Raw genomic sequence first — 54,413 nt, 5'->3', positions numbered from 1 at the left:
TGCAGCAGCTGGGTGCGCAGCAGCTTGGGCCATCCGGACTGGCCGCGCTGTTCGGCGTGTTCGCCATGATCGCGGTGGGCTGGATGGCCTGGCTGCTGGCCCGAGGCGAGCGCGAGCGCGACCCGCTGCTGCGCGCCTGGCATCGCCTGGGCGCGCGCTACGCCCGGCTGGGCCTGGGGCGAGAGCCGCACGAGACTGCCGGCGCTTGGGCGCACAGAGTCGCCACCCAGCGACCTGAGGACGCAAACCCGTTGGTTTCGCTCAGCCGGCGTTTCGCTGCAGCGCGCTACGCTGCGGATGAGGGGGACAACCGCGCACTGATCGAAGACCTGCGCCGGCACCGCCCATAACCCGCTGGAGACTGGCCATGAAACTTCGCTTCGCCGTTGTCGTCGCAGCCGCCGCGCTGCTCTCCGCCTGCGCTACGGCACCCGCGCCGCTGCAGGGCACTTTCACCCCGGTCAACCCGCGGGATTCCGTCGGTACGCCGCAGGTGGGGGCGCCGGTGCGATGGGGCGGCCGCATCATCAGTACCACCCCGGCCCAGAACGGCACCTGCTTCCAGCTTGTATCGCGTCCGCTCGCCGCCACCGGCCGGCCGCTGTCCTCGGCACCGGATGCGACCGATGGCCGCTTCATTGCGTGCCGCGCGGGTTTCTACGACCCGGCCGTGTTCTCCGAGGGCCGCGAGGTGACCTTCGTTGGCAAGATCGAGGGCTACGAAAGCACGCGCATCGGCGATTACGACTACCAGCTTCCCCGTGTCGCGGCGGACGTGGTGTATCTGTGGCCGGAAGTGCGCGAAGTGGAGGTCCGTCCCTACCCGTACTACGACCCCTTCTGGGGGCCGCGCTGGGGCCGTTGGGGCTGGTGGTAATACCTCGCCCCGGGAAGAAACAAAGCCGCTCTACGAGCGGCTTTTTTCTTGCATGGTCGACACAGCGGTCTTTCAGGCCTGCGTACCGAAACGACCCAGTGGCGCACCGGCAAGCAGATGCAGGTGGATGTGGAACACGGTCTGCCCTGCATCCTCGCGACAGTTCATGACCACCCGGTAGCCATTCCCGGCAAAGCCCTCCCGGCGCGCGTACTCCGCCGCGGCCAACGCCAGCCTGCCTATCAGGTGCGCCTGTTGCGGCTGCACGTCATCCAGCGTGGGGATGGGGTCGTTCTTCGGGATGAAAAGCACGTGCACGGGCGCCTGCGGTGCGATGTCCTTGAAGCCCAGCACCTCATCGTCCTCGTAGACGATAGCGGCGGGAATCTCGCGGCGGATGATCCTGGCGAAGATGGTGTCGGTCATGGTGTGTATGCGTCCCCGTGTGAGTGCAGTCAGGTCATTTCACTGCGGCCGCCGAACGCGTGCGCCAGCGTGCCGCGGTCGACGTATTCCAGTTCGCCGCCCAGCGGCACGCCATGGGCAAGCCTGCTCGGACGCACGCTCTGCTGCCGCGCCAGCTGCGCCAGGTAGTGGGCCGTGGCTTCACCTTCGACGGTGGGATTGGTGGCGATGATCAGCTCGGTGACCTCGCCCTGCGCCAGTCGCGCCGACAGTGCGTCCAGCCCCAGCTCGCGCGGTCCGATGCCGTCCAGGGGAGACAGCCGGCCGTGCAGGACGAAATAGAGGCCGCGGTATCCCGTCGCCTGTTCGATCGCCAGGCGATCCGAGGGTGACTCCACGACGCACAGCTGGTGACGGTCGCGACTGCCGCTTGCGCAGAGCGTGCAGATCTCGCCTTCGGTGAAATCGCGGCAATGCGCGCAGTGACCGATATGGTCCAGCGCTTCGGCCAGCACGCCGGCCAGGCGCTTGCCCCCATCCCGCTCGCGGTCAAGCAGGTGGTAGGCCATGCGCTGCGCTGTCTTCTGCCCCACTCCGGGCAGGACGCGCAGCGACTCGATGAGCTGTTCGAGCAGCGGACTGGACATGATCGTCGTCGGGACCGGCGATGGCGGGCACCCCGCACAGGCCGGCCACTGGCGAATATCAGAACGGCAGCTTCATGCCCGGCGGCAGCGGCATGCCGGACGTCGCTGCGCCCATGCGCGTCTTGGATTCGGCATCGACCTTGTTGGATGCATCATTGAACGCAGCCGCGATCAGGTCTTCCAGCATCTCCGCATCGGAGAGCAACGAGGGATCGATGCGTACTTTCCGGCATTCCTTGGCGCCGGTCAGGGTCACGCTGACCATGCCGCCGCCGGCATTGCCGGTCACCTCGAGCTTGGCGAGCTCTTCCTGGGCGCGCTGCAGGTTCTCCTGCATCTTCTGCGCCTGCTGCATCAGTTGGGCGATGTTTCCACGCATGTCGTGATCACTCTTCGTAAGGTCGGATGGAGTCCGGGACGAGCCTGGCGCCATGCTGCTGCATCAGCTGCCGCACGTCCGGATGATTCATGAAGGTTTCTTCGGCCTCGCTCTGGCGTTCGTCGCGCTGCCGATGGCTGCGCTCCTTCAGCGTTTCGGCATCACTCGCCGCCGCGGCGAATGCGAGACGGGGAGCCACGCCGTAACGAGTAGCGATGGCATCGGCAAGCTCGCCGAGCGTGCGCTCGGAGCGCAGGTAATCGAAGCCGCTGTCCAGCGCCAGCGTCAGCGTGCCGTTCGCGTAGCCCGCGAACGCGACATTGTCGACCAGTTGCTTGCCGACGCCCTTCAGCCCGCAACTGCCGGCGAAGTGCAGCCATGTCTCGGCATCGGTGATGCCGATGTCCGCCGGCATGGACGAGGCGGCCGGCGTGGTGGGTGACGGTTTCGCCTGCGCGGGAAGCCACGGCGGCGCTTCCTCGACGACAGGCGCCGCCATGCGCGGCGGAGCCGGGGTTTCTTCGCGCGCCATCTGTTGCGGCTGCGCCAGCGACTCCGGCGCAGGTGTCGTGCGGGCAGGGCTGGCAGTAGATGCGGATGCGGGAGCCGTGGTCTGGACAGGCGCGGCCGCTCGAGCATCGCCGCGCATTTCGCCCGCCTGCGCTGGCCTGAAGGCCAGCATGCGCAGGATGCTCATCTCGAAGCCGGCGCGTCCGCTGGGCGCAAGATGCAGGTCGCGCCGGCCATTGATCGCCATCTGGTACCAGAGCTGCACCACTTCGGGGCGCAGCTGCCCCGCGAAGGCTTCGATGTCGACCCCCTCCGCTTCCACACTGGCCGACGGCACCAGCTGCCGCACCTGGATGCGGTGCAGCGCTTCGGCGACGGCATCCAGCACGCCGGCCCAGTCCGGGGAAAACTCCGCCAGCCGCGCGACCACCTGCAGTAACGCCTCGCCATCGCCTTGCGCCAGGGCGGCCAGCATCGCATTGACCTGGGTGCGGTCCACCGTGCCCAGCATGGTACGCACGCCGTCCTCGCGGAGGGCACCGCCGGCGTACGCGATTGACTGGTCCAGCAGCGAAAGACCGTCGCGCAGCGACCCATCGGCGGCACGCGCGAGCTGGGCGATCGCACCCGTGTCGGCCTCGATGCCTTCGGCGCCGAGGATCTTCGTCATCTGGCCGCGGATCTGTTCTTCATCGAGCCGCTTGAGGTTGAATTGCAGGCAGCGCGACAGCACGGTGACGGGCAGTTTCTGGGGATCGGTGGTGGCGAGCAGGAACTTCACGTGCTCCGGCGGTTCCTCCAGCGTCTTCAGCAGCGCGTTGAACGCCGCCTTCGACAGCATGTGCACTTCGTCGATCAGGTAGACCTTGAACTTGCCACGCGAAGGCATGTACTGCGCGTTCTCGATCACCTCGCGCACGTCGTCCACGCCGGTGTTCGAGGCGGCGTCGATCTCCAGCAGGTCGATGTAGCGGCCGGCATCGATGTCCAGGCAGGCAGCGCATTGGCCGCACGGATCGGCGCTGGTGCCCTTCTCGCAGTTCAGCGATTTGGCGAAGATGCGCGCGATCGTGGTCTTGCCGACCCCGCGCGTGCCGGTGAACAGGAAGGCGTGGTGCACACGGCCGCTGTCCAGCGCATTGGTGAGTGCCCGGACCACGTGTTCCTGGCCCACCAGTTCGGCGAAACGCTTGGGGCGCCACTTGCGGGCGAGGACGAGATAGGACATGCCGACATTGTGCCACGCCCCGCCCGCCGTCCCCTCCGCTCGCGGACACCGCGAGGCTTCGCTTGTGGCCGGCCCCGGCGAAGGCTAGAATTCACGGCCCTGAAAGCGGCCCATGGTTGCGTTCAGGTCCCGGAGAGGTGTCCGAGTGGTTGAAGGAGCACGCCTGGAAAGTGTGTAAGCGTCTAAACCGCGCTTCGGGGGTTCGAATCCCCCTCTCTCCGCCAGTTTCATCCATCCCGAGCCATCGGGACGAACGACGCAGCCGCGCCCGAGCGCGGTTTCGTTTTCTATGGTGGCCCCGTCGGCCCCTCGCGACGCTAGGTTGAAAACTCCGCCAGGGCCGGAAGGCAGCAACGGTATCGACTGATGCGGGCGCCGAGGTCAGCCGGCGGGGCCACCGCCTTTTCGGGCACGCGACATCAGGGGTCACATCCCTAGTCCGCGACGATGCCCAGCGCATCCGGTTCGCGGCCGGTGACCCAGTAGTCGATCACCTGCCAGCGCTGCGTGTCGATCACGGCGATCCTGTCGCCGCCACTGATCGCGACGTAGGCACGTGGACGGTCCGCCGCGACCGCAACGCCGATCGGCAACGCCGCATTGCCCAGCATCGTGGGCTGGTAGGTCATGTCTTCGCGCGACAGCGACAGGGAGGCCACCGGCACCCTGGTGCGCGTGTTGAACACCGCCAGTGTCGCCGCCCGTGCATTGGTGACGAACGCCAGCGTGCCGTCGGGCGAGAACACCACCCGGATGGGGAATCCCTTGCTGCTCATGCGCCGCTTGACGACCAGCGTACGCGGGTCATGCACGGTGATCGTGCCGTCCTCGCGATTGGTCACCCAGACCTCGGCGCCATCGGGGCGGACCGCGACGCCCTCCGCGCCTTTCCCGGCAGGCCGCTCCACCGTCTTCACGCCCGTCTGCAGGTCGATGCGGCTCAGTGTGCCGGCCTGGATCTTGGTGAGATAGGCGACATATCCGTCCGGCGACACCGCCACCATGTGTCCGGTGCCACCTCCCACCTCGATCACGCGTTCGATCTCGCCCTTCGACACATCGACCACCAGTACGCTGGCCGAGCCTTCGGTGGTGACCAGTACCCGGCGGCCATCCGGCAGGAAGCGGAGCCCGTGGGGGGCGCTGTGTTGTCCCAGATCGATGGATCGCGTTGGCTTGCCGCTCCGCAAGTCCAGCACCGACAGCGTGTTGCCGGATTTCGCAGCACCGTAATTCGTCACCACGGCAAGACGGCCATCCGGGGCCACCGCGATCTCGTGCGGCGCTTCGCCCGTGCGGAATTCGCCGATCCTCCGTCCATCACGCAACGACAGCCGCCAGACGGTGTCCGCGGACTTGTTGCCGACGAGAAGCTCCGCCGCGTTGCCGACCTGCATGGCAAGAGACGTGACAGTTGCCAGGCATGCAGAAAGAAGAAGGGTGCGCTGCGGCTTCAAGGCCCATCCCCCATCGGATGCAGCCAGTCCGCATCGCCTTCGCGGTAGTGCTCCCGCTTCCAGATCGGCACGCGCTGCTTCACTTCATCGATGATGTAGCGACAGGCATCGAACGCGGCACCGCGGTGCGCAGCGCTCACGCCCACCCATACCGCCAGGTCCCCGATGGCGAGCGTGCCCACGCGATGCACGCAGCCCGCCGCCACCACATCGAACCGCGTCATCGCCTCGGCGAGGATGCGTCCACCCTCGATCTCGGCAAGGGCTGCATAAGCCTGGTAGTCGAGGCCGTCGACGGACCGACCCGCGTGATGATCGCGCACCCATCCCTCGAAGCTGGCATATCCGCCGGCGCGCGCATCAAGGAGGGATCCGCGCAGCGTGGGCACATCGAGTGGAACCTCGGAGAGTCGGAAACCGTGCATGCTCAGCCTCCACTCACCGGGGGAATGAAGGCGATCTCGCTGCCCTCGACGGGAGCATCGTGCCAGCGGGCGAATTCGCCGTTCATCGCGACCCGCAGATGTTCGCGCGGCCAGGCGATGCCATGCCGCGCCTGGACCTCGGCATAGAGTCCGGCAAGATCGTTGGCGCAGGTACTGACCGACTCGCTCGCCACACCGGTGCGCTCGCGCAGGCTGGCGAAATAGAGCAATGTCACGGTGACCATCAGACCCGGCCCACGTCGTGCTTGCCGCCACGCTTTCCCACCAGCTTGGCGGGACCCAGCACGATGGCATGCGACAGCGCCTTGCACATGTCGTAGACCGTCAACGCGGCAATCGTGGCGCCGGTGAGCGCCTCCATCTCCACGCCGGTCCGATGGACGGTGCGGACGTGGCAATCGATGCGCAGCGTGGACTCGCCGTCCCAGTCCACGGTCAGCCGGCAGCCGTCGATCGGCAGCGGATGGCAGAAGGGGATCAGCTCGTGGGTGCGCTTGACCGCCATCGTGCCGGCGATGATGGCGGTGTCGACGATGCCGCCCTTCGCGCTGCGCAGGCGATTGCGTCTGAGTTGGCGCGCGACATCTGCCGGGAAGCGTACGCGGCAGGTGGCGCGGGCTTCGCGTGCAGTGGCCTCCTTGCCGGATACATCCACCATCGCGGGTCGGCCATCGGCGTCCAGATGGGTCAGGGCTTTGCGGGGCATGCGGGTCCTGGGGCTTCAACCGCCGATAAGATACATCTCGACGCGTCGCCGGTCCCGCACTTCCGGACTGCCGCGAAGTTCGCTGTAGCGGTCGCCGCGCGCGTTCCACAGGCCGGCGACGTGCGCGGCCAGTGCCTCCTCGCCCTGCCCCACCACCGCGCGCAGGTCAGCGCCTTCCGAGGCGAACAGGCAGGTGAAGAGCCGGCCATCGGCCGACACGCGTGCCCGGTGGCAGTCGCCGCAGAACGGCGTGCTGACGGAGCTGACAAAGCCGACTTCGCCGCCACCGTCATCGAAGGCATAGCGTTCGGCCACTTCGCCGCGATAGTCCGCCTGCAGCGCATGCAGCGGCCAGCGCGCACCGATGCGGTCGCGCAGCACGGAGGACGGGACCATCCGGTCACGTCGCCAATCATTGCTGTCGCCGACATCCATGAATTCGATGAAGCGCACCACGTGTCCCGTTCCGCGGAAGCGTTCGACCAGCGGCAGCACCTGCGCTTCGTTGACGCCGCGCTGGACGACGGCGTTGATCTTCAGGCGGGTGAATCCGGCCGCCATGGCCGCATCGATACCGGCCAGCACGTCGCGCACCTGTCCGCGGCGCCCCGACATGTCGGTAAACACCTCGGGGTCGAGCGCATCCAGGCTGACCGTGATGCGGCGCAGGCCCGCGTCGTGCAGCGCGCGCGCCTGTGTCGCCAGCAACATGCCGTTGGTGGTCAGCGCGATGTCTTCAAGCCCGGCAATACCCGCCAGTCGTCGTACCAGTTCCGGCAGCCGCTTGCGCAACAGCGGCTCGCCACCCGTCAACCGGAGCTTGCGCACGCCCAGCCGTGCGAAGGCGCGAACCAGCGTCTCGATTTCGTCGAAGGAAAGCCGCTGCGAGGCGTCGGTGCCGTAGTCCTCGGGCACGCGGTCGGCCGGCATGCAGTAGCCGCACCGGAAATTGCAGGCATCGATGACCGACAGGCGCAGGTCGTGCAACGGCCGCCCCAGCAGGTCACGTGGCAGCGTGGGGCTGTTCACGGCAGCGCCGTCGGGAGAGGCTGCGCCAGCGGGACCACCTCACCGGGCATCGCCACGCGATGGCCGCGGGCGCGCAGTGCCACGCCTTCTTCCGCGCTCGCGTAGTGGTACAGCATGCAGCGGGCCAGCAACGACACCGGATACTCGCGCTCCAGGTCATCGATGCCACTGTGCGAGGGGTTGCCGTGCAGCGCGCAGTCGTGGGCAATCAGTTCGTCCGCATCGGCGTGGCGTGCCAGCATCTCCGGGATCGGGCGCGTGTCGCCGGTCCAGACCACGCTGCCACGCAGGCGCAGCCCGAACGCCGTCTCGGGCCAGTGATGGCGCACGGGAAACACCTCCAGCCGCTGGCCGTCGTGCCAGAACGCGTCGCCCACGGGCACCAGCTGGAACGCATCCCAGAAATTCGCGCCGCCCTCGGCCAGCACGTTCGGATAACTGGCGATGCGCTGGTGCAGCAGCGGAACCAGCGGCGCGGGGACGTACAGGCGCACCCTGCCCCGCCGTGCGGAATCGAAATAACTGCCCACGAACAGGCGTTCGAAGCCGGCGACATGGTCCAGGTGCAGATGGGTGAGGAAGATAGCATCGGGCATCCCGCCATACCGGGTCTGGTACGCCGTCAGTCCCTCGCCACCGCAGTCGATCACCAGCCAGGGCTGCCCGCCCCGTTCCAGCGTCGCCATCGCCGAACCCAGCTCGACGGCACTGGCATTGCCGACGCCGAGGAAGCGTAGCGCCCAGTCCATGTCAGTAGCCTCGCGACCAGGCATGGTCGTAGGCACGACGCAGGTGCGCGAAGTCGTAGCCCACTTCGTCCGCGCTGCGTTCGCCGCGCAGCTTGAGCAGGGAGCGCCTGAGCCGCGCGAGATTCTGCTCGCGCCATGCGGTGGCCGGGATGCGCAGCCGGCCGCGGTCGAAATCGATCAGCCAACCATGTCCGCCGCCATCGAAAAGGATGTTCTGCGCGTTGAGGTCGGCGTGGTCCAGGCCCGCGCGATGGAAGCGCGCCACCAGCCTGCCGGTGCTCTCCCATGGCGCATTGCCGGCGGCCTGGCCTGCGATATCGGCCAGCGTACGCACCTCCATCAACCGTTCCAACAGGATGGAGGCGCGGTAGAACATGCCGTCACGCACATAGCTGGCGGCCACCGGGCGCGGCACCGGCAGGCCGCGCGCCAGCAGCGCGCGCGTGAGCCGGAATTCGGCGAAACTGCGTGTGCGGTCGGGGCCGTGCCAGAGGTAGCGGTCCTGGCTGAAACGCGCAGCCAGGCCGCCGCGCCGGTAGTGGCGCAACACGCACTGACTCGAGGGCGCATCGATGAACCAGGCCCCGCCCCGTCCGCCACTGTCGACCGGGCGGGCACGGTCTCCCCACTTCTCCGGTGCGAACCAGTCGGGATCCGCTTGCCGCAGGTGTTTGCGGTCGAACAGAATCGCACCGTATCCGCTGCCTTCGCGGAACGGCGTCAGGGATTCCGAGGCGTCAAATCCGACCATCCAGCGAGTCTAACAACACTTGTCCACGATTCCCCAATCACTCTGCCTGCTCCGCCTGTCCGCACTCGGCGACGTGACCCATGTCGTGCCGCTGGTGCGTACCCTGCAACGGCACTGGCCCCGGGCGCACCTGCATTGGGTGATCGACAAGGGCGGATTCAAGCTGCTCGAAGGACTGGACGGCGTGACCTTCCACACCTACGACAAGAAGACCGGGCTGGCCGGCATGCGCGCCTTGCGCCGCGCGTTGCCTGCAGGAGGATTCGACGCCTTGCTGCAGATGCAGGTGGCGCTGCGCGCCAACCTGTTGTCGGCCTTCATTCCTGCCCGGCGCCGGATCGGCTACGACCGCAGCCGCTCGAAGGACCTGCATGGCCTCGTCGTCAACGAACGCATCCCTGACCGGCCCGGCATCCACGTGCTCGACGCGATCGGAAGCTTCTGCGAACCCCTCGGCCTGAAACAGACCGATGTGGTCTGGGACCTGCCGGTACCCGCCGACGCGCACGCCTGGGCGGCCGCGCAGTGGAGCGCAGACGGGCAGCGCACGCTGGTGATTTCACCCTGCTCCAGCCACGAACGGCGCAACTGGTATGCCGACCGCTATGCCGCGGTGGCCGACCACGCCGCCGCGCAGGGTTGGCGCATCGTTGTGTGCGGAGGCCGCAGCGACCTGGAGCGACGCACCGCCGACGCGATCATCTCGGCCATGCGCTCGCCGGTGCTGGACCTGGTGGGCAAGGACACCCTCAAGCAACTCCCGGCGCTGCTGGCGCGCGCGGACTTGGTGATGACGCCTGATTCCGGCCCCATGCACATCGCCAACGCGATGGGTGCGGCCGTGCTGGGGCTGCATGCGGCCAGCAACCCGCTTCGCAGCGGCCCTTACTCCAGCGTCCGCTACTGCGTGGATCGCTACGACGATGCCGCGCGCCGTTACAAGGGCCGGCCGGCCGCGGCGCTGAAGTGGGGAACCAAGATCGAGCACGATGGCGTGATGGACCTGATCACCGTGGAAGACGCCGTCGCGGCATTCGAACGTCGCCGCAACGATCTTGGCGGGTAGCCCGGGGCTCCGTCAGGACGTGCCGCCGGAGCGGTAATCCTGGTACGACTTCTCTTCCACATAGCTGGAACCCAGCGCGAGGTTGATCGCCTTCTTGATCCGGGCCCGCTCATCGTTCTCGATGTAGACGCTGCGGGCCAGGCGAATGAAGTCCTCGTCGAATGCCTGCGCCTTCTCCTTCAGGCGCACGTCATCCTCGATCACCCACAGGCGCTCGTTGACGGCCTTCAGCTGGGCGCGCAGTTCGGCGATGTTGTGGCCGGCGACCGGATGCTCCATCCAACTGTGTTCCAGCGCGGCCAGTTCATCGCGCACGTGGGCGAGCTTGGCGGGATCGCTCATGCGCTCGGACTTGATCTGGAGGATGGCGATCTTGTCCAGCAGCTCACCGAAGGAAACGGGGACGAGGATTTCGGACATGACGGCTCCCGGGTAAAGAACGCCATTCTAGGCGCAGCCGCCCACGAGGTAGTCACGGCAGCGCTGGGTCAGCCCTGCCACAACGCAAAAGCCCCCTTGCGGGGGCTTTCTTGAAACTGGCGGAGAGGGAGGGATTCGAACCCTCGATACGCTATTAACGTATGCCTGATTTCGAGTCAGGTACATTCAACCACTCTGCCACCTCTCCGGTGGCCCCGGGCTTGCCGGGGGCGTGAATGATACGTGGCGGACCGCATCCGGACAAGCCGGAAGGCACAATCCGCGTGGCCGCATCACTCCATCTGCACGTGAATGAACCCCGGTTGCCGTCCGAAACCACGCCAACCTTGCCCGATGTCCTGTCCGACCGGATCATTGCGTATGACCGGATAGGCGAAATCCGTCTGAACAGACAGGGCACCATGATCGAATTCGGCCACATCTCCCACGTCGGGCTCCGGCGCGAGCTCAACGAGGACACCTACTACGGCGACAGCGAGCTCGGGCTCTGGCTGGTGGCCGATGGCATGGGCGGCCACGCCTGCGGCGAGGTGGCCAGCGCGCTGGCGCGGGAAACCATCGTGCGCGAGATCCGCGACGGCACGCCGCTGGCGCAGGCCATCCGGATCGCCGACGAGGAGATCATCCGCACGTCGCGCCGACGCAACGACACCCTGCCGATGGGCACCACCGTGGTGGCCGCCCGCATCCAGGGCAACCGGTTCGAAGTGGCCTGGGTCGGCGACAGCCGCGCCTACCTGTGGCGCGAAGGCCAACTGGCGCAACTGAGCCAGGACCACAGTTACGTGCAGGAACTGATCGCACAGGGCGCGCTCACCAGTGAACAGGCCCGCACTCACCCGCACCGCAACGTCGTCACCCAGGCCCTGGGCGTCACGGACCCCAACCATCTCAACGTGGAAACCATGACCGGTGAACTCCGGCCCGGCATGCAGCTCCTGCTGTGCAGCGATGGCCTGACCGAAGAGGTGGACGACGGCAGCATCGCCGCCACGCTGAAATACGACGACTGCAGCGCCCAGGAATGCGTGGATACCCTGATCGCCGCCGCGCTGGATGGCGGCGGCTCGGACAACGTCACCGCCGTCCTGGTGCGCTGCCACTGACGCATCAGGGGCCGCTCAAACGGCCTCGAACGCGGGCGGGTCCCACAGGCACCGCCCACCCGCCTTCTTCCGCAGGGTCGCCAGACGCGCCTCGTGTGCGGCCAGTTCGTCCACGGTGGGCGAGACGCGCGGGCGGGCGCCGGTATTGGCGGAATCGAACCGATGCACCACGGTCGCGGCTGTCCCGGGCGCCGCGTCTTCCGCTCCTCCGAACCCGATTTCCCGCTGGCCGGCGGTGAGGTTCAGGTACACGTCGCACAACAGCTGGGCGTCCAGCAAGGCGCCGTGCAATTGCCGGTGGGTGTTGTCCACGCCCAGCCGCTTGCACAGCGCGTCCAGCGAGTTGCGCTGGCCGGGATAGCGTTGTCGCGCCAACAGCAGAGAATCTTCCACGGTGACGCGGTCCGCCAGGCGGCCGTAGTGCTCACCCAGCCGCGACAGCTCGTAATCCAGAAAGCCCACGTCGAACGCGGCGTTGTGGATCACCAGCTCCGCACCGTCGATGAAGGCCAGGAATTCATCCGCGATGGCGGCGAAGAGCGGTTTGTCGGACAGGAATTCCAGGCTGAGCCCGGTGACTTCCGCCGCTCCCTGCTCGAATTCGCGCTGCGGGTTGATGTACTGATGGTACGTGCGCCCGGTGGGTCTGCGTTCAAGCAGTTCGACGCAGCCGATTTCAACCACCCGGTTGCCTTTCCTCCACTCCAGGCCGGTGGTTTCGGTATCGAGGATGATCTGGCGCATCAGGCGTTGGCTTCCGTAGGTACATTCAGGTGGAACAGATCGAGCGCATGCTCGACGTGCGGCAGGACGACCATTCTCTCGAATTCGAATCCCAGCTTCTGCAACAGGCCGATGGAGGCCGCATTGTCCGGATTGACGATGGCCTGCAGCCGGGTGATGCCGAGCCGGGTCCTCGCATCGGCGATCACCGCAAGCGCGGCCTCGCATGCGTAGCCCCGGCCGCAATGGTCGGGCAGCAATGCATAACCCAGGTCCGGGCCATCGAGGCCCTCGCGCCGCACCAACCCGCAGTTCCCGATCAACGCACCGGTGTCCTTCCGCTGGACGGCGTACATCCCGAACCCGTGTTCCGCATAGCTGCGCAGCGCGCCATTGCGCAGGTAGTCGCGTGCCTGCTCCAAGCTGCGGACGCCGCGGTCCGCGATGTTGCGGATGAAGGCGGCATCGTTGAGCAGTGCCAGCATCAGGGCCGCGTCGGCGTGCGCGTCATCGGACATCGCGTACAGGCGCAATCGGGCGGTCTGGGCGACAACCTGTCCTGGCAGGAGCGGCACGGTCACGCCACGGCACCGCTGCGAAAGCGCACCGCCGCGTTGCGCGCGAGCACGTCCACGCGCTCGTTGTCGGGGTCGCCGTTATGGCCCTTGACCCACTTCCAGTCGATCTTGTGGCGAGCCGTGGCCGCGTGCAGGCGCTCCCAGAGGTCACGATTCTTCACCGGATCGCCGCCCGCAGTCTTCCAGCCGCGCCGCACCCAGCCGGGCATCCATTCGGTGATGCCCTGGCGGACGTATTGCGAATCGATGTGCAGCGTGACCTCGCAGCCTTCCGTCAGCACTTCCAGCGCAGCGATGGCGGCCATCAGCTCCATCCGGTTGTTGGTGGTCTGCGCCTCGCCGCCGACCACTTCCCGCTCCTTTTCGCCGTAGCGCAGGAGCGCTGCCCAGCCGCCGGGGCCCGGGTTGCCCAGGCAGGAGCCATCGGTATGGATGCTGACGTGCTTCATGTGTCCTCTTGGTCGGGTATCAGGCTGCGGGCGCGGTGCGCCACGCGCGCGCCACGGGCGCGGGGGGAATCAGGCCGGCCACTCGCTTCTCCGCTTCCAGCAGGCGGGCGGCGCGCAACGGTGCAGGGCCGTTGCCGGGAGCGTCCGGCATGCCGCGCCAGACCGGGCCGTAGTGCAGGACATGCTGCGACATCGTCAGCCCCGCCGCCGCCAACTGGAGGCGCCACTGGTCCAGCGCACGCGACTTCAACCCGGTGCCGCGCCAGCGCAGGCGATAAGGGCTCCACGGATTGAGGACGAACAGCCACAGGCGTCCTCCGGGCTCCAGCACCCGGGCGCACTCCTGCAGCAGCGGCTGCGGATCGCCAGCGTCCAGGGCGTGTTGCAGCACGATCACGCCCACGGCCTCGGTGGGCAGCGGCAAGGGCAACCCGCAGTGGACAGGCCCTGACAGACGATGCGAGCCCGCGGTTGCCCTCAGGCGCAGCCCGCGCGTCGCGGGAGCCGTGGCGGAGGGATCCGTGCCCTCCGGCAAGACCCAAAGCCAGGGCTGCGGGGTGCGACTGGTGAGCGCCTGGCTTACCCGGGCATGCTCCGACGCAAGTATCGGCCCGCCTCGGCCCGTCCCGAACCACGCCAGGGCATCGGGTTGACGGGTAAATGCGAAGGCAGGCATGTTCGGATTGTAGAGGACGCCGCGCCCGGCCGTCCGTTCTTGCCCGGAGCCCGTCCCCCGATGCGCCTGCTCGCCCTGCCCGCCTTCGAAGACAACTACATCTGGGCATTGGTGGACGACGAGGGTGACGCGCTCGTGGTGGATCCCGGCGATGCGGCGCCTGTCCTTGCGGCCACCGGCAACGGCTTGTGGCCTGCCGCGGTCCTCGTCACCCACCATCATCCCGACCATGCCGGCGGCATCGCCGCCCTGCGGGACCGCTGGCCGACGCTGCCGGTGTTCGCGCCTGAAGACGAACGCATTCCCGATGCCACGGAGCGCGTGGGCGACGGCAGCGTCGTCCAGGTGAAGCGCTGGAGACTGTCGGTGCTGTCGGTCCCCGGACATACCCGCAGCCATATCGCGTTCCACGGGGGAGGCAGCGAGGGCCCGCCCCACCTGTTCTGCGGGGACACCCTGTTCAGCCTGGGCTGCGGTCGACTGTTCGAAGGTACGCCGCCGCAGATGCTCGCTTCGCTGGAACGCCTGGCCGCCTTGCCGGACTCGTCGCTGGTCTGCTGCGGCCATGAGTACACCCTGGCCAACGCCGCTTTCGCCGAAACCGTGGATCCGCACAACCCCGCCCTGCGCCTGCGCATCCAGGAAGCCCGCGCCATGCGCCGTGCCGGCCGCCCCACCCTGCCCACCTCGCTGGCGGGCGAGGTGGCCACCAATCCCTTCCTGCGCGTGGACGATGAAGCCGTGCGCGAGGCGGTCACGCATCGTCTGGGAAGGCCGCCTGCCGACCGGGTGGAAACGTTCGCGACACTGAGGCAATGGAAGAACGATTTTCGCGCATGAGCAGACGCAACCGAATGCACCGGACGATCCTCGCCGCCGGCCTGGCCATCATCGCCCACCCCGTGATGGCTGCCGATCCGCCCTCCATCGAAACGCAGGCGCCGCTGCCAGAAGCGCCGGCGGTCGATCCGCTTGCTCCCGCGAGCCTGCCCGCCACGCACCAGCGCAGCGGCCTGGACATCTACCAGCGCTTCCGTGACGGGCTCGCCGATCCGGAGTGCGACAGCCAGGCAACGAACGGTCGCTGGAAAAAGCACTTCAGCCATGCGCCAGGCCAGCTCGCAAGCGCACAGGAAGACCTGCTGCCGCTGTTCGGCTACGTGGTCGATGCCCTGCGCGATGCCAACCTGCCCACCGAGTTCGCGCTCATCCCGTTCGTCGAAAGTGGCTACAAGCCCGGTGCGCGCAACCCCAGCGGCCCGGCAGGGCTGTGGCAATTCATCGGCATCACGGCCCGCAACCACGGCGTTCCCATGCGCGAGGGCTACGACGGACGGTTGTCGCCGGTGGACTCCACGCAGGCAGCCATCCGCTACCTCAAGACATTGCACGGCATGTTCGGCGGCGACTGGAGGCTGGCGGTGATGGCCTACAATGCGGGGGAATACCGCGTGCTGCAATCCATGCGCCGCGCAGGCATGAACGCACGCAATGCAAGGCCGGCGGAATTGCCCGGGCTCTCCGGCATCACGTACGCCTACGTGGAGAAGCTGCACGCACTGGCCTGCGTCTTCCAGCAGGCGGACGACCGCGATGCCTGGCTGCGGCAGATGGACCGCCCCGTGCCGCGTTTGGCGGCACACACGCTGCCAGGGGACGCCACGCTGGAATCCTGGGCGCGCAACCAGCAACAACCCGCCACGCTTCTCAAACGCCTCAACCCTGCGCTTGCAGGCCGCTTCAGCCGCGGAACGAAGCCCCTGCGAGTGCTCGCGCCCGCCATCGCCGGCGACGACAGCGCAACCGGCACGAGTGACACCCCTGCCGCCCCACCCGCCGTCGCCAGCGCGGACATGCCTGGCAGCGAACCCGCCCCTTCACGCACACACGTTGTGAAAAGCGGCGAGTCGGCCTGGACCATCGCGCGCCGCTACGGCATTTCCACCGCGCACCTGCTGCGCGTGAATGGCCTGAAAGCGGACGCCGTCCTTCGCCCCGGCATGGTGCTGAAGCTTGACGACGATCCGGCCTGATGCGCGGGCCAGGCTGAAAAAATTCCCGCCATTCGGCGGGATTCTTCATGTCGCGAGGGGTGCCCGGCTCAGAGCCGGTCTTCGAACACTTCGACCTTGAAACGCTTGCGCAGTGCATCGACGTACGCCTGTGTCGCTACGCCGCCGTTCAACTGCGTCATCTGCTGCTGCATCGTCGCGCGCTCTTCGGGCGGCATGTCGGCAATCGCACCCTCCGTCACCTTGTTGACGGTGAAGATGGCGTAAGCGCCATCACCCAGCGCCACCTTGCCAGCCGTCGCCTTGCCTTCCGCCGGGCGCGCCGCCGCGAAGATCGCTTCGTTCGCCTCGGCCGTCGGCATCGGCATGCCCCGACGCAGGCCGGGCAGCTCGTTGTAGCGCAGGCCATCGGCCGCAGCGATCGTCGCGAGCGACTCACCCTTCTGCACGCGTGCGACCAGCGCGTCCGCAGCCGCCTGGGCCGCCTTCTCGCGGCGGTCGGCACGGATGGCGAGCACGACGGCGTCGCGCGCCTTGTCCATCGGCAACGCCTGTTCGGGCGTGTGCTGGGCGACCCGGATGACAACGCTGTGGTTGGGCGCGATCTCGATCGGATCGCTGATGGTGCCGTCCTGGACCAGCGTGTCCGAGAAGGCGGCACGCAACACAGCCGGTACGGTCGCGATGCCCAGGGGATCGGTGCGGGAGAACGGGCCGACTTTCTGCAGCGGCAGCCCTGTCGCCTGCGCCGCCGGGGCGAGCGCGGTCGGATTCTTCAGGGTTTCATTGACCACGCGGCCCGCCAGGTCGTTGAACGCGCGATCGCGCTCGCCGCTGGCTTCTTCCGCCGCCAGTTCCTCGCGCACCTCCTCGAAGCTGCGGCCGGTACCGCCCGTGACCTGCTTCAACTGCAGCACGTGGTAACCGAAGTCGCTCTTCACCGGCCCACGGATCTCACCGGCCTGCATGGCGAACGCGGCGTCCTCGAAGGGTTTCACCATCGAGCCGTCTTTCGCGAACGGCGGCAGCTCGCCCCCCATGTCCTTCGAGCCCGGGTCTTCCGAATTGGCGCGCGCCAGTGCCGCGAAGTCGGCGCCCTCACGCGCCTGCTTGGCCAGCGCAGCGGCTTTTTCTTCCGCCTTCTTCTGCGTGGCGGCATCGGCGTTCGCGTCAGCCGCGATCAGGATGTGGGCGACCACGCGCTGCTCGGGCGAAACGAAACGCGACTTCTCGGCGTCGTAGCGCTTGCGCAACGCAGCCTCGTCGGCGGTGGCGGTGACCGGCAGCGCGGCACCATTGATTTCCAGATACTCCAGCGAGACCTGCTCCGGCTGCTTGAAGTCGTCCTTGTGCCCGTCGTACCAGGCCTTGATATCCGCATCGCTGACGGGCGTGGCGTCCTCCGCGGCCGGCGGCAACAGGGCAATGCCAATGTCGCGCGTTTCGCCCAGCAGCTTCCACATGCGCTCCTGTTCGCCCTCGGTGACGAAATCGGAATCGCTGATCGCCTGGGGCACCAGCATCATGCGCAGCCGTTCGCGCTGGTCTTCCTGGAACTTCAGCGGGGAGATCGCAGGTATCTGCGACGACAGCAGCATCTGGTACTGCTCCTGGCTGAACTTGCCGTCGATCTGGAACGCGGGCTCGCTCAGGATCATCTTCTGCACGGCTGCATCGCCCACGACGATACCGGCGCGCTTGGACGCCAGCGCCAGCACCTTCTGGTCGATCAGTTGCTCGAGCACCTTGCGCTTGTTGTCGACACTCTCGAACTCGCGCGGATCGAACGCCTCACCCTGCGCCTGTCGCTGCTGTTGGCGCGCCTGCTCGAATGCGGCACGGAATTCATCCTGGGTGACTTCCTCGCGCTGCCACAGCATCGAAGCCGGCCACCATTGGGGTGCCGACTCCCACCACGTCGGCGGCGCTTCGACCAGGGCAACGTCGCTGGCGGTGCCACCGGTCATGTACTCGTTCACGCCGACGAAGGCGAACGGAATGATCAGCAGACCCAGGATCAGGCTGGCGACCCAGCCGGAAGTTTTGTCGCGGAGTTTCTGCAGCATGTGTGCACGGGGCTCGGATTCTTTCAGCCGCGAAGTTTAGCGTGCCGGGACAACGGCGTCTCGCCACCTGGCGGATCCCGCCGCCGGGGAGCAGCTTCCCGGCCACACTGCGGCGTGACACGTACAGAAAGCAGAAAGCCCGCTTTCGCGGGCTTTCCGGGTGTAATGGCGGAGTGGACGGGACTCGAACCCGCGACCTCCGGCGTGACAGGCCAGCATTCTAACCGACTGAACTACCACTCCGCGCTGAGACAAACATTGTAAGACGATTTACGCGGTTTCCGCTAGACCGTCCTGCAAATTTTTTAACCTTGCATCGCCCCGAGGTGGTGGGTGCTGAGGGTTTCGAACCCCCGACCCTCTCCGTGTAAGGGAGACGCTCTACCGCTGAGCTAAGCACCCCAGGTGCATCACGCACCCTGCCATCGGCAGCGAGTCGATTAGTTTACGGCATCCTTCAGGGCTTTGCCAGCCTTGAAGGCCGGGTTCTTGGAAGCCTTGATCTTGATGGTATCGCCGGTCTTCGGGTTGCGGCCCGTGCGCGCTGCGCGCTTGCGGACCTGGAAGGTGCCGAAGCCGACCAGCGTCACGGTGTCGCCCTTCTTGAGGGCCTTGGTGATGCTGGAGATGACGGCGTCGACCGCACGGCCAGCTTCGGCCTTGGACACTTCGGCTTCGTCGGCGACGGCATCAATCAATTCGGTTTTGTTCATTGAGTAACTCCCTTTGCGGCACAACCGCGGAATGAGTAACCGGGACCTCTGGGCTCGCTCGCCTCACGGGAACCGGTCGTTATATCCACGCACAGTGAGGCGTCGCCCCGTGTGCGCGGGTGACGCCGTTATACCAGTGCAAAAAATGCCACGCAAGCCGAAAACCCAGCAATGACGCGGGTTTCGGGGCGATTCCAGCCGCCATCCGTCACATCGTTCAATGCTTCACGCCCGGTTGTTGCGACCCTTTGTCGCTTTCCTTCTCCGCCGTCGGCACCGTGCGCTCGCCTCCACCATCGGCGGGTATCGGGGCCAGCGGACGTTCCAGCGCCAAGTCCAGCACTTCGTCGATCCACTTCACCGGCACGATCTTCATGCCCTCTGTGACGTTGGCGGGGATATCCGCGAGGTCCTTCTTGTTCTCGTCAGGAATGATCACGGTGGTGATGCCGCCACGCAGGGCTGCGAGCAACTTTTCCTTCAGCCCACCGATCGCGGTGACACGTCCCCGCAGCGTGATCTCGCCGGTCATGGCGACGTTGGCGCGAACCGGATTCTTCGTCAGCGCAGACACCAGCGCGGTCGCCATCGCGATGCCGGCGCTGGGTCCGTCCTTCGGCGTGGCGCCATCCGGCACGTGCAGGTGCACGTCGTGCTTCTGCAGGAATTCCGCATCCACACCCAGGCTGGCCGCACGACTGCGCACCACCGACAAGGCGGCGGAACCGGACTCCTTCATCACGTCGCCCAGCTGGCCGGTCAGCATCATGCCGCCCTTGCCGGGCACCAGCGCAACCTCGATCTGCAGCAGATCGCCACCGACTTCGGTCCACGCCAGACCGGTCACCAGACCGACCTCGCTCTGCTCCTCCGCGCGCCCGAAATCGTAGCGACGCACGCCGGAATACTTCTCCAGGTTCTTCGAGCCGACCTGCACGGTGGCCGCCTTCGCCGTCTTCTTCTTTGCCAGCGCCTTGGCGCCGCCCAGTGCGATCTCCTTCACTACCTTGCGGCAGATCTTGGCGACTTCGCGCTCCAGGTTGCGCACGCCCGACTCGCGGGTGTAGTAGCGGACCAGGTCGCGGATCGCGCTTTCGGCGATCTTCAGCTCGTCCGCCTTCAGGCCGTTGGCCTTTAGCTGCTTCGGAACAAGGTAGCGCTGCGCGATGTTGACCTTCTCATCCTCGGTGTATCCCGGGATGCGGATCACTTCCATGCGGTCCAGCAAGGGACCCGGAATGTTCAACGAATTGGAGGTGGCGACGAACATCACCTCGGACAGATCAAGATCCACTTCCAGGTAATGATCGTTGAATGCGTTGTTCTGCTCGGGATCGAGCACCTCCAGCAGGGCCGACGAGGGATCGCCGCGGAAGTCCATCGACATCTTGTCGATCTCGTCCAGCACGAACAACGGATTCTTGCTGCCGGTCTTGTTGAGGTTCTGCACGATGCGGCCCGGCATCGAACCCACGTAGGTGCGGCGATGTCCACGGATCTCTGCCTCGTCGCGCACGCCACCCAGCGACATGCGGACGAACTTGCGGTTCGTCGCCTTCGCGATGCTCTGCCCAAGCGAGGTCTTGCCCACGCCCGGGGGCCCCACGAGGCACAGGATCGGTCCGCGCAGCTTCTTCACCCGCGACTGCACCGCGAGGTACTCGAGGATGCGTTCCTTGACCTTCTCCAGACCGTAGTGGTCGGCGTCCAAGGTGTCCTGTGCGACCTTCAGGTCCTTGCGGACCTTGGTGCGCTTGTTCCACGGCACGCCCAGCACCCAGTCCAGGTAGTTGCGCACGACGGCGGCTTCCGCCGACATCGGCGACATCTGCTTGAGCTTGTTGAGCTCGTTGCGCGCCTTGGTCTCCACCGGCTTGGGCATGCCCGCCTCGGCGATCCGTCGCGCCAGGTCCTCCAGTTCGTTGGGCGCTTCGTCGAGCTCGCCCAGTTCCTTCTGGATGGCCTTCATCTGTTCGTTGAGGTAGTACTCGCGCTGGCTCTTCTCCATCTGCGACTTCACGCGACCGCGGATGCGCTTCTCCAGTTGCTGCACGTCGATCTCGCCGTCGACGAAACCGACCAGCAGCTCGAGCCGTTCACCGACTTCAATCGTCTCCAGCAAACGCTGCTTGTCGCTGAGGCGGACGCCCAGGTGCGCGGCGATGGTATCGGCCAGCCGACTGGGTTCGTCGATGCCTGCCAGCGTCTGCAGCAGTTCGGGCGGCAGCTTGCGGTTGGTCTTCACGTACTGCTCGAACAGGCCCATCAGCGAACGCGCAACCGCCTCGATCTCGCGCGGCTCACGCCCGTCGGTGGAGTCGATCTCCTCGCCTTGCCCGTACAGCGCGCCATCGCGTTCGTCCACGTTGGAGACGCTGATGCGCGACGTGCCTTCGACCAGCACCTTGATCGTGCCGTCGGGCAGCTTCAGCAATTGCAGCACCTGTGCCAGGGTGCCGACCGTGTACAGGTCGGCGGCAGCGGGATCGTCGGTTTCCGCGGACTTCTGCGCGAGCAGGATGATGCGTTTGTCGGCCTCCATCGCCTGTTCCAGCGCACGCATGGATTTGTCGCGCCCGACGAACAGCGGGATGACCATGTGCGGAAACACCACCACGTCGCGTAGCGGCAGGACCGGCAGGTCGAGGGTTTCAGTCTGGGGATGGCGGGGCATGGGGGCTCCAGCGAAGTGCGGAATACGGGGGTGTCGAAACACCAATGGGGCCGTTATGGGGCCATCGGCATCGGGATGCAATAGCGGGCCTGAAACCGCAACAAAAGCAGTGGGTTGGAATCGACTCGCGAAAAATGAACAGGCGCCACGAGGGCGCCTGTCGTCGACCGCATCACGGGGCCGATCACTCGGCCGCCGCGACCTTCGGTGCGGGCGGATTCTGGTAGATCAGATACGGCTCGGACTTGTGCTCGATGACGGACTCGTCCACGACCACCTTGCTGACGTTTTCCAGCGAAGGCAGTTCGTACATCGTATCCAGCAGCACCGATTCGACGATGGTACGCAAGCCTCGGGCACCGGTCTTGCGCTTGAGCGCCTTGCGGGCGATGGCAGACAGGGCGTCCGCGCGGAACTCCAGTTCCACGCCTTCCATTTCGAACAGCTTCTTGAACTGCTTGGTGATGGCGTTCTTCGGCTCGGTCAGGATCTTGACCAGCGCGGTCTCGTCCAGTTCCTCCAGCGTCGCGACCACCGGCAGGCGGCCCACGAACTCGGGAATCAGGCCGAACTTGATCAGGTCTTCCGGCTCGACCTCCGACAGCACCTTGCCGATTTCCGACTTCTTCTCGGAACTCTTCACCTTGGCGCCGAACCCGATGCCGCCGGCCTCGGTGCTGCGCTGCTGGATGATCTTGTCCAGGCCGGCGAACGCGCCCCCGCAGATGAACAGGATGTTCTTGGTGTCGACCTGCAGGAATTCCTGCTGCGGATGCTTGCGCCCGCCCTGCGGCGGCACGCTGGCGACCGTGCCCTCGATCAGCTTGAGCAGCGCCTGCTGCACGCCCTCACCCGAGACGTCTCGGGTGATCGACGGGTTCTCGCTCTTGCGCGAGATCTTGTCGATCTCGTCGATGTACACAATGCCCTGCTGCGCCTTATCGACGTCGTAGTCGCACTTCTGCAGCAGCTTCTGGATGATGTTCTCCACGTCCTCGCCCACGTAACCGGCCTCGGTCAGCGTGGTGGCGTCGGCGATGGTGAACGGCACGTTGAGCAGACGCGCCAGCGTCTCGGCCAGCAGCGTCTTGCCCGAACCGGTCGGGCCGGCCAGCAGGATGTTCGACTTGGCCAGTTCGACCTCATCGTTCTTGCTGCGGCTCTCGATGCGCTTGTAATGGTTGTAGACCGCCACCGCCAGCGTGCGCTTGGCACGGTTCTGGCCGATCACGTACTGATCCAGGACTTCGAGGATCTCGCGCGGCTTGGGCAGGTGGCTACGGGCCGACTGCGCCTTCTCCTCCAGCTCCTCGCGGATGATGTCGTTGCACAGCTCCACGCATTCATCGCAGATGAACACGCTGGGACCCGCGATCAGCTTGCGCACCTCGTGCTGGCTCTTGCCGCAGAACGAGCAGTACAGGATTTTGGTGCTGTCGCCGGAACGGCCCTGACGATCTTCGCTCATGCTGGTAATACTCGGTCGCTCAACCTGCCCTCGGGGGCTTGCGGTCGGAGAATAGCACACGGCCCCGGCGTGTCAGCCGGGTCCGTGAACAGGGGGATTCGTGCCGTAAAAGCGGGCAATCCGGGGTATCAGGCCGACTGGATGGAGTCGTCGGGGCGACGTTCCAGCACCTGGTCGACCAGTCCGTAGGCCTGGGCATCGGCCGCGCTCTTGAAGTTGTCGCGCTCCGTGTCGCGCTCGATCGTCTCCAGCGACTGCCCGGTGTGCTTGGCCAGGATTTCATTCAACCGGGCACGCAGGGTCAGGATCTCGCGGGCATGGATGTCGATGTCCGTAGCCTGGCCCTGGAAGCCGCCCAGCGGCTGGTGGATCATCACGCGCGAGTTCGGCAGCGCATACCGCTTGCCCTTAGCGCCGGATGCCAACAGCAGCGCACCCATGCTGGCCGCCTGGCCCACGCAGATGGTGCTGACGTCAGGCTTGATGTACTGCATGGTGTCGTAGATCGCCATGCCCGCCGTCACCACGCCGCCCGGCGAGTTGATGTACAGGCTGATGTCCTTCTCGGGATTTTCCGCTTCGAGGAAGAGCATCTGGGCCACGATGACGTTCGCCACGTGGTCGTCCACGCCGCCGACCAGAAAGATGACGCGTTCCTTCAGAAGGCGGGAATAGATGTCGTAGGCGCGCTCGCCGCGGCTGGTCTGTTCGACCACCATCGGCACCAGGTTTAGGGCTTGGGTTTGGATGCTCATTCGGTTCTCGCGCCTGTCGTTCGTGGGAAGGTCCGGCCTAGGATAGCCGGACCTTCTGTCCGGACGGGTGCCCGGCTCAGTTGCGGATGGCTTCCTGGAAGGAAAGCGTCTGCTCGGTGTGCTGGGCGCGCTCGGCGATCCAGTCGATCACCTGCTCTTCCATTACACGACCCTGCAGACTGTTCATCAGTTGGGGATCGTTGCGGTACAACTCAATGACCTGCTCCGGCTCCTCGTAGGTCGAGGCGATCAGACGCAACGTCTCGTTCAGGCGCTTGGAGTCCAGGCGCAGCTGGTTGCGGCGGGCCACCTCGCCCACCAGCAGGCCAACCAGCACGCGCTTGCGCGCCGCATCCAGGAAGCCCTCGTAGGCGTTGTCGGGGACCTGCACCTGCTGGCCCTGGCGGCGGGCCTGCTCGGCCGCCTGCTGGACCATCACGCGCGCCTCGTTCTCGACCAGGCGCGGCGGCATTTCCACGTGCGAGTAGACGGCGATCAGCTGCTCACCGACCTCGCGGCGCAGACGGGTCATCAGGGCGCCCTTGAGCTCGCGCTCCAGGTTGCTGCGGATATCCGCCCGGAACTGCTCGGCGTCGCCGCTCTTCACGCCGAAGCTGCGGATGAACTCGCGGTCCACCTCAGGCAGCACCGACTCGGCCACTTCGGTGACCTTGACGTGCACGTCGACCTGCTTGCCGGCCAGCGGCGGCACGCGCCAGTCGGCGGGGAAAGTGACCGACACCGTCTTTTCGTCGCCCTTTGCCAGGCCCACGAGCGCCTGCTCGATCTCGCCGAACATCACGCCCGACCCGATCAGCGTGGCACCCTTCTCGATGCCCTCCGCCGGCATGCGCTCGTCACCGGCCTGCGACCAGGTCTCCAGCGCCACGCGATCGCCTTCCTTTGCGCCGCGTTCGACGACCTGGAAGGTGCGCCGCTGCATGCGCAGGTTGTCGACCATCTGGTCGATGTCGGCGTCGGTCACTTCGGCGGCGTGGCGGATCACGGTCAGCTTGGCGACGTCGACGTCGCCGAAGTCCGGCACAACTTCGAACGTGGCCACGAAATCCAGTTCGCCCTCGCCCTGCTTCTCGATGCGCGGATTGCCGGCCAGCTGCAGTTCCTGTTCACGCACGGCATTGTTGAACGTCTCACGCAGCAGGCCATCGAGGGCCTCGGCGCGGACCTGGTCGCCATAACGCTGCTCGATGACCTTGGCCGGCACCTTGCCGGGGCGGAAGCCCTTGATGCGCGCGGTGCGCGACAGTTCGCGCAGGCGACCGCCGATGTGGGTGTCCAGGCGCTCAGCCGGCAGGCTGAAGCTCATGCGGCGTTCGAGGTTGCCGACCGATTCGACCGAAACTTGCATACTCACTGACTCCTGCGGCCACGGCACAGCCGGGGCGATGTTGATAATCCGGGACGCCTGGGGCAAGCGCGCAAGGCCCGCCCGGCGGAACTTGATAGTTTCGCTGATTCCGGGGCGGGCTGCCAGCGGGGCGGGCGTTTCGGGGAGGAGGCACGGCCGGTCCAGGCACAGGACTTCCGGCGCCACGCCCGGCCCCGGGGGCCTCGACGAGCGTGATGGGGCCCGTCGCTGGAGCTTCACCAAGGAGTTTTCCAACGGCAGGGATGGCCGCCGGCTCATCATCGGCGTACGTCAGGACGCATGGCGCCGTGCCCTCTTCGGCGCCCCGCACCGGGATCACCCGCTCACGAAGCAGCCCGCTCACCGCCCTGGCATGTTCACGACCGTACTTTCCGGCCTACGGCGGGGCGTGGTGCGAAAGGAGGGACTCGAACCCTCACGGGGGTTACCCGCTGGAACCTAAATCCAGTGCGTCTACCAATTCCGCCACTTTCGCAAGGCCTGGCGATTGTACCCGTGAGCCGGCCGGGGCCGGAAGAAGACAGGCGACTGTCGACACTATCCGCCGGCATCCACCGACCCACGCCAAGGTGAATCGTCACGCAAAGAAAAACGCCCGGCGTGAGCCGGGCGTTTTCGGGTTTGGTGGGCCGTCAAGGATTCGAACCTTGGACCTATTGATTAAGAGTCAACTGCTCTACCAACTGAGCTAACGGCCCCGAAAAACTGGCTGCGTAGTGTAACCGCATCTTCTTTTTCTGTGAACCCCCGCAGTGCGGAGATCCTCGATCAGTGGGGTGGCTGAGGGGACTCGAACCCCCGACATCTGGAATCACAATCCAGTACTCTAACCAGCTGAGCTACAGCCACCACTGAAACCTGCATCCTTCCGGATCGCACCGGAAGTGGCGCGCCCGACAGGACTCGAACCTGTAACCGCCGGCTTAGAAGGCCGGTGCTCTATCCGGTTGAGCTACGGGCGCCCGGTCCGGATTGTCGCATCCCCGTCATGCCGGAACACACTGGCACTGCATCAGACTGGTCGGGGTAGAGGGATTCGAACCCCCGACCCTCTGCTCCCAAAGCAGATGCGCTACCAGACTGCGCTATACCCCGACGAGGGTCCCGGCATGGCGTCTGGACGCCAACGAGGTCGCGTATTGTCTGAACCTGCGGCCCTGCTGTCAAACGAAACCTGATGTTCCTTCGCTTGCGATATGCTCAGGCGCTGGGGACAGACGTCCGGCAACCACATGAGGGAACGATGATGCGCAGCGGCAATCCGGCATTGAAGGAATCCACCTTCCTCGACCTTGGCAGCGGAGCGGTCGTCTCGCGCGACGGCGAGGCGATGACGCTCAACGGCACCATCAACAAGACCGGCATCCTGTTGTTGCTGACCGTGCTGACGGCGGCGTTCTCGTGGAACCAGGCCCTCGGCCCGGACGGCCTGCCCGCCCCCGGCTTCGCGGTGTACATGTGGGGTGGTGCCATCGGTGGCCTGGTGCTGGCACTGATCACCGTCTTCAAGAAGACCTGGTCGCCCGTCACCGCGCCGCTGTATGCGCTGGTCGAAGGGTTTTTCCTGGGTGCGATCTCTGCGGTGTACAACGCGCAGTTCGGCGGGATCGTGATGCAGGCGGTGATGCTGACCTTCGGCATCCTGTTCGCATTGTTGTTCGCCTACCGCAGCGGCCTGATCAAGGCCACGGAGAACTTCAAGCTGGGCGTGGTGGCGGCCACCGGCGGCATCGCACTCGTCTACCTGGCGAGCATCGCGCTGGGCTTCTTCGGCATCAAGATCCCGCTGATCCACGAGTCCGGCCTGGTCGGCATCGGCTTCAGCCTGTTCGTCGTCGTCATCGCCTCGCTGAACCTGGTGCTGGATTTCGACTTCATCGAGACCGGCGTCGAGCAGGGCGCGCCGAAGTACATGGAGTGGTATGGCGCGTTCGGCCTGATGGTCACGCTGGTGTGGCTGTACCTGGAACTGCTGCGCCTGCTGTCGAAGCTCCAATCGCGCGACTGAACCGTCACGACGATCGCGAAAGAAAGGGCGCCTCGGCGCCCTTTCTTTTTCACCCTGGCGTCGGCGCCGCGTGCCGGCGGCGTCGTGATGGCCACACCATGAACAGCACGGTCACGCCCGCCAGCAGCCAGCAATAGTGCACCTTGCCCATCAGGGCCAACGGCGACAGCCCCGCCAGCGAGGCGGCCAACAGGATCTGAGCGCCGTACGGCAGCAGGCTCTGGACGATGCAGACGAAGATATCGAGCACGCTGGCCGCGCGCGCAGGCGGTACGTCGTGGCGTTCGGCGATGTCGCGCGCCACGCCACCGCTGATCAGGATGGCCACGGTGTTGTTGGCGGTGAACACGTCCGTCAGCGAGGCCAGTGCGGCAATGCACCACTCGCCGGTGCGGCGCCCGGTATTGCCGCGTGCGATGCGCGTGATCTGCCGTGCCAGCCAGTCCAGCCCGCCGCTCGCCTTCATCAACGCGCCGAGTCCGCCGATGAACAGGGCCAGCAGAGTGATCTCCACGACGCCCTCGAAGCCGGCATAGATGTCATCGGCGAATGTCGGCAGTGTGTAATCCGCCGGACCGAACCACGCGCCGAACAGGCCCGCCACCACCAGCCCGATGGCCAGCACCACCAGTACGTCCAGACCGGTGATCGCAAGCGCCAGCACCAGCACGTACGGCAGCACCAGCCAGGCGGAGACCGGCTCGGACGCCTCCACGGGCGACGCATCCCCCACGACCGCCAGCACCACCAGCGTCAGCAGGGCGGCAGGCAGCGCGATCTTCACGTTTTCGCGGAATTTGTCCCGCACCGTGCAGCCCTGCGTTCGCGCCGCCGCGATCGCGGTGTCCGAGATCACCGACAGGTTGTCGCCGAACGTGGCGCCGCCCAGCACGGCGCCCACCACCAGCGCGCGGTCGATGCCGGCAGCATCGGACACGCCCAGCGCAATCGGCGTGACGGCGGCGATGGTGCCCATCGACGTGCCCACCGCCAGCGACAGGAAGCCTGCCACGAGGAACAGCCCGGGCAGGATCAATGCGGGCGGCAGCGCGCCCAGGCCCAGAGCGACCACCGCATCGACGGCACCGATCTGCTTGGTCACCATGGCGAAGGCGCCTGCCAGCAGGAAGATCAAGCACATCAGGATGATGTTGCTGTCGCCGATGCCCTGCAGCAGCGTGTCCATCGCCTTGATCCCGGCCCGGTGCGCGATCCACAGCCCCAGTGCGATCGCGGGAAGGATCGCCACCGGCGCGTGCAGGCGGTAGAAGCCCATCGCATCGCCCTGTTCGGTGTAGTACAGGCCGGCGCCGAAGAACAGCGCGAGGAACAGCAGCAGCGGGGTCAGCGCGAGCGCGCTGGGACGGACGGACATGGCAGGGCCTTCTGCGTGGGGCCGCGGATTGTGCGTGCCGCCAGCCTAGCGTCCAACCCCATGGATGGGACATACGCAAACAAAAACGGGACGCTGTGCGTCCCGTTCCCGTCCCGCCTGGCGGAACCGCTCAGACGCGACTGGCGATCGCCTTGGCGAACGACATGGTGGTGCCCTCGCCGCCCAGGTCCGGGGTCAGCGAATCCTTGGCTTCCAGCGTGGCGATGATCGCCGCGCGCAGGCGCTCGGCCTTCTCCGGCTGGCCCAGGTGGTCCAGCATCTGGGCCGCGCCCAGCAGCAGCGCGCAGGGATTGGCCACGCCCTTGCCGGCGATGTCCGGCGCGGAGCCATGCACGGCCTCGAAGATCGCGGCGTCGACGCCGATGTTCGCACCCGGTGCCAGACCCAGGCCGCCGACCAGACCGGCGCACAGGTCGGAAATGATGTCGCCGAACAGGTTGGTGGTGACGATGATGTCGAACTGCTCCGGACGCATCACCAGCTGCATGCAGGTGTTGTCCACGATCATCTCGTTGGTCTGGATCTCGGGGTACAGCGCGGCCACTTCGCGCGCGACCTTCAGGAACAGGCCCGAGGTGGTCTTCAGGATGTTGGCCTTGTGGACGATGGTGACCTTCTTGCGGCCGGTCTTGCGGGCCAGGTCGTAGGCGTAACGCACGATGCGCTCGGAACCCTTGCGGGTGATCTTCTGCGTCAGCAGGGCGGTTTCGCCGTCTTCCGAGATCGACTGGCCTTCACCGATGTACGCGCCCTCGGTGTTCTCGCGCACCGTGATCAGGTCGACGCCGGTCGGGAAGCGCGACTTGGTGTTCGGGAACGACTTGGCCGGGCGCACGTTGGCGTACAGGTCGAAATGGCGGCGCAGCGCGACATTGATCGAGCTGAAGCCCTCGCCCACCGGCGTGGTCAGCGGGCTCTTCAACGCCACGCCGTTCTTGCGGATCGAATCCAGGGTGGCCTGCGGCAGCAGGTCGCCGTGCTTTTCCAGCGCGACCAGGCCGGCATCGGCTTCTTCGTAGGTCAGGCCGACCTTCATCACGTCGAGCACGTGCAGGGTGGCGTCCATGATCTCCGGGCCGATACCGTCGCCGCGGATGACCGTAATCGTCTGAGTCATTTGAGTGGTGTTTCCGAACAGGGGCGCGCGCTGGCCGGGGGCCGGCGCGGACGTAGAGGGGAAGATCTGTGCGCGCCATTATGCCCGAGGCCCCCTCGGGGGCCCAAATCGACGATGGTCGGAGGCATTGTCGAGATCCAGTCGGATCCCAGCGTGCGCCGGGATGACGGGATTGGGATGAACGGACTGCACGAAGGCAGCCGAGGTACTCAGGGAGCCTGTGCCCTGTCCCTGCCCCAGCCTCAGTGGTCGTGCGCCGACGGCGCGTCAGCCTGCCCGCCTTCCAGCTGGTCGAGGAAATCCACCGCCCGGCGCAGGTGCGGGATGACGATGGAGCCGCCCACCACCAGGCCCACCGAGAACGTCTCGAAGAATTCCTCGCGCGTGACGCCGGCCTCCTTGCACTGGGCGACGTGGTAGCTGATGCAGTCGTCGCAACGCAGCACCATCGAAGCCACCAGGCCCAGCAGTTCCTTCGTCTTCACGTCCAGCGCGCCTGCCTGGTAGGTCTGCGTGTCCAAGGCGAAGAAGCGGCGGACGACCTGGTTGGGTTCATCCAGGATGCGCTTGTTCATCCGCTGCCGGAACTCGGTGAATGCCTTCACGCGGTCCTGGCTGTCGTCGGCCGCGCTCATGCCGCCTCCCCTGCGAGCAGGGCTTCCAGCTTGCCTGCACGGTGCAGCGCGATCATGTCGTCGTAGCCGCCCACATGGGTTTCGCCGATGAATATCTGAGGCACGCTGGTGCGCCTGGCCTTGGCGATCATCTTCTCGCGTGCGTCCGCGTCAAGGTCGATGCGTACTTCCGTCCAGGTCTGGCCCTTGCTCTTGAGGAAGTTCTTCGCCGCCACGCAGTAAGGGCAGATGGCGGTACTGTAGAGGGTGATCTCGGGGGCGGGGGCGCCTTGCGGGGTGTCGCTCAAGGGAGTTCTCCGGAACGAAAGGGACGTGCTGTGGTCCCAGCCAATATCGGGTCGACGGGGTCGGGTTACAGCCGGCGACATGGAACAGTGCGGACCGGTACTGGTCCGGTTAACCACGTATTCACTCGCCCGGATCAGCGACCCGTCATCCTGATCGAGACCCCCATTATCCGCCACGGAGCTCCCGTTTGCGTCCCATCCTGCTTGCCACTGCCCTGACCCTGGCCCTCGCGGCGCCGCTGGCAGCCTCCCAGGACAGCCGCCTGCCGGATATCGGCTCATCCGCGGGCGAACTGCTCACCCCGGCGCGTCAGGCCGAGTACGGCGGCATGATGCTGCGCGAACTCCGCAACTACGGGTACCTGCTGGAAGACCCGCTGATCACGGACTGGCTGCAGACCGTGGGCAGCCGGCTGGGCGCCGACAGCGACAACCCGCAGCAGGCGTACACGTTCTTCATGATGCGCGACCGGCAGATCAATGCCTTCGCCACGCTGGGCGGCTACATCGGCATGAATGCCGGCCTGGTGCTGACGGCGGATCGCGAAGACGAGATGGCGGCGGTGCTCTCCCACGAAATCGCCCATGTGACCCAGCAACATGTGCTGCGCGGCGTGGAGCGGGCGCAACGCGACCAGGTTCCGATCCTGCTGGGCATGCTGGGCGCCATCGTGCTGGCCCAGGCGGCGGGCGGAAGTTCCAGCGGCGATGCCTCCCAGGCGGCGATCGCTTCGGCCATGGGCCTGATGCAGCAGCGCCAGATCGACTACACCCGCTCCAACGAATCCGAGGCCGACCGCGTCGGCATCCGCACCCTGTCCCGCGCCGGCTACGACATCGACGCCATGGCCGGCTTCTTCGCCAAACTCCAGCAGGCCACCCGCGCCAGCCGCGGCAGCGGGCGCGAACAGGTGCCGGACTACCTGCAGACCCACCCGGTCACCACCACGCGCATCAGCGAAGCCCGCCAGCGCGCCGACCAGTTGCGTGGCGACCAGATCACCGCGACCACCCGCGTTCCCGGTGGCGAGCACGTTGAACGCTTCGACCGGCGAGGCGTGACGCTGCCGGAGTCGCGTAGCGACAACCCGTTGCTGCCTATCCCTGTGACCCTGCCCTCCCAGGTTTTCCAGCGTGGCGACACCGGCCAGTTCGACTGGGCGCGCGAACGCCTGCGGGCACTCAGCGCCAGCACGCCCTCTGCCGCCGTACGGGAGTACGAAACGCTGCGCCGGCAGGCCGGCAAGCCGTTGACGGCACCCCAGCGCTACGGACTGGCCATCGCCCACCTGCAGGGCGGCGACAGCAGAACCGCGTTGACGGAAATGCGCCGCCTGGACGACGAACATCCCGACAACCTCTGGATAACGCTGGCACTGGGCGAGGCGGAATCGCGCACCGGCGATCCGGCGGCGGCGAACCGTCGCTTCGACGCCTTGCTGCAACGACTTCCGCAGAACCGCCCGGCGGTCCTGACCTATGCGAAGGTGTTGAACGAGCAAGGGGGACGCGAAGCCGGGCAGCGCTCGCAAGCCATCCTGCGCCCGTTGATGGCGCGCGCGGGCGACGACCCGGTGTTCCAGCAGCATTTCGCCAGGGCCAACGAACTGGCGGGCGATACCGCCCGTGCCGGCGAAGCCTACGCAGAGGCCGCCTACCTGAATGGCCGGCCGGAGCAGGCATTGATCCAGCTGCAGAATCTCAAGAACCAGGGCGACCTGGATTTCTACGCACGCGCCAGGATCGATGCCCGCATCGCCACCATCACCCCGGAAGTGCTCGAACTGCGCCGCCAGGGCATCCGCGACCCCGACGTCGAGCGCCGTTGACCCCCATCCGGCGCGCCTTGTGACAGTCCGACGGCGTGTCATGTAAACGTCATAAAATTGTCGTCTACTGGCACGGTCCCCCTCGCCCCCGGATTTTGCGTGCAGAAGCACATCCTGATCGTTGACGATGAGCCCGCCATCCGCGACATGGTGGCGTTCGCCCTCCGCAAGGGCGAATACGAGCCCATCCATGCCGGCGACGCCCGTGAGGCGCAGAACGCCATCGCCGACCGCGTGCCGGACCTGATCCTGCTGGACTGGATGCTGCCCGGCACCAGCGGGCTGGAACTGGCCCGCCGCTGGCGCAAGGACGCGATGACCCGCGACGTGCCCATCATCATGCTCACCGCCCGTGGCGAAGAAAACGATCGCGTGGGCGGCCTGGAAGCCGGCGTCGACGACTACGTGGTCAAGCCATTCTCCGCACGCGAACTTCTGGCCCGCATCCGCGCGGTAATGCGCCGCTCGCGCGACGATGACGAAGACGGCAGCGTCGCGGTCGGCAACCTGCGTATCGACGGCGCCGCCCACCGCGTGTTCGCCGGTGACACGCCGGTCGCCATCGGACCCACCGAGTACCGCCTGCTGCACTTCTTCATGACCCACCCCGAGCGCGTCTACTCGCGCACGCAGCTGCTGGACCACGTCTGGGGCGGCAGCGTGTACGTCGAGGAACGCACGGTGGACGTGCATATCCGGCGCCTGCGCAAGACGCTTGAACCGCACGGCCTGGAGAACATGGTGCAGACCGTGCGCGGTTCCGGTTACCGCTTCTCGGCCTCGATGTGACGATTCCGGCAGGTCCGGCCATGAGGTCTAGATGCACCATTCCCCTCGCTGGGGGGATGTGAGGAAGACCACCACTCCCTTCCGTCATCGCGGCGCACGCCGGGATCCCTTTTTCGTTTGCCGTCGTTCTTGCCTTGGAATGTCGCAAACGGAGCCAGGAGCGACATGGATCCCAGCGGGCACCGGGATGACAACGACAGGACGGACGCAAACAGCATTGCGAGCCGGCACCCCTTCCCGGACTCCCGCTTCCTTCCCTCCCCCAATCCCTCCTGTCATACACATCTGCCTACAATCGCCCCATGCCCCATGACATCCGTTCCGCCTGGTTCAAGACGCTCGGCCAGTTGGCGCTGATCCTGGCGCTGGCCGTGGTGGTGGGCCTGCTGGTTGGCCAGGTGTGGCCGATCGTGACCATCGCCGCGCTGGGCGTGGTCGTGTGGCACTACTGGCGCCTGCGCAAGGTGCTGCTGCGCCTGACCGCACGCCAGCGACTGGAGCCGGCGCAAGGCAGGGGGGTGTGGAACGAGCTGGATCGCCTGCTGTTCCGTGGCCAGGCCGAAATGCGTACCCGCAAGCGCCGCCTGCTCGACATGCTGCGCGCGTATCGCGCCGCCGCCGCCGCCCTGCCGGATGCCGTCGTGGTGGTGGAACGCAACAGCCAGCGCGTGCAGTGGTTCAACAAGGCCGCCACGAGCCTGCTCGGTCTGCAGTACCCGACGGACATCGGCGCCCCGGTCGGTGATCGCCTGCAGCCGCTGCCGATGTCGCACTGGCTGGCCGCCGGCCGAAATGCCGAACCGATGCTGGATGCAGCATCGCCGGTCGATCCGAATCTGCGCCTCAACCTGCGCCTGATCCCGTATTCCGACGAGTACTGGCTGCTGGTCGCACGCGATGTCAGCAAGATGCTGCGGCTCGAGCAGATGCGCCGCGACTTCGTGGCCAATGTCTCGCACGAGCTGCGCACGCCGCTGACCGTGGTGCATGGCTACCTGGACATGCTGGAACCCACCGAGTATCCAGACTGGGCGCCGATGCTGAGCGAAATGCAGAAGCAATCGCAGCGGATGACCCAGCTGGTCGAAGACCTGCTCACGCTCTCGCGCCTCGAGGCGCAGGACAGCCTGCCCGACGAGAATGTCGCGATGGCGCCCATGCTGGCCACCCTGCGCCGTGAAGCCGAAGCGCTCAGCCAGCGCCGCCACACGATCGTCATCCAGGACGAAGCGCCCCTGGACCTGTCCGGCTCCAACAAGGAACTGCACAGCGCGTTCTCCAACCTGGTCAGCAATGCGGTGCGCTACACGCCTGCCGGCGGCACCATCACCGTGCGTTTCGCGCGCGAAGGCGACGGCGCCATGCTCAGCGTGCGCGACACCGGCTACGGCATTCCCTCCTCGCACCTGCCGCGCATCACCGAACGCTTCTACCGCGTCTCCACCAGCCGCTCGCGCGAAAGCGGCGGCACCGGCCTGGGCCTGTCCATCGTCAAGCACGTGCTCAACCTGCATCAGGCGCGCCTGGAGATCGAGAGCGAGGTCGGCCAAGGCAGCACGTTCTCCGTGCACTTCGGCGCCGAACGCGTGGAGCCACGCCTCGACGCCCCCCACCCCATCATCACGGACAGCCAGACCGCATGAACGCCGCCCTGGATACGACGCCCGCCCCCGCGACCGGCGAAGACGCACTGCGCGACCCCTCGCTGTACCTCAACCGCGAACTGTCGCAGCTGGACTTCAACTTCCGCGTCCTGGCGCAGGCGCAGGATCCGTCGGTGCCACTGTTGGAGCGCCTGCGCTTCCTGTGCATCTCATGCACCAACCTGGACGAGTTCTTCGAGATCCGCGCGGCCACCGTGCGGCATGCGCTGGACTTCGGCCTGCCCCCCGGCGCCGATGGCATGAGTCCGGCCACCGTGCTCAACAAGATCCACGACCGCGCCGCCGAGCTGGTGGATGCCCAGTACAAGTGCTGGAACGACGTGCTGCGCCCCGGCCTGGCCGAAGCCGGCGTGCGCGTGTTCGGTCGCGACAGCTGGAACGCGCGCCAGAAACGCTGGCTGCGCGCCTACTTCCGCAACGAGATCATGCCGGTGCTGTCGCCGCTGGGCCTGGACCCGGCGCACCCCTTCCCCAAGATCCTCAACAAGTCGCTCAACATCGTGGTGGTGCTGAAGGGCAAGGATGCGTTCGGCCGCGCCGGCCACCTGGCCATCGTGCGCGCGCCGCGCTCGCTGCCGCGCATCATCCACCTGCCGCAGCGCGTGTCCGGTGGCGAGAACGATTTCGTGCTGCTTTCGTCGGTGCTGTCGGTGTTCGTGGACGAACTGTTCCCCGGCATGGAGGTCAAGGGCTCCTACCAGTTCCGCGTGACCCGCAACTCCGAAGTCGTGGTCGACGAAGAGGAAGTGGAGAACCTGGCGCTGGCGCTGCGCGATGAACTGGTCGGTCGCGGCTACCGGCCGGCCGTGCGGCTGGAGATCGCGCACGACTGCCCCAAGCCCATCGTGCGGCAGCTGCTGCAGAACTTCGCCCTGCCCGACAACGCGGTGTACCCGATCAACGGGCCGGTCAACCTCAATCGCGTGATCCAGGTCTACGACCTGGTGCAGCGTCCGGAACTGAAGTACCCCGCGTTCACCCCGCGCACGCTGCGCGACAGCGATGCGATCTTCGAGAAGGTGGCCGACGGCGACGTGCTGCTGCACCATCCGTTCGATTCGTTCGCGGCCGTGCTCGAGGTGGTCAAGCAGGCCGCTGTCGATCCGGAGGTGCTGGCCATCAAGCAGACGCTGTACCGCACCGGCAAGGACTCGGCGCTCGTCGAGGCACTGGTGCAGGCCGCGCGCAACGGCAAGGACGTCACCGTCGTGGTCGAACTGCGCGCGCGCTTCGACGAGGACGCCAACCTCGGCGTCGCGGACAAGCTGCAGGAAGCCGGCGCGCAGGTCGTCTATGGCGTGGTGGGCTACAAGACCCACGCCAAGATGCTGCTGATCGTGCGTCGCGAAGGCCGCAAGCTGCGCCGATACGTGCACCTGGGCACAGGCAACTACCACAGCGGCACGGCGCGCGCGTATACCGACATCGGCCTGCTCACCAGCGACCCGGACATCGGCAGCGACGTGCACCTGCTGTTCCAGCAGCTGTCGGGCCTCGCCCCCACCACCAAGCTCAAACGCCTGCTGCAGTCGCCGTTCACCCTGCACCCGGGGCTGATCAGGAAGATCGAACGCGAGGCGAAGCTGGCCCGGGCCGGCAAGCCCGCCCGCATCATCGCCAAGATCAATGCGATCAACGAACCCCGCATCATCCGCGCCCTGTATGCCGCATCGCAGGCGGGCGTGCGGATCGACCTGATCGTGCGCGGTGCGTGTGCCCTGCGTCCTGGCGTGCCCGGCATTTCGGACAACATCCGCGTGCGCTCCATCGTCGGGCGCTTCCTCGAGCACAGCCGCATCTACTGGTTCGGCAACGACGGCGCGCCCGAACTGTATTGCGCCAGCGCCGACTGGCTGGAGCGCAACCTGCTGCACCGGGTGGAGACCTGCTTCCCGATCCTCGACAAGGAGCTCGCCGCGCGCGTGTTCAAGGATGGCCTGCAGAATTACCTGGACGACAACTGCAATGCGTGGGAACTGCAGGCGGACGGGAGTTACCTCAAGCTGTCGCCGGGCGAGGAAGCGCCGCACTCCGCGCAGGGCACCCTGCTGGCGAAGGTGTGATGCGACGCTGCGACCCTGCGTCGCAGCATCGCGCTGACACATTGCGTGCCCGCACCCGTTAAACTGATCGCATGGCGCCCCTGACCTCTTCCACCTCCCCGCCGCTCCAGGACGGGGACCTGCTGGCCGCGATCGACCTGGGTTCCAACAGCTTCCACATGGTGGTCGCGCGATCACTGCTGGGACAGCTGCGCGTGGTGGACCGGCTGCGCGAGACCGTGCGGATGGCGGATGGCCTGGATGGCAAGGGCGGACTGTCCGCTGCGGCCCGCCAGCGCGCCCTCGACTGCCTGTCGCGTTTCGGCCAGCGCATCCGCGACATCCCCGGCACGCGCGTGCGTGCACTGGCCACCAATACCGTGCGGCAACTGCGCGACCCGCAGGATTTCCTGGTCGCCGCGGAAGCCGCGCTCGGCAAACCCATCGAAGTGGTCTCGGGCCGCGAAGAAGCGCGCCTCATCTACCTTGGCGTCGCGCACGCGCAGCCGCCGAAGTCCAATCAGCGCCGGCTGGTGATCGACATCGGCGGCGGCTCGACGGAATTCATCATCGGCCGCGGCTTCGAGACGCTGGAACGCGAAAGCCTGCAGGCGGGCTGCATCGCCAGCACGCGACGCTTCTTTCCCGGCGGCAAGCTGTCGCGCAAGCGCTGGAAGGAAGCCCTGACCGAAATCGGCGCCGAGTTCCAGCAGTTCGCCGGCCTGTACCGCAACCTGGGCTGGCAGGAAGCCATCGGCTCGTCCGGCACCAACAAGGCCATCGGCGACATCTGCGCGGCGATGAAGCTGACCAAGGGCGCGGTGACCGCCGAGGCCCTGCCACAGGTGCGCGACCGCCTGTTGCAGGCCGACCGCATCGAAGACATCGACCTGCCCGGCCTGTCCAGTGACCGTCGGCCGATCATCGCCGGCGGCGTGCTGGTGCTGGAGGCGGCGTTCGAGGCGTTGGGACTGCAGCGCCTGATGGTCAGCAAGGCCGCCATGCGCGAAGGCATCCTGTTCGACATGCTGGGCCGCGGCAGCGACAACGATCCGCGCGATCTTTCCACGGCGGCGCTGATGCAGCGCTACGGCATCGACGAATTCCAGGCCGCGCGCGTGGAAGCCACCGCGATGCGCCTGTTCGAGCAGGTGGAACAGCGCTGGAGCCTGGACGACGACGATGCGCGGATGCTCGGCTGGGCCGCGCGCCTGCATGAGATCGGCCTGGCCATCGCACACAGCCAGTACCACGTGCACGGCGCCTACCTGCTGGAGCATTCCGATATCGAGGGCTTCTCGCGCCAGGAGCAGCAGGTGTTGTCCGCACTGGTCCGCACCCACCGCCGCGGCGTACCCAAGACGGCCTTCGATGCCCTGCCCGACCGCCTGCTGCTGAGCGCCAAGCGCAAGGCCGCGCTGCTGCGGCTGGCGGTGCTGCTGCACCGCTCGCATGATGCGGAGGCCATCCCGCGCCTGGACCTGACCGCCAACGGCGACCGTCTCGACCTGGTGGTCAGCAAGAAGTGGATCGACTCGCGCCCCCTGCTCCGCTCCGACCTGGTCGGCGAACCCGAAGACATGCAGGGTCTGGGCGTGGCGTTCAAGCCCTTCGTGGCGTGAACGGCCCACGCCCCCTCTAGTGTGACTTGAGGTTACACTCGGACCCGCCCCGGATTCAGGCGTGGCCCATCCCTTTTCCCCCACGCCATCCTCCCCGTCCGCCCCTGCGGCGGGAGCCGGTCCGACGGCCATGATTCGTCGCGTACGTGCATTCAGGAGGAAGCCGTGATCGATCGAAGCAATCCCGAGGCGCCCTTGTCCGACGCCTGGCTGGAGGGCGGCCCGGGGGCCGTGTCCATCAGCCGCAACGTGGACCGCCTGCTGGATGCCGTCCGCCGCCATCTCGACATGGACGTGGCCTTCGTCAGCGAGTTCCACGGCCGTCATCGCGTCTTCCGTCATGTCGCCACGCGGCTCGACCGCGCGCCCATCCTGCCCGGCGACTCCAGTCCACTCGACGAGGGCTACTGCATGCGGGTGGTCGAAGGCAGCATCCCGCAGCTGATTCCCGACACCGCCGCCATCCCGCTGCTCGAGCACCTGCCCGAAACGCGCACCGTGCCGATCGGCGCGCACATCAGTGTCCCCATCCAACTGCGCGACGGGCGCGTGTACGGTACTTTCTGCTGTTTCAGCCTGTCGTCCAACCTTTCGCTGGGCCAGCGCGACCTGCACATGATGCGCGCCTTCGCCGACCTGCTTGCCTACCAGATCGACGGCGACCTGGATGCCGTGCAGGAACACGAGGCGAAGGTGGAGCGCATCACCTCGGTGCTGGAACTGGGCCAGCCGCACATGGTGTACCAGCCCATCTACCGCAGCAGCACGCGCCGCATCATCGGCGTGGAATGCCTCTCGCGCTTCGACCTGGAACCCCGCCGCACGCCGGACGTGTGGTTCGCCGAAGCCAGCGAGATCGGCCTGGGCGTGCGCCTGGAACTCAACGCCATCCTGTCGGCACTGGATGGCCTCCGCCATGTCCATGGCGACTTCTACGTGGCGCTGAACGTTTCGCCGCAGACGATCATCAGTGGCGGCATCGACGGCTACATCGACGACCTGGACCCGCATCGCGTGGTACTGGAAATCACCGAGCATTCGCTGGTCGAAGACTACAAGCTGCTCAACGAGCGCCTGGTGCCGCTCCGCGAGGCCGGCGTGCGCGTGGCGGTGGACGATGCCGGTGCCGGCTACGCCAGCATGCGGCACGTGCTGGCCATCCATCCGGACATCATCAAGCTCGACCTCAGCCTCACCCGCGACATCGACACCGATTCACCACGGCGTGCGCTGGCCGCGGCGCTGATCGAGTTCGCCCGTCAGACGCAGTCCCGCGTGATCGCCGAAGGCGTGGAGACCGCCTCGGAACTGGCCGCCCTGCAGGCGCTCGGCGTGGATGACGTGCAGGGCTATTACCTGGCGCGACCGCTGGAGGTCGAGGCGCTGGCGCAGAAGCTCATGGCCGAACGCCAGCGCAACTGAACCACCGGGCCGCTCTGGCATGATGCCGCCTCCTCCCCTGCGCACGCACATGATGAAGACCTTCCTCCTCGCCGACGACACCCCGGTTTCGCGCATCGCCTACGGCTGCATGCAGCTGAGCCGCGCGTGGGACAGCACGCCGGTGACCGCCGATGAACGCCGCCAGGCACAGCGCCTGGTCGAAACCGCACTGGCCCATGGCATCACCCTGTTCGACCATGCCGACATCTATGCGCGTGGCAAGTCCGAGCAGGTGTTCGGCGACGTGCTGCGCGCCTCGCCCGGCCTGCGCCAGCGCATGGTGCTGCAGTCGAAGTGCGGTATCCGCTTCGCCGACGATCCGGCAGGCTCACCGGGACGTTACGACTTCAGCCAGGCCCACATCGTGGCCTCCGTCGAGCGCAGCCTGTCGCGACTGGGTGTGGAGCATCTCGACATGCTGCTGCTGCACCGCCCGGATGCGCTGGTGGAGCCGGAGGAGGTCGCGCGTGCATTCGACGCGCTGCATGCCACCGGCAAGGTGCGCCATTTCGGCGTGAGCAACCACACAGCCGGACAGATCGCACTGCTGCGCAGGCATGTGCGGCAGCCGCTGGTTGCCAACCAGGTGGAGGTGAGCCTGCTGCACCATCACCTGATCGACGACGGCGTGGTGGCCAACACCACCGGCCATGCCTACGCGGCAGCGGCCGGCACGCTGGACTACTGTCGCCTGCACGGTATCCGCGTGCAGGCGTGGTCGCCGCTGGCGGGCGGCAAGTTCGCGACTGCTTCGGAGTTCGCCGATCCGGTGGTCCGCAACACTTCGACCCTGCTTCGCCAACTGGCGGAAGAAAAAGATGTCACCCCGGAGGCCATCCAGCTTGCGTGGCTGCTGCGCCACCCCGCCGGCATCCAACCCATCGTCGGCACCACCGACCCGGTTCGCCTGGCAACGTGCTGCGCAGCCGACAGCGTCGAGCTGAGCCGGGAAGACTGGTACGCATTGTTCACCGCGGCGCGCGGCGAACGCGTGCCCTGAGGCAGTCCCTGGCCCCACCTGTCTACCCGCAGCAGTCCGCGCTTATGATGCCGCATCACGGCGGACCCGCCGGCCAGCCGACAAAGAGAGCGCAGCGGTGATCACTCAGCAGACCGTCAAGGGAACCTGCCATTGCAAGGCCGTCGAGTTCGAGGTTGACCTGATCAACGGCCACGAGAACATACGCCGTTGCAACTGCTCCATGTGCAGTCGCCGGGGCGCCATCATGGCGGGCGTCACCGTGGACCGGTTGCGCGTCACGCGTGGCGAGGACAAGCTCAGCCTGTACCAGTGGAACACGAAGATCGCCAGGCATTATTTCTGCAGCGTCTGCGGCATCTACACGCATCACCAGCGCCGCAGCGTCCCGACGGAATACGGCTACAACCTGGCGTGCATCGAGGGGATCGATTTCGCGACCATCGGCGAGATAGGCGCCAGCAATGGTGCGGCGCAATCGCTGGTTTCACCCTGACATTGCTCCCAGATCCTCGCCGGAAGGCAGTCCATGACGTGACCGGGATGTTCGGCATCCGTGGCAGATCGATACGCATGCATCATTTGATGGGTCGACGGGGATCTCATGCTGGAAGGACCTGGACATGAGAGATGATGAACCTCGATCCTCTTGCCGCGACCTACGCCATCCGGCATCCGACACCACCACAGGCAGACCGCATGGCTGACCCCTACAACTCCCCGGCAGCGCGCCCGACGGCTTCACCTCTGAACGACACGATGGTCACCACGGCACTGGAACTGCCGGGCTACCGCATCGTCCGCAACCTGGGCCTGGTGCGGGGCATCACGGTACGGTCGCGCTCGATCGTCGGCAATTTCCTCGGCGGACTGCAGACGCTGTTCGGCGGCAACATCACCATCTACACCGAGCTGTGCGAACAGGCGCGCCACGAGACCTACCGCGACATGATGCAGCACGCCCGGCAACTGGGGGCCAACGCGATCATCGCCGTCCGCTACGACGCCACCGACGTGATGGCAGGCCTCACCGAAGTGCTGTGCTACGGCACGGCGGTGGTGGTCGAGCCGCACGACTGCTGACCCCGATGAGGCCGTCGAAGCGCAAGCGTCCGTGGCTGCGCAGGCTCGTGCTGGCCGCACTGATCCTGGCGGCGTATCCCGCATCCGTCCTGACCTATACCTGGTCCCACGTCCTGCAGAGTCCGCTTCCGGGTGGCAGGCATGGGCCGCTGGACGCGTACCGGCACACCCTGGCCAGCGCCGTCGTGGCCTATACCCTGGACGCGCGTGCCGTCCACCTCGTCAATGGCGTCATGGAGCGGCGCGGAAAGCGCGCCAACACCATGGACATCCAAAACAACCTGATCGGTGCCGGGATCGGATCGCGCGCGACCCGGTTCGCGGACATCGAGCCGATGGTGGCGCGTCGCGTGGCATCAGGCTGCATCGACGCTGCTTCACCGGACCAGACGACGTGGTTGCCGCAGAGCGCGTGGAAGGAAGGGTTCGCGTGGTGACCCTGTGGCGCGTTCCGGGTGGCATCAACCCCCATGTCCGACAGCGTGTCTCTCGGCCGGCGCGGGCTCGGCTATAGTCGCCCCCAGTCGCGGCCGGCCCCACGCCGACGGGCAGTCCCTCGCATCCTTGCCGGAGGTTGTCATGAAGCGCGTGTTCCGTTTGATCCTTGCCGTCATTGCCGGCCTGTTCGTCGGCAGCATCGCCAACATGGCGCTGGTCATGCTCAGTGGCCATGTCATCCCGCCACCGGCCGGCGTGGACACCACCACGGCGGAAGGCCTGAAGGCGGCGATGCCGCTGTTCGAGCCGAAGCATTTCCTGTTTCCCTTCCTGGCCCACGCCATCGGCACGCTGGTGGGCGCCTTCGTCGCCACGCTGGCGACGCCCGGCCGGACCCGCGGCCCCGCGTGGGTGGTCGGCGCCTGCTTCCTGATCGGCGGCATCGCCGCCATCACCATGCTGCCCTCGCCGCTCTGGTTCACCGTGGTGGATCTGGTGTTCGCTTACCTGCCGATGGCGTGGCTGGGGCACCGGATGGCGGCGCGGGGGCAACGCGCGGCCTGAGGGTCACGGAGCGCCACCAACGCAACGTTGCCCGCCGGGGACACTATGAAGATCGCCGATGTCCGCACGCATGCGTTGTCGCTGGACGCCGTCACCGAGGAACCGCACCACACGTATTCGTCGTTCCGCGTGCGCGGCAGGATTTTCGCGACGATTCCGCCGAAGGAAACGCACCTGCACGTGTTCGTTGGCGACGAAGACCGCGAGCAGGCGCTGGCGATGTATCCCGGGTTCGTCGAGAAGCTGTTCTGGGGCAGCAAGGTGCTGGGACTGCGCGTGGACCTGGCCCGCGCCACGCCCGCGATCGTCAAGGCACTGGTCGTGAAGGCCTACGAGACCCGCGTGCGCAAGGATGCGGGGCCGCCACGCAAGCGCGCACCGCGCTGACCTGCGGTCCCGTACGTTCGGGCATACAGCCACCTGCATCCATCGCGCCATCAAACCGTCAGCTTGGCGACGGTCCGGCGCACCCACGGGGCTACCAGCGTGACGGCGAGGAAGGCCACCGGCCACGTCGTGGCGCAGCTGCGCGCCCAGGTTGCCAGGAAGTCCGCATGCAGTCCCTGGTTGATCAGCAGCACGAACGCGGACACCAACGACACCATGATGGCGGAAAGCAGCGCACCGAATAGCAGCGGCGCGAAACGGGCGGGAATACGCATGGGGAGACTCCTGTTGGAAGAACGGGATCAGAAGGAAAACAGCAGACGTACGAGCAGGGCCGACAGATAAAGCCCTGCACCGAACATCAGGTGGTTCAACACGCTGTGCATGCGCGCATTGGCCGGACGCGGCGTCCTGGACGCCGCGACGCCGGCGCCCATGCCGGGCTGCATCAGCAGGAACGGAACGGCGACGGTGACCAGGCCCACCAGGAGTGCCGGCCCCGGCGTAGGGTCACGCAGCCACGCAACGCCCCAGACAATGGGGAGCACACCGGCAAAGGCGATGCCGGTCAGGTAGTGCGCGCACCAGCCCAGCGTCCGTTCGCCGCGGACGGAGGCGCTCCGGGCGATGGCGGCATGGCGGAATCGCCCCGTCGGCATATGGCCGAGCCAGCGGCCCACCAGGGCATAGTCGGCGGTCGGCACGCCGAAGAGGCCGCGCCGCAGCAGGCCCCAGGCATCCATCGCGAGTGTGGCGCCGATGCCGATGAGCAGCGTGCGGATCACAGAATCCATGTCGATCTCCAAGAAAGGTCCGGCGCTGGCTTGTGCCGCACGACCGTTGCGCGCACGATGCCACTTCAAGTCGACTTGAAGTCAAGCGGGGTTCTGGTGGACATCGGCGAGGTTGCGAAACGATCCGGCTTGCCCGCGTCGACACTGCGCTACTACGAACAGAAAGGGCTGATCGCGTCGATCGGACGCCATGGCCTGCGCCGCACCTTCCATTCGGACGTACTGGAACGCCTGGCGCTGATCGCCTTGGGGCAAACGGCTGGGTTTTCGCTCGACGAAATCGCGGCGATGTTCGGCGCCGATGGCCGACCCGACATCGACCGCCGCAGCCTGCGCGCGAAGGCGCGCGAACTGGACGTGATGATCCTGCGCCTGACCGCGATGCGCGACGGACTGCGCCACGCTGCGGCCTGCTCAGCCCCCAGCCACCTGGAATGCCCACGGTTCCGGCATCTGCTGAGCCAGGCGACCACGGGCGGCCGCCGCTCAGACAAGCCGAAGAAGCGCTGAGTCGCCTTCTTCAGCAGCGTCATGTAGCGGTAACCGCACCGCAATACTCGCTACATCTCCCGCCCCCAGCATGCGCAAAACGTGGAGTTGCGCATGCGCTTTGCCATCGTCACCGAGACGTATCCGCCGGAAGTCAACGGCGTGGCCCTCACCGTGCAGGGGCTGGAAACCGGCCTGCGCCAGCGCGGGCATGCCGTCTCCCTGATCCGGCCGCGCCAGCCCGCCGACGCCGCCGACAGCGGAGACACACTGCTGGTGCGTGGCGCCAGTCTGCCGCGCTACCCCGGACTGAAGTTCGGCCTGCCTGCGACGCGCCGCCTGGTGGCGCAATGGAAGGCTTCTCCTCCCGATGCCATCTACGTGGCGACGGAAGGCCCGCTGGGATGGTCGGCGCTGCGTGCCGCGCGGCGGCTCGGCATCCCGGTGGCGACAGGATTCCACACCCGCTTCGACGAATACATGCGCGACTACGGCGTGCGCTTCCTGCAGCACACCGCACTGCGCTGGATGCGCCGCTTCCATAACGGCGCGGACGCCACGCTGGTGCCGACGCGCGAACTGGCCGACTTCCTGCAGTCGCAGGGCTTCCATCGCGTGGTGCGGCTGGCGCGCGCCGTGGACGCGCGCCACTTCAGCCCATCGCGACGCGACGCGACGCTGCGTGCGGCATGGGGCTTGGGGCCGGACGACCTCGCCGTGATCTACGTGGGTCGCATTGCTGCGGAGAAGAACCTCGAGTTGTCGATCCGGGCATTCCGCCGCATCCAGCAGCTGCAGCCGACGGCGAAATTCGTCTGGGTCGGCGACGGACCGGTGCGCGAGCGGCTCGCGCAGGAGAATCCGGACTTCATCTTCTGCGGCGTACAGCGTGGCGATGCGCTGGCGCGGCACTTCGCCAGCGGCGACCTGTTCCTGTTCTCCAGCCATAGCGAAACCTTCGGCAACGTGACGCTGGAAGCGATGGCCAGCGGTGTACCGACGGTGGCGTTCAACTACGGCGCCGCGCGCGAGCACCTGGTGGATGGCGTGCACGGCGCCGCCGTCGACAACGACGACGACTTCATCGGGGCGGCATTGCGGTTGGCGGGCGATGCCCCTGCGCGCCGCGCCATGGCCGATGCCGCCAGCGACGCGATGCGCGCGCTTCACCCGGACCAGGTGTCCGCCGATTTCGATGCCCTGCTGACCGATCTCGCCCTGACACGGAGAAGCCACCATGCGTCCGTTGCTGCCGCGTAACCCCCTCATCGGCCGGGACACCGGCTGGTGCCTGCTCGCCAATCGCTGGGGCGAATGGAACGGCGTGCGTCGTTTCTTCGCCCTTGTCAGCCGGCTGGGCGACGGCGTGTTCTGGTACGTGCTGATGGCGGCGCTGGTCGTCGCCGATGGCCTGGACGGGCTGGCGGCTTCGGCGCACCTGGCGGCGACCGGTGTGATCGCGCTGACGCTGTACAAGGCGTTGAAGCGCTGGACGAAGCGACCACGCCCGTTCGCGTCGGATGTACGCATCCGCGCATGGATCGCGCCGCTGGACGAGTTCAGCTTCCCGTCCGGCCACACGCTGCACGCGGTGGCCTTCACCATCGTGGCGTTGGCGCACTACCCGGTGCTGGCCCCCCTGCTGATCCCGTTCGCCGCCTGCGTGGCGGTCTCGCGCGTGGTACTGGGCCTGCACTACCCCAGCGACGTGCTGGCAGCGACGGTCATCGGCACCGCACTGGCGACGCTTTCGATCTGGCTGGTGCCGGGCGTAAGCCTGCTGGGCTGAGCCGGGTACCGGCCAGAGCGACAAGAAGATCGAACTCGGAGTTACCTTTAATCAACTCAATGTTAGTTTTTATTGACATCGAGTAAATCAAACATTACCTTACTCCCCGTCCATCCACCAACGGGGAGCACCACCATGCTGTCGAAAGAACGTTTCGCCTGGGTCTGGCTGACGGCGCTGGCCGTCGTGTTCGCGCTGTACTTCACCTATATCTCGGTCAATGCCGACGCTGTCGCCGGCATGCACATGGGGCAGCGGATCGGCCTGCTCGCGATCGCGCTGGGCTCGCTGGGGGTGATTGCCCTGCTGACGACCCTGTTCGGACGCCATCGCGAAGAAGACGGCACGCCCACGCCCATCGACGAGCGAGACCGCCGCATCGAAGCCCGCGCCTCGGTCTACGCCTACTACGTGCTCATGGCCGGCATCATCCTCGTCGGCTGCGTGATGCCCTTCACCACCGGCGGCTGGACCATCGTGCACGCCACCCTGCTTGCGATCGCCGCCGCCGAATGCGTCCACGCCACGCTGGTCATCCATGGCTATCGTCGGGGCGGACATGTCTGAGGCCCGGGTCACCAACCAGATCCGCACGCTGCGCTTCCTGGCAGGCGAAATGACCCAGGCCGACCTTGGCAAGCGCGTGGGCGTGACGCGGCAGACGATTGCCGCGATCGAGGCCGGCAAGTATTCGCCCACGCTGGAATGCGCGTTCCGCATCGCGGAGGTGTTCGACAAGCCGCTGGTCGAAGTGTTCGGCTGGGAGCGCTGAACACCGGAACAAGCAGGAGCGCCAAAGGGTGCGCCTACAAGGGATCGAACCCGACCGCTCTCGCCCGCACCAGCGACGGCCGCCATTGCCCCGACCAGTCGCAGTCGTTGGCAACCTGGGCATTGGCCCGGCTGCGCTCCAGCGCTTCAACGTCGAGATCCGCGATGGCCCACACCTGGTTGTCGCGGGTCTGCACCACCACCCCGTCATCGGGCAGGCCGCGATCCATGGGCGCGAAGATCGCCGCCTCGCCGGTGTTGACGTCGAGGGCGGGACTCCACGCAGCTTCGCCCGCGGTGACCGACTGCGCCACGAACATCCGGTTCTCCAGCGCACGCGCCAGGCAGCCGACACGCACACGCGTAGCGCCGGCATCCGTATCCGTGCAGCTGGGCACCAGCAACAGGCGCGCACCGGCCTCGGCCTGCGCACGCACCGGCAGCGGGAATTCGCAGTCGTAGCAGATGGACACGCCGGCACGCACGCCGTCGATGTCGAAGACCTTCAGCGCATCGCCGCCCTCGATGACGCCCAATGCTTTCTCGAAACCGGTCAGCTGCAGCTTGTCCTGCCATGCGTACGCGCCCTGCGGCGCGAACACATCGCTACGGTTGCGGTAGCGGCCATCGCCCTGCGCCAGCAGGAAGCTGCCGGCCACGATGTGCAGGTCCAGCTCCACAGCCAGCCGCCGGTACAGTGCCAGCCAGTCATCGCGATAGCGCTGGATCGCCGCCAGCGATGCGTGCAGGTCGGCCCGCGTGGCACTGTCGAAGGTCGCGGCCAGTTCCAGCGACAGGTACTCCGGCAGGACAGCGATGCGTGCGCCGAGCGTAGCGACCTCACCGAGCACAACGGCTTGTCGCTCGGCGAAGTCACCGAAATTCGCAGGCGCCTCGACGACGTACTTGGCGACGGCGACCTTCATCGCAACGGTCCCAGTCCGCGCAACCAGAACGTCAGCGCATGATCCACCTCGCCGCGGCCGATCTCGTTCCACGCCAGCCGCATCGTCATGCCCGATTGCCGTGTATAGCCGCGTCTGTCCCAGAACGCCTCATGGGTGCGATGCCCGACCGGCCTGCGAGGATCGTCCGCATCGCGATCGACCGCGCAGAAAGCCGTCCACCCGAACCGTCCCAGTGCGCGCGCATGCGCTTCGCGGTGGTCGAAGAACGCGTGGCCGATGCCATGGCCGCGGTAGGCCGGCAGCAGCACGGATTCGCCGAAGTAGAAGACGTCCTCGGGATCCATCCCGCTGTCCAGGAACGGCTGGCGGAAGGCTTCGGTGTCGTCCGCCAACGGCAGGCCGGTGGATGCACCCACCACCTCCCCGCCCTGCATCGCCAGCACGAACACGCTTTCCGCCGAGCGCGCATACGCGGCCAGGTAATCGCGCTCGAAGTCCAGATCGCCTTCGTAAAGGTAGGGCCAGTCGCGGAACACGGTCACCCGCAAGCGCGCGACATCGTCAAGCCAAGGCGTGATTTCCGGCCCACGGAAGAGGCCGATGGTATGCGCAGAGTTCATCCCTGAACTCTAGCGCACGCCACCGGCCGGGGCGAGGCAACCCGGATCCGTCCGTTGTGCGTTACTCCGACGCGCCCGCTCCTCAGGCTTCGAGCCGATACCCGTGCTCCATCCCCCGGCGTACCGCGATACTTGCGCAGATCGCGACGAGAAGGGCCAGCCACACCGGCAGGACCATCGCAGGCGCAAACATCTCTTCCACAGCGAGCCCGTTGCAGAACCACCCGACGCTCCACGCCATCGCCACCAGGATAAGCGGCTGCAGTGGCCTGAAGAAAAAGCCGGCGACTGCCGCGACGAGAGCGATGACACCCAACGGAAGCGCGAACGCCATTGTGGCTGCGAGCAAAAGCATCATCAGCGATCCCGCCAGCCGTAGACGACAAGACGCGCCGTCGGCAGCACCGCGAGCCAGGCATCCCGGCCCACCTCTCGGGTGAGGTATGCGCCGTCACGCAAAGACGCCTCCAGGCTGCGCCACCGTCCCGGCGCGATGCCGTCGTGCGCCGTGCCCATCCATTCGCCGCAGACCACCGCGTGTCCTCCCTGTCCCTCTGGTGACAGGTGCCGCCAGGCTTCGTAGTACGACAGTGCGCCACCCGACAGTGCGCCGCGCGAGCATGTCGCTCCGTCGAAATAGGCCAGGCCCTCGTGCTGGATGGCGTCGACCGCGTGACGTGCCAGTTCCAGCGCGACCGCACCACGCGACTCGCGCCCCAATAGCAGACCGAAGAGCAGGTATCGCAGCTGTCCAGAGGACATCGCCACTCCGTGCAGGCCTGCAGTCTGGATCGCGGCGGGGAGCAACTGTTGCGCCCGATGATAGATACGCACCCGATTCATGGCCGCCTCAGCGCAGTTCCGTGCCCAGCGCATACCAGTCCACCTTGCGGGTGACCCACATGATCACGGCCAGGATGCCGAACAGCAGCAACGAGCCCATCAGCAGTGCGTTGTTCTCGGATTTCAGCAGGATGTACAGCACGCCGTACAGCGCGGTCAGCATGGTGGCGAAACCCGCCGCACGCAGCCAGCTCTGCAGCACGCCCGACAGGTAGAAGAACTGCAGTCCTATGCAGGCGGCGGCAGAGACCAGATAGGCCTGCCAGAACGCGATGTGTTCGGACAGGCTGAGCAGCAGCAGGAAGAAGATCGCCAGCGCCAGGCCCACCAGCAGGTACTGCAGCGGATGGATCGGCAGGCGCTTGATCAGTTCGAACAGCGCGAAGCCAACGAAGGTCAACACCACGAACAGGATGCCATACTTGCTGGCGCGGTCGACCTGCGTGTACACGTCAACGGTGTCCGCGAGGCTGACCACCGCGCTGTCGATGGCGGTGTCGCTGCTGTCCTCGGCAGCGTAGCCGGATGGCGTGGCGCTCAACGACGGCGGCTGGGTCAGTTTGCCCGATGCAGATTCCAGCTGGCTCTGCGCCGCGCTCGCCAGCGAAGAGACCTGCCAGCGCGCGGTGAAGCCCGCATCGCCCAGCGTCTTGCTGTTGGGCAGGAAGCGGCCACCGAACAGCGGCTGCCGCCAGGGGGAACTCATCGCGATGTCGTTGCTGTCCGCGATCGGCGCGATGCCGAGCGTCTGGGTGCCAGCCAGTGCCATGTCCAGGTGCACCTCGCTCGCGGGCAGGGCGCCGCCCTGTACCTCCAGCAGCGCGTGGATGCCTTCCATCCGTGACGACATCGCGCCGGTGCCGGCGGCCAGCGTCCGCGGCACGCCATCGACCTTCATCGACGGCGTGCCGACCAGGCCGCGCACATCGGCCATCCCAACCACCACGTAGGGCTGCCCGTAGATGCGCCCGTCGGCACCCGGCACCTGCAGGGGTGCGAAGCTCGCCTTCATCGCCGCCTTCCATTCGTACACATTGACCGTGTACAGCCCGATGCGCCGCTCGCCCGGCTGCAGGCGACCGTCCACCGCCAGGGTGGCAGGGGTCTGCAGCAGGTAGCCCTCCTTCACATCCCGGCGCACCTCGGGCTTGCCGTCTTCGTTCAACGCGTTGACGAGGCGCTCTTCGCGCCAGGGGATGACACGCAGCGGGCCGACCACCTGCTGTGGCCCGGCCATGCTCTGCGAGACGCGCGTTTCGGCCAGCTTACGGTAACGCTCGCGGTCCTGGATGACCCCGCGGATCATCACCAATGGAATGAGCAGCAGCAGGACCAGCCCGCCGACGGTGAGGAAACGCAACAACAACTTCAATGACTTCATGTCGATGCCCCCGGTTGGATACGGGATGCATCGTCCAGTGCCGGTGTGCAACCGGCAGGAAGCGTGTTTGAAGGCTGTGTGAAGTGCGGACTAGAGCCTGGGCAGCGACAGCACCGCTTCGGCACCACCGTCGTGGCGGTTGTCCAGCGTGGCTTCGCCACCATGCAGGCGCATCACTTCGCGCACGAACGGCAGGCCCAGGCCGGAACTGCGCTGGCCGCCATCGGGCCGAGGCAGCGAATAGAAGCGCTCGAACACGCGCTCGCGTGCGAAGTCGGGCACGCCTGGCCCGCGGTCGCGGACGATGAAGCGCACCAGTCCGTCCGTGGCCTCGACCGCGAGCTCCACCGTGCCGCCCGGCGGCGAAAAGGCGATGGCGTTGTCCAGCAGGTTGCCCAGTGCGCGCCGCAGCAGGAAGGCGTCGCCTTCCACCGCCCAGGCTCCCGTCTGCGGCACACGCACCACGTCCACGCCGTGCGGGGTGAGCTTGGCGTCCAGGCCCTGCACCACCTCGTCCGCCAGCGCCGAGGTATCCACGCGCTCGCGGCGCTGCAGCCAGCCGTGCTGTTCCACTTCGGCCAGGGCCAGCAGCTTGTCGATGGTCTCGGTGAGGCGGTGTTCCTGGGTCTGGATGTTGCGGACGAAACGCTGGTGGTCCGCTTCGGGCAGGGGCTCCTGCAGCAGCTCGGCGGCACCGCGGATCGCGGCGAGCGGGCTCTTCATCTCATGCGTGAGCGACTGCACGTACTGCTCGACGTACGCCTTGCCCTGCAGCTTGCGGCGCATGGTCTCCAGCGCGCGGCCGAGGTCGCCGATCTCGTCGGCGCGCGGGCGTGGCGGCGGCACCGGCTCACCCGCGCTGACCGCCTGCGCGTAGCGGTTCAACCCGCCGATGCCGCGCACCAGCCACCACGTCATCAGCACGCCGATCAGGGCGGAGATGCCGATCAGCCAGGCGCCGCGCAACAGGATGCTGCGCTGGCTGGCGACGATGAAGGGCTCGATGCTGCGATTGGGCTGCGACAGCGTCAGCACGCCCAGCAGCGTGGCGCGATCGGCCGGATCGTAGATCGGCGCGGCCACATGCATCACCGTATTGGTCTCGTCGCCGGGCGCTTCGGGACTGGAACGGGCCCCGTATTCGCCGCGCAAGGTGCGGTAGACATCGTTCCAGCGCGAGTTGTCGCGGCCTACATCGCGTCCCTGCGAGTCGAAGACCACCGTGCCGCGCGCGTCGGTCACGGTGACGCGATAGTCCACGGAGCGCTTCTGGAAACGCCATACCCAGGCCTTCGGATCACGCTGCTGCGCCTGGGCCACGTTGCCGGCGAAGGTTCCCCCGGCGATGCGGCCCGCCTTCAGGTCGTCGGCGGCCATCTCGGCCAGCATGTTGGCCGCATCGACCAGCGTGGATTCCATCGCCTGCCGCACGCCCGGCTTCACTTCGTTGACGAACACCCGCATCACGAAGAACGCGGCGATGCCGACGATCAGGAAGAAGCCGAGGACGAGCTTCAGCCCCAGCCGCATCTCAGGCCTCGATCGCGTAGCCCAGCCCGCGGTGCGTGCGGATTGGGTCGGGGTCGGCGCCAGCCGCGCGCAGCTTGGCGCGCAGCGTCTTGACGTGGGTGTCGACGGTGCGGTCGGCGCTGTCGGCGTCGCTGTCCCATCCGCGGTCCATCAACTGCGCACGACTGAGGATCGCGCCCGGCCGCTGCAGCAGTGCATCCAGCAGCGCGTACTCGTAGCGGGTCAGGTCCAGCAACTGCTGCCGGTAGCGGATGCGGTGGCCGTCGCGGTCGATGGCGAAGTCACCGCGCGCGGTCCATTCGCCCTCCACGGCCTTGACCGTACCGCCGGCACGCCGCAGGCGGGCGCGCACGCGCGCCACCAGTTCGCGTGGCGAGAAAGGCTTGGTGACGTAGTCGTCCGCGCCCAGTTCCAGCCCCAGCACGCGATCGATCTCGTCGTTGCGCGCGGTCAGGAAGATCACCGGCACGTCACTGAAACCGCGCAGTTCTCGGCAGACATCGAAGCCGCTGGCGTCGGGCAGGCCGACATCGAGCACCACCACGTCCACGCCGCCGGCGCGCACGCGCGGCGCGACCTCGCGCGCCAGCAGGCAGTGGTCGGCTTCGATGCCTTCGCTGCGCAGGGCATACAGCACGGCATCGGCGATGGCGGCTTCGTCTTCGGCAATCAATACACGGGGCATGGCGCAAGCATATATGCTGCGCGCCATGAATTACCGCCATGCCTTCCACGCCGGCAACCATGCCGATGTCCTCAAGCACATCGTGCTGCTGGCCATGATCGATGCGCTGAAACGCAAGGACGCGCCGTTCTTCGTGCTGGACACGCATGCCGGGCGCGGCCGTTACCTGCTGGGCGGTACGGAAAGCCGCAAGACCTCCGAAGCCGACGAAGGGGTGTTCAAGCTGCTCGATGCGCCGCGCATGCCGGAACTCGTGGAGGCCTATCTTCGTGCGGTGCAGGCGAGCAACCCGGTCGGCGCGCTGGTCGCCTACCCCGGGTCGCCGCTGCTGACCGCGCAGGCCCTGCGCGCCCAGGACCGGCTGGCGGCCTGCGAACTGCAACCGGACGAAGCGCAGGCGCTGAAGGACCTGTTCGCCGGCGACGATCGTGTTGCCGTCCATGCGCGCGACGGTTACGCGGCGATGAAGGCGCTGCTGCCGCCCCGTGCAGGCGCGCAGCGCATCGCACGCGGCCTGGTGCTGATCGATCCGCCCTACGAAGCCCAGGATGCCGAGTACCCGCAGATCATCGCCTCGCTGCGCGATGCCCTGGAGCGTTGGCCGGCCGCGACCTACGCGGTCTGGTATCCCATCAAGCAGCGGCGCACGCTGTCGCCGTTCTTCCGCAAGGCGACGTCGCTGCCCTCCAAGGGGGCGTTCGTCGCCGAGTTGCAGGTCCGGCCGGACGACTCGCCGCTGCGCCTCACCGGCAGCGGCATGCTGGTGCTCAATCCGCCTTGGCAACTGGACAAGGCGCTGGCGCCGGTGCTGCCGGCGCTCGCTGCCGCCCTGGGCGAGGCCGGCGCCAGCCACCGGCTGGAGTGGCTGCGCGCACCGGACTGACCCCGGCGGCGGGATCACGCGGCCCGGTCAGGGCGCTGTGCGAGAATCGCGCCCTTCCCCTTCACGACGACCCTCATCCATGGCCGGATCCAGCCTCTTCGCCCTGATCGACGACATCGCCACGCTGTTGGACGAT

61 protein-coding genes, 9 tRNA genes and 1 other RNA gene (2 of these 71 cut by a window edge) are annotated in these 54,413 nt (G+C 66.9%); 28 read left to right on the top strand and 43 right to left on the bottom strand.

The genetic code is table 11. The annotated features are described in order from the left end of the window. Window positions 1-350 carry the end of a DUF3488 and transglutaminase-like domain-containing protein gene (locus IB223_RS06330; RefSeq protein ID WP_192200761.1) on the top strand. The gene continues 1,597 nt to the left of window position 1, outside the view, so the window shows 350 of its 1,947 coding nt (coding positions 1,598-1,947); the start codon falls outside the window, past its left edge; the stop codon is at window positions 348-350. Window positions 351-367: 17 nt separating this feature from the next. Further along, window positions 368-877, top strand: coding sequence for a Slp family lipoprotein (locus IB223_RS06325; protein WP_142124002.1), 510 nt, complete (start codon window positions 368-370; stop codon window positions 875-877). A gap of 72 nt (window positions 878-949) precedes the next feature. Here the strand turns inward: IB223_RS06325 and IB223_RS06320 are convergent, their stop codons facing one another. The 4 genes from IB223_RS06320 to dnaX are packed head-to-tail and all read right to left on the bottom strand — an operon-like array spanning window position 950 to window position 4,046. Next, on the bottom strand, window positions 950-1,303 hold the full coding sequence (locus tag IB223_RS06320; RefSeq protein ID WP_192200760.1) for a histidine triad nucleotide-binding protein: 354 nt from the start codon (window positions 1,301-1,303) through the stop codon (window positions 950-952). Between the two features lie 29 nt (window positions 1,304-1,332). Next, window positions 1,333-1,929, bottom strand: a complete 597-nt coding sequence (recR, locus tag IB223_RS06315) for a recombination mediator RecR (protein ID WP_192200759.1) — start codon at window positions 1,927-1,929, stop codon at window positions 1,333-1,335. Window positions 1,930-1,987: 58 nt separating this feature from the next. Further along, a complete protein-coding gene (locus IB223_RS06310; protein WP_142123999.1) occupies window positions 1,988-2,308 on the bottom strand; it encodes a YbaB/EbfC family nucleoid-associated protein in 321 nt (106 codons plus the stop codon). A 7-nt stretch (window positions 2,309-2,315) separates the two neighbouring features. Continuing rightward, window positions 2,316-4,046 carry a DNA polymerase III subunit gamma/tau gene (gene dnaX / locus IB223_RS06305; RefSeq protein WP_192200758.1) on the bottom strand — a complete coding sequence of 577 codons (1,731 nt, stop codon included), beginning with the start codon at window positions 4,044-4,046 and terminating at the stop codon, window positions 2,316-2,318. A gap of 131 nt (window positions 4,047-4,177) precedes the next feature. On the opposite strand from dnaX, the gene IB223_RS06300 reads away from it, so the two are divergent. Together IB223_RS06300 and ffs are read left to right on the top strand one after the other, a co-directional pair. Further along, window positions 4,178-4,270 (top strand) — tRNA-Ser (locus tag IB223_RS06300). A gap of 74 nt (window positions 4,271-4,344) precedes the next feature. Then, an RNA gene (gene ffs, locus IB223_RS06295) (signal recognition particle sRNA small type) lies at window positions 4,345-4,441 on the top strand. Window positions 4,442-4,480: 39 nt separating this feature from the next. Here the strand turns inward: ffs and IB223_RS06290 are convergent. From IB223_RS06290 to IB223_RS06260, 7 genes are read right to left on the bottom strand one after another with little or no spacing between them, the layout of a single operon-like run. Further along, a complete protein-coding gene (locus tag IB223_RS06290) occupies window positions 4,481-5,443 on the bottom strand; it encodes a YncE family protein (RefSeq protein WP_192200757.1) in 963 nt (320 codons plus the stop codon). 56 nt (window positions 5,444-5,499) lie between these two features. Further along, window positions 5,500-5,928, bottom strand: a complete 429-nt coding sequence (locus tag IB223_RS06285; RefSeq protein ID WP_192200756.1) for a molybdenum cofactor biosynthesis protein MoaE — start codon at window positions 5,926-5,928, stop codon at window positions 5,500-5,502. Window positions 5,929-5,930: 2 nt separating this feature from the next. Beyond that, the gene (moaD, locus tag IB223_RS06280; protein WP_192201271.1) at window positions 5,931-6,176 is read right to left on the bottom strand and encodes a molybdopterin converting factor subunit 1; all 246 of its coding nucleotides are present in this window, start codon (window positions 6,174-6,176) and stop codon (window positions 5,931-5,933) included. Further along, on the bottom strand, window positions 6,173-6,655 hold the full coding sequence (gene moaC / locus IB223_RS06275; protein WP_192200755.1) for a cyclic pyranopterin monophosphate synthase MoaC: 483 nt from the start codon (window positions 6,653-6,655) through the stop codon (window positions 6,173-6,175). The genes moaD and moaC overlap by 4 nt, the downstream gene beginning before the upstream one ends. A 15-nt stretch (window positions 6,656-6,670) precedes the next feature. Then, window positions 6,671-7,684, bottom strand: a complete 1,014-nt coding sequence (gene moaA, locus IB223_RS06270) for a GTP 3',8-cyclase MoaA (RefSeq protein WP_192200754.1) — start codon at window positions 7,682-7,684, stop codon at window positions 6,671-6,673. Then, entirely contained in the window at window positions 7,681-8,433 is a 753-nt protein-coding gene (locus tag IB223_RS06265) for an MBL fold metallo-hydrolase (protein WP_192200753.1), read from the bottom strand. The genes moaA and IB223_RS06265 overlap by 4 nt, the downstream gene beginning before the upstream one ends. A 1-nt stretch (window position 8,434) precedes the next feature. Beyond that, window positions 8,435-9,184 carry a 3-deoxy-D-manno-octulosonic acid kinase gene (locus tag IB223_RS06260; protein WP_192200752.1) on the bottom strand — a complete coding sequence of 250 codons (750 nt, stop codon included), beginning with the start codon at window positions 9,182-9,184 and terminating at the stop codon, window positions 8,435-8,437. Window positions 9,185-9,203: 19 nt separating this feature from the next. On the opposite strand from IB223_RS06260, the gene IB223_RS06255 reads away from it, so the two are divergent. Next, a complete protein-coding gene (locus IB223_RS06255) occupies window positions 9,204-10,250 on the top strand; it encodes a glycosyltransferase family 9 protein (RefSeq protein WP_192200751.1) in 1,047 nt (348 codons plus the stop codon). A gap of 12 nt (window positions 10,251-10,262) precedes the next feature. Here the strand turns inward: IB223_RS06255 and IB223_RS06250 are convergent, their stop codons facing one another. Then, complete coding sequence (locus tag IB223_RS06250; RefSeq protein ID WP_192200750.1) at window positions 10,263-10,670, bottom strand: DUF6165 family protein; 408 nt, start codon at window positions 10,668-10,670, stop codon at window positions 10,263-10,265. Window positions 10,671-10,787: 117 nt separating this feature from the next. Beyond that, a tRNA-Ser gene (locus tag IB223_RS06245) sits at window positions 10,788-10,878 on the bottom strand. A gap of 214 nt (window positions 10,879-11,092) precedes the next feature. Here IB223_RS06245 and IB223_RS06240 point away from each other — a divergent pair. After that, window positions 11,093-11,797 (top strand): PP2C family serine/threonine-protein phosphatase, encoded by a 705-nt coding sequence (locus IB223_RS06240; protein ID WP_192201270.1) that lies wholly within the window; start codon window positions 11,093-11,095, stop codon window positions 11,795-11,797. Window positions 11,798-11,812: 15 nt separating this feature from the next. Here IB223_RS06240 and dnaQ read toward each other — a convergent pair whose 3' ends face one another. The 4 genes from dnaQ to IB223_RS06220 are packed head-to-tail and all read right to left on the bottom strand — an operon-like array spanning window position 11,813 to window position 13,971. After that, entirely contained in the window at window positions 11,813-12,541 is a 729-nt protein-coding gene (gene dnaQ, locus IB223_RS06235) for a DNA polymerase III subunit epsilon (protein WP_192200749.1), read from the bottom strand. Further along, the gene (locus IB223_RS06230; RefSeq protein WP_343227145.1) at window positions 12,541-13,101 is read right to left on the bottom strand and encodes a GNAT family N-acetyltransferase; all 561 of its coding nucleotides are present in this window, start codon (window positions 13,099-13,101) and stop codon (window positions 12,541-12,543) included. Before IB223_RS06230 ends, dnaQ begins: the two co-directional genes overlap by 1 nt. After that, window positions 13,098-13,547 (bottom strand): ribonuclease HI, encoded by a 450-nt coding sequence (rnhA, locus tag IB223_RS06225; RefSeq protein WP_142123987.1) that lies wholly within the window; start codon window positions 13,545-13,547, stop codon window positions 13,098-13,100. The genes IB223_RS06230 and rnhA overlap by 4 nt, the downstream gene beginning before the upstream one ends. A gap of 19 nt (window positions 13,548-13,566) precedes the next feature. Then, window positions 13,567-13,971, bottom strand: a complete 405-nt coding sequence (locus IB223_RS06220; RefSeq protein WP_192200748.1) for a methyltransferase domain-containing protein — start codon at window positions 13,969-13,971, stop codon at window positions 13,567-13,569. Between the two features lie 312 nt (window positions 13,972-14,283). Between IB223_RS06220 and gloB the strand changes: the two genes are divergently transcribed. Further along, window positions 14,284-15,063 carry a hydroxyacylglutathione hydrolase gene (gene gloB, locus IB223_RS06215; protein ID WP_192200747.1) on the top strand — a complete coding sequence of 260 codons (780 nt, stop codon included), beginning with the start codon at window positions 14,284-14,286 and terminating at the stop codon, window positions 15,061-15,063. Further along, on the top strand, window positions 15,060-16,256 hold the full coding sequence (locus tag IB223_RS06210) for a lytic transglycosylase domain-containing protein (RefSeq protein ID WP_225590826.1): 1,197 nt from the start codon (window positions 15,060-15,062) through the stop codon (window positions 16,254-16,256). The genes gloB and IB223_RS06210 overlap by 4 nt, the downstream gene beginning before the upstream one ends. Before the next feature lie 68 nt (window positions 16,257-16,324). Here IB223_RS06210 and IB223_RS06205 read toward each other — a convergent pair whose 3' ends face one another. From IB223_RS06205 to IB223_RS06145, 13 genes are all read right to left on the bottom strand, one after another. Further along, entirely contained in the window at window positions 16,325-18,301 is a 1,977-nt protein-coding gene (locus IB223_RS06205; RefSeq protein WP_192200746.1) for a peptidyl-prolyl cis-trans isomerase, read from the bottom strand. Between the two features lie 166 nt (window positions 18,302-18,467). Next, window positions 18,468-18,544: transfer RNA gene (locus IB223_RS06200), tRNA-Asp, on the bottom strand. A gap of 84 nt (window positions 18,545-18,628) precedes the next feature. After that, a tRNA-Val gene (locus IB223_RS06195) sits at window positions 18,629-18,703 on the bottom strand. Between the two features lie 38 nt (window positions 18,704-18,741). Beyond that, window positions 18,742-19,047: an HU family DNA-binding protein gene (locus tag IB223_RS06190; protein ID WP_343227171.1), complete on the bottom strand. Its 306-nt coding sequence runs from the start codon at window positions 19,045-19,047 to the stop codon at window positions 18,742-18,744. A 184-nt stretch (window positions 19,048-19,231) separates the two neighbouring features. Further along, on the bottom strand, window positions 19,232-21,688 hold the full coding sequence (gene lon, locus IB223_RS06185) for an endopeptidase La (protein WP_192200745.1): 2,457 nt from the start codon (window positions 21,686-21,688) through the stop codon (window positions 19,232-19,234). A 184-nt stretch (window positions 21,689-21,872) separates the two neighbouring features. Continuing rightward, the gene (clpX, locus tag IB223_RS06180) at window positions 21,873-23,156 is read right to left on the bottom strand and encodes an ATP-dependent Clp protease ATP-binding subunit ClpX (protein WP_142123981.1); all 1,284 of its coding nucleotides are present in this window, start codon (window positions 23,154-23,156) and stop codon (window positions 21,873-21,875) included. Window positions 23,157-23,284: 128 nt separating this feature from the next. Further along, window positions 23,285-23,911, bottom strand: a complete 627-nt coding sequence (gene clpP / locus IB223_RS06175; RefSeq protein ID WP_142123980.1) for an ATP-dependent Clp endopeptidase proteolytic subunit ClpP — start codon at window positions 23,909-23,911, stop codon at window positions 23,285-23,287. A gap of 76 nt (window positions 23,912-23,987) precedes the next feature. Next, a complete protein-coding gene (gene tig / locus IB223_RS06170) occupies window positions 23,988-25,280 on the bottom strand; it encodes a trigger factor (protein ID WP_192200744.1) in 1,293 nt (430 codons plus the stop codon). A 410-nt stretch (window positions 25,281-25,690) separates the two neighbouring features. Next, window positions 25,691-25,776, bottom strand: a tRNA-Leu gene (locus tag IB223_RS06165). A gap of 147 nt (window positions 25,777-25,923) precedes the next feature. After that, window positions 25,924-25,999, bottom strand: a tRNA-Lys gene (locus tag IB223_RS06160). 74 nt (window positions 26,000-26,073) lie between these two features. Next, window positions 26,074-26,150, bottom strand: a tRNA-His gene (locus IB223_RS06155). Window positions 26,151-26,186: 36 nt separating this feature from the next. Further along, a tRNA-Arg gene (locus IB223_RS06150) sits at window positions 26,187-26,263 on the bottom strand. A gap of 56 nt (window positions 26,264-26,319) precedes the next feature. Then, window positions 26,320-26,396, bottom strand: a tRNA-Pro gene (locus IB223_RS06145). A 151-nt stretch (window positions 26,397-26,547) separates the two neighbouring features. On the opposite strand from IB223_RS06145, the gene IB223_RS06140 reads away from it, so the two are divergent. Continuing rightward, window positions 26,548-27,309: a Bax inhibitor-1/YccA family protein gene (locus tag IB223_RS06140; protein WP_192201267.1), complete on the top strand. Its 762-nt coding sequence runs from the start codon at window positions 26,548-26,550 to the stop codon at window positions 27,307-27,309. 49 nt (window positions 27,310-27,358) lie between these two features. Here IB223_RS06140 and IB223_RS06135 read toward each other — a convergent pair whose 3' ends face one another. The 4 genes from IB223_RS06135 to grxC all read right to left on the bottom strand — a co-directional run bounded on the left by IB223_RS06135 (window position 27,359) and on the right by grxC (window position 30,744). Beyond that, a complete protein-coding gene (locus tag IB223_RS06135) occupies window positions 27,359-28,684 on the bottom strand; it encodes a Na+/H+ antiporter NhaC family protein (protein WP_192200743.1) in 1,326 nt (441 codons plus the stop codon). A gap of 130 nt (window positions 28,685-28,814) precedes the next feature. Continuing rightward, window positions 28,815-29,822, bottom strand: coding sequence for an isocitrate dehydrogenase (locus IB223_RS06130; RefSeq protein ID WP_055941972.1), 1,008 nt, complete (start codon window positions 29,820-29,822; stop codon window positions 28,815-28,817). A gap of 242 nt (window positions 29,823-30,064) precedes the next feature. Further along, window positions 30,065-30,457: a carboxymuconolactone decarboxylase family protein gene (locus IB223_RS06125; protein WP_192200742.1), complete on the bottom strand. Its 393-nt coding sequence runs from the start codon at window positions 30,455-30,457 to the stop codon at window positions 30,065-30,067. Further along, window positions 30,454-30,744 carry a glutaredoxin 3 gene (grxC, locus tag IB223_RS06120; protein ID WP_225590822.1) on the bottom strand — a complete coding sequence of 97 codons (291 nt, stop codon included), beginning with the start codon at window positions 30,742-30,744 and terminating at the stop codon, window positions 30,454-30,456. The genes IB223_RS06125 and grxC overlap by 4 nt, the downstream gene beginning before the upstream one ends. 188 nt (window positions 30,745-30,932) lie before the next feature. On the opposite strand from grxC, the gene IB223_RS06115 reads away from it, so the two are divergent. The 12 genes from IB223_RS06115 to IB223_RS06060 all read left to right on the top strand — a co-directional run bounded on the left by IB223_RS06115 (window position 30,933) and on the right by IB223_RS06060 (window position 43,584). Next, window positions 30,933-32,573: a M48 family metalloprotease gene (locus IB223_RS06115; RefSeq protein ID WP_192200740.1), complete on the top strand. Its 1,641-nt coding sequence runs from the start codon at window positions 30,933-30,935 to the stop codon at window positions 32,571-32,573. A gap of 99 nt (window positions 32,574-32,672) precedes the next feature. Beyond that, window positions 32,673-33,362 (top strand): phosphate regulon transcriptional regulator PhoB, encoded by a 690-nt coding sequence (phoB, locus tag IB223_RS06110; RefSeq protein ID WP_142123972.1) that lies wholly within the window; start codon window positions 32,673-32,675, stop codon window positions 33,360-33,362. A gap of 302 nt (window positions 33,363-33,664) precedes the next feature. Further along, on the top strand, window positions 33,665-35,005 hold the full coding sequence (gene phoR / locus IB223_RS06105) for a phosphate regulon sensor histidine kinase PhoR (RefSeq protein WP_192200739.1): 1,341 nt from the start codon (window positions 33,665-33,667) through the stop codon (window positions 35,003-35,005). Continuing rightward, the gene (gene ppk1, locus IB223_RS06100) at window positions 35,002-37,089 is read left to right on the top strand and encodes a polyphosphate kinase 1 (protein WP_192200738.1); all 2,088 of its coding nucleotides are present in this window, start codon (window positions 35,002-35,004) and stop codon (window positions 37,087-37,089) included. Before phoR ends, ppk1 begins: the two co-directional genes overlap by 4 nt. A gap of 71 nt (window positions 37,090-37,160) precedes the next feature. Further along, window positions 37,161-38,690, top strand: a complete 1,530-nt coding sequence (gene ppx, locus IB223_RS06095) for an exopolyphosphatase (protein ID WP_337730157.1) — start codon at window positions 37,161-37,163, stop codon at window positions 38,688-38,690. A gap of 165 nt (window positions 38,691-38,855) precedes the next feature. After that, a complete protein-coding gene (locus IB223_RS06090; RefSeq protein ID WP_192200737.1) occupies window positions 38,856-40,112 on the top strand; it encodes an EAL domain-containing protein in 1,257 nt (418 codons plus the stop codon). Between the two features lie 52 nt (window positions 40,113-40,164). Continuing rightward, complete coding sequence (locus IB223_RS06085; protein WP_192200736.1) at window positions 40,165-41,133, top strand: aldo/keto reductase; 969 nt, start codon at window positions 40,165-40,167, stop codon at window positions 41,131-41,133. 97 nt (window positions 41,134-41,230) lie between these two features. After that, complete coding sequence (locus IB223_RS06080; RefSeq protein ID WP_343227144.1) at window positions 41,231-41,608, top strand: GFA family protein; 378 nt, start codon at window positions 41,231-41,233, stop codon at window positions 41,606-41,608. A 203-nt stretch (window positions 41,609-41,811) separates the two neighbouring features. Further along, window positions 41,812-42,195: a YbjQ family protein gene (locus IB223_RS06075; RefSeq protein ID WP_192201264.1), complete on the top strand. Its 384-nt coding sequence runs from the start codon at window positions 41,812-41,814 to the stop codon at window positions 42,193-42,195. Window positions 42,196-42,200: 5 nt separating this feature from the next. Further along, complete coding sequence (locus IB223_RS06070) at window positions 42,201-42,632, top strand: hypothetical protein (protein ID WP_192200735.1); 432 nt, start codon at window positions 42,201-42,203, stop codon at window positions 42,630-42,632. A gap of 142 nt (window positions 42,633-42,774) precedes the next feature. Beyond that, window positions 42,775-43,197: a hypothetical protein gene (locus IB223_RS06065; protein WP_192200734.1), complete on the top strand. Its 423-nt coding sequence runs from the start codon at window positions 42,775-42,777 to the stop codon at window positions 43,195-43,197. A 45-nt stretch (window positions 43,198-43,242) separates the two neighbouring features. Next, complete coding sequence (locus tag IB223_RS06060) at window positions 43,243-43,584, top strand: MmcQ/YjbR family DNA-binding protein (RefSeq protein WP_192200733.1); 342 nt, start codon at window positions 43,243-43,245, stop codon at window positions 43,582-43,584. A 50-nt stretch (window positions 43,585-43,634) separates the two neighbouring features. Here the strand turns inward: IB223_RS06060 and IB223_RS06055 are convergent, their stop codons facing one another. Together IB223_RS06055 and IB223_RS06050 are read right to left on the bottom strand one after the other, a co-directional pair. After that, window positions 43,635-43,859, bottom strand: a complete 225-nt coding sequence (locus IB223_RS06055) for a DUF2798 domain-containing protein (protein WP_192200732.1) — start codon at window positions 43,857-43,859, stop codon at window positions 43,635-43,637. A gap of 27 nt (window positions 43,860-43,886) precedes the next feature. Further along, window positions 43,887-44,378, bottom strand: coding sequence for a DUF2938 domain-containing protein (locus tag IB223_RS06050; protein WP_192200731.1), 492 nt, complete (start codon window positions 44,376-44,378; stop codon window positions 43,887-43,889). A 96-nt stretch (window positions 44,379-44,474) separates the two neighbouring features. Here IB223_RS06050 and IB223_RS06045 point away from each other — a divergent pair, with 96 nt between their 5' ends. From IB223_RS06045 to IB223_RS06025, 5 genes are all read left to right on the top strand, one after another. Further along, the gene (locus IB223_RS06045; protein ID WP_343227143.1) at window positions 44,475-44,888 is read left to right on the top strand and encodes a helix-turn-helix domain-containing protein; all 414 of its coding nucleotides are present in this window, start codon (window positions 44,475-44,477) and stop codon (window positions 44,886-44,888) included. A 93-nt stretch (window positions 44,889-44,981) separates the two neighbouring features. Next, window positions 44,982-46,127, top strand: coding sequence for a glycosyltransferase family 1 protein (locus IB223_RS06040; protein WP_192200730.1), 1,146 nt, complete (start codon window positions 44,982-44,984; stop codon window positions 46,125-46,127). Continuing rightward, window positions 46,105-46,656, top strand: coding sequence for a phosphatase PAP2 family protein (locus IB223_RS06035; RefSeq protein WP_192200729.1), 552 nt, complete (start codon window positions 46,105-46,107; stop codon window positions 46,654-46,656). The genes IB223_RS06040 and IB223_RS06035 overlap by 23 nt, the downstream gene beginning before the upstream one ends. A 135-nt stretch (window positions 46,657-46,791) precedes the next feature. After that, window positions 46,792-47,223 carry a hypothetical protein gene (locus IB223_RS06030; RefSeq protein ID WP_142123959.1) on the top strand — a complete coding sequence of 144 codons (432 nt, stop codon included), beginning with the start codon at window positions 46,792-46,794 and terminating at the stop codon, window positions 47,221-47,223. Further along, a complete protein-coding gene (locus tag IB223_RS06025; protein ID WP_142123958.1) occupies window positions 47,216-47,428 on the top strand; it encodes a helix-turn-helix transcriptional regulator in 213 nt (70 codons plus the stop codon). The genes IB223_RS06030 and IB223_RS06025 overlap by 8 nt, the downstream gene beginning before the upstream one ends. A 34-nt stretch (window positions 47,429-47,462) precedes the next feature. Here IB223_RS06025 and IB223_RS06020 read toward each other — a convergent pair whose 3' ends face one another. From IB223_RS06020 to creB, 7 genes are all read right to left on the bottom strand, one after another. Next, window positions 47,463-48,353, bottom strand: coding sequence for a carbon-nitrogen hydrolase family protein (locus IB223_RS06020; protein WP_192200728.1), 891 nt, complete (start codon window positions 48,351-48,353; stop codon window positions 47,463-47,465). After that, the gene (locus IB223_RS06015; RefSeq protein ID WP_192200727.1) at window positions 48,350-48,955 is read right to left on the bottom strand and encodes a GNAT family N-acetyltransferase; all 606 of its coding nucleotides are present in this window, start codon (window positions 48,953-48,955) and stop codon (window positions 48,350-48,352) included. Before IB223_RS06015 ends, IB223_RS06020 begins: the two co-directional genes overlap by 4 nt. Window positions 48,956-49,037: 82 nt before the next feature. Further along, entirely contained in the window at window positions 49,038-49,313 is a 276-nt protein-coding gene (locus tag IB223_RS06010; RefSeq protein ID WP_192200726.1) for a hypothetical protein, read from the bottom strand. Continuing rightward, complete coding sequence (locus IB223_RS06005; protein ID WP_192200725.1) at window positions 49,313-49,717, bottom strand: hypothetical protein; 405 nt, start codon at window positions 49,715-49,717, stop codon at window positions 49,313-49,315. The genes IB223_RS06010 and IB223_RS06005 overlap by 1 nt, the downstream gene beginning before the upstream one ends. An 88-nt stretch (window positions 49,718-49,805) precedes the next feature. Next, on the bottom strand, window positions 49,806-51,179 hold the full coding sequence (gene creD, locus IB223_RS06000) for a cell envelope integrity protein CreD (protein ID WP_192200724.1): 1,374 nt from the start codon (window positions 51,177-51,179) through the stop codon (window positions 49,806-49,808). 90 nt (window positions 51,180-51,269) lie between these two features. Continuing rightward, a complete protein-coding gene (gene creC / locus IB223_RS05995; RefSeq protein ID WP_192200723.1) occupies window positions 51,270-52,709 on the bottom strand; it encodes a two-component system sensor histidine kinase CreC in 1,440 nt (479 codons plus the stop codon). Between the two features lies 1 nt (window position 52,710). Next, window positions 52,711-53,421, bottom strand: a complete 711-nt coding sequence (gene creB, locus IB223_RS05990; RefSeq protein ID WP_192200722.1) for a two-component system response regulator CreB — start codon at window positions 53,419-53,421, stop codon at window positions 52,711-52,713. On the opposite strand from creB, the gene rlmJ reads away from it, so the two are divergent. Beyond that, on the top strand, window positions 53,420-54,277 hold the full coding sequence (rlmJ, locus tag IB223_RS05985; RefSeq protein ID WP_192200721.1) for a 23S rRNA (adenine(2030)-N(6))-methyltransferase RlmJ: 858 nt from the start codon (window positions 53,420-53,422) through the stop codon (window positions 54,275-54,277). The genes creB and rlmJ overlap by 2 nt on opposite strands. 79 nt (window positions 54,278-54,356) lie before the next feature. Then, window positions 54,357-54,413, top strand: the beginning of a protein-coding gene (locus IB223_RS05980) for a DUF808 domain-containing protein (protein WP_192200720.1). Its footprint extends 897 nt past the window's final position; 57 of the gene's 954 nt are visible here — the first part of the coding sequence; it begins with the start codon at window positions 54,357-54,359; its stop codon lies off the right edge, out of view.

This window comes from Pseudoxanthomonas sp. PXM03, assembly GCF_014852005.1.
GTDB lineage: Bacteria > Pseudomonadota > Gammaproteobacteria > Xanthomonadales > Xanthomonadaceae > Pseudoxanthomonas_A.
The sequence above is the reverse complement of the archived record's forward strand: the minus strand, read 5'-3'. Positions and strand labels throughout refer to the sequence as shown.

Bases quoted from the DNA above. Each gene is read 5' to 3' on its own strand.
- IB223_RS06075 (WP_192201264.1), top strand. From the start codon at position 41,812: ATGGCTGACCCCTACAACTCCCCGGCAGCGCGCCCGACGGCTTCACCT.
- dnaQ (WP_192200749.1), bottom strand. From the start codon at position 12,541: ATGCGCCAGATCATCCTCGATACCGAAACCACCGGCCTGGAGTGGAGG.
- IB223_RS06055 (WP_192200732.1), bottom strand. From the start codon at position 43,859: ATGCGTATTCCCGCCCGTTTCGCGCCGCTGCTATTCGGTGCGCTGCTT.
- IB223_RS06025 (WP_142123958.1), top strand. From the start codon at position 47,216: ATGTCTGAGGCCCGGGTCACCAACCAGATCCGCACGCTGCGCTTCCTG.
- rnhA (WP_142123987.1), bottom strand. From the start codon at position 13,547: ATGAAGCACGTCAGCATCCATACCGATGGCTCCTGCCTGGGCAACCCG.
- IB223_RS06050 (WP_192200731.1), bottom strand. From the start codon at position 44,378: ATGGATTCTGTGATCCGCACGCTGCTCATCGGCATCGGCGCCACACTC.
- IB223_RS06260 (WP_192200752.1), bottom strand. From the start codon at position 9,184: ATGGTCGGATTTGACGCCTCGGAATCCCTGACGCCGTTCCGCGAAGGC.
- IB223_RS06030 (WP_142123959.1), top strand. From the start codon at position 46,792: ATGCTGTCGAAAGAACGTTTCGCCTGGGTCTGGCTGACGGCGCTGGCC.
- recR (WP_192200759.1), bottom strand. From the start codon at position 1,929: ATGTCCAGTCCGCTGCTCGAACAGCTCATCGAGTCGCTGCGCGTCCTG.
- IB223_RS06310 (WP_142123999.1), bottom strand. From the start codon at position 2,308: ATGCGTGGAAACATCGCCCAACTGATGCAGCAGGCGCAGAAGATGCAG.
- IB223_RS06065 (WP_192200734.1), top strand. From the start codon at position 42,775: ATGAAGCGCGTGTTCCGTTTGATCCTTGCCGTCATTGCCGGCCTGTTC.
- IB223_RS06070 (WP_192200735.1), top strand. From the start codon at position 42,201: ATGAGGCCGTCGAAGCGCAAGCGTCCGTGGCTGCGCAGGCTCGTGCTG.
- IB223_RS06265 (WP_192200753.1), bottom strand. From the start codon at position 8,433: ATGGACTGGGCGCTACGCTTCCTCGGCGTCGGCAATGCCAGTGCCGTC.
- IB223_RS06135 (WP_192200743.1), bottom strand. From the start codon at position 28,684: ATGTCCGTCCGTCCCAGCGCGCTCGCGCTGACCCCGCTGCTGCTGTTC.
- IB223_RS06125 (WP_192200742.1), bottom strand. From the start codon at position 30,457: ATGAGCGCGGCCGACGACAGCCAGGACCGCGTGAAGGCATTCACCGAG.
- IB223_RS06240 (WP_192201270.1), top strand. From the start codon at position 11,093: ATGATCGAATTCGGCCACATCTCCCACGTCGGGCTCCGGCGCGAGCTC.
- creD (WP_192200724.1), bottom strand. From the start codon at position 51,179: ATGAAGTCATTGAAGTTGTTGTTGCGTTTCCTCACCGTCGGCGGGCTG.
- rlmJ (WP_192200721.1), top strand. From the start codon at position 53,420: ATGAATTACCGCCATGCCTTCCACGCCGGCAACCATGCCGATGTCCTC.
- IB223_RS06085 (WP_192200736.1), top strand. From the start codon at position 40,165: ATGAAGACCTTCCTCCTCGCCGACGACACCCCGGTTTCGCGCATCGCC.
- IB223_RS06040 (WP_192200730.1), top strand. From the start codon at position 44,982: ATGCGCTTTGCCATCGTCACCGAGACGTATCCGCCGGAAGTCAACGGC.
- dnaX (WP_192200758.1), bottom strand. From the start codon at position 4,046: ATGTCCTATCTCGTCCTCGCCCGCAAGTGGCGCCCCAAGCGTTTCGCC.
- lon (WP_192200745.1), bottom strand. From the start codon at position 21,688: ATGCCCCGCCATCCCCAGACTGAAACCCTCGACCTGCCGGTCCTGCCG.
- clpP (WP_142123980.1), bottom strand. From the start codon at position 23,911: ATGAGCATCCAAACCCAAGCCCTAAACCTGGTGCCGATGGTGGTCGAA.
- moaC (WP_192200755.1), bottom strand. From the start codon at position 6,655: ATGCCCCGCAAAGCCCTGACCCATCTGGACGCCGATGGCCGACCCGCG.
- IB223_RS06290 (WP_192200757.1), bottom strand. From the start codon at position 5,443: ATGCAGGTCGGCAACGCGGCGGAGCTTCTCGTCGGCAACAAGTCCGCG.
- IB223_RS06285 (WP_192200756.1), bottom strand. From the start codon at position 5,928: ATGCACGGTTTCCGACTCTCCGAGGTTCCACTCGATGTGCCCACGCTG.
- ppx (WP_337730157.1), top strand. From the start codon at position 37,161: ATGGCGCCCCTGACCTCTTCCACCTCCCCGCCGCTCCAGGACGGGGAC.
- IB223_RS06005 (WP_192200725.1), bottom strand. From the start codon at position 49,717: ATGTCCTCTGGACAGCTGCGATACCTGCTCTTCGGTCTGCTATTGGGG.
- phoR (WP_192200739.1), top strand. From the start codon at position 33,665: ATGCCCCATGACATCCGTTCCGCCTGGTTCAAGACGCTCGGCCAGTTG.
- IB223_RS06035 (WP_192200729.1), top strand. From the start codon at position 46,105: ATGCGTCCGTTGCTGCCGCGTAACCCCCTCATCGGCCGGGACACCGGC.
- IB223_RS06060 (WP_192200733.1), top strand. From the start codon at position 43,243: ATGAAGATCGCCGATGTCCGCACGCATGCGTTGTCGCTGGACGCCGTC.
- IB223_RS06130 (WP_055941972.1), bottom strand. From the start codon at position 29,822: ATGACTCAGACGATTACGGTCATCCGCGGCGACGGTATCGGCCCGGAG.
- IB223_RS06320 (WP_192200760.1), bottom strand. From the start codon at position 1,303: ATGACCGACACCATCTTCGCCAGGATCATCCGCCGCGAGATTCCCGCC.
- IB223_RS06140 (WP_192201267.1), top strand. From the start codon at position 26,548: ATGCGCAGCGGCAATCCGGCATTGAAGGAATCCACCTTCCTCGACCTT.
- ppk1 (WP_192200738.1), top strand. From the start codon at position 35,002: ATGAACGCCGCCCTGGATACGACGCCCGCCCCCGCGACCGGCGAAGAC.
- creC (WP_192200723.1), bottom strand. From the start codon at position 52,709: ATGCGGCTGGGGCTGAAGCTCGTCCTCGGCTTCTTCCTGATCGTCGGC.
- IB223_RS06210 (WP_225590826.1), top strand. From the start codon at position 15,060: ATGAGCAGACGCAACCGAATGCACCGGACGATCCTCGCCGCCGGCCTG.
- clpX (WP_142123981.1), bottom strand. From the start codon at position 23,156: ATGAGCGAAGATCGTCAGGGCCGTTCCGGCGACAGCACCAAAATCCTG.
- tig (WP_192200744.1), bottom strand. From the start codon at position 25,280: ATGCAAGTTTCGGTCGAATCGGTCGGCAACCTCGAACGCCGCATGAGC.
- IB223_RS06015 (WP_192200727.1), bottom strand. From the start codon at position 48,955: ATGAACTCTGCGCATACCATCGGCCTCTTCCGTGGGCCGGAAATCACG.
- IB223_RS06325 (WP_142124002.1), top strand. From the start codon at position 368: ATGAAACTTCGCTTCGCCGTTGTCGTCGCAGCCGCCGCGCTGCTCTCC.
- creB (WP_192200722.1), bottom strand. From the start codon at position 53,421: ATGGCGCGCAGCATATATGCTTGCGCCATGCCCCGTGTATTGATTGCC.
- IB223_RS06205 (WP_192200746.1), bottom strand. From the start codon at position 18,301: ATGCTGCAGAAACTCCGCGACAAAACTTCCGGCTGGGTCGCCAGCCTG.
- IB223_RS06020 (WP_192200728.1), bottom strand. From the start codon at position 48,353: ATGAAGGTCGCCGTCGCCAAGTACGTCGTCGAGGCGCCTGCGAATTTC.
- IB223_RS06250 (WP_192200750.1), bottom strand. From the start codon at position 10,670: ATGTCCGAAATCCTCGTCCCCGTTTCCTTCGGTGAGCTGCTGGACAAG.
- gloB (WP_192200747.1), top strand. From the start codon at position 14,284: ATGCGCCTGCTCGCCCTGCCCGCCTTCGAAGACAACTACATCTGGGCA.
- IB223_RS06010 (WP_192200726.1), bottom strand. From the start codon at position 49,313: ATGATGCTTTTGCTCGCAGCCACAATGGCGTTCGCGCTTCCGTTGGGT.